This is a genomic window from Pseudomonas sp. VMV1 (assembly GCF_056790235.1).
The window spans coordinates 1-57671 of sequence record NZ_JBXGSE010000012.1 but is presented as its reverse complement, the minus strand read 5'-3'; the positions used below and the strand labels follow the sequence as shown (position 1 = coordinate 57671).

Here is a 57671-nt window from a genome sequence, read left to right as displayed (position 1 = left end):
GATGGTGGTGCCAGGCAGTGGCAACACCAAGGGATAGCGCGCCAGGGTCGCGAGGTCCGCCGGCAGGGCCTGGCTCAGCGGATGCCCCGGACGGACCACCAGGGTCAGGGCCTCGGTATAGAGGTGCTCGAAATCCAGGCCGTGGATGTCGGGGCTGTCGGTCATGCGGCCGACCACCAGATCCAGATCGCCGACCCGCAGCTGGCCCAACAGGTAGGCGCTGGGTCCGGTGCCGACATTGACGATGAGTTGCCGATGGCGAGCGTGCAAGCGTGCCAGGACCTCGGGCAGGACCTGGCTTTCCACCGTCGACAGGACCCCGACCCGCACCAGGCCGCCGGCCTCGCCGCCCCGCACCAGCTGCATCCCCTCGCGCAGCGCCTGGACGCAGGGACCGGCATGGCGCAGGAACAGCAGGCCCGCCTCGGTCGGCACCACCTCGCCCTTGCCACGCTCGAACAGACGCACCTCGAGGATCTCCTCGAGTTCGCGCATGGTCTTGGAAATGGCGGGCTGGGACACGGCGATGGCATCGGCCGCCTTGGCGAAGCTGCGCTGCTGGGCGATCTCCAGAAAGCACAGCAGATGCCGGAACTTGATACGGTTGTCGAGATTCATGGTGCGCTCATGGCAAGACTCGGGCCAGAGACTACCACCCGGCGGTCGGCCAAAAGCCTTGCAGTCAGCAAGGGCATCCTTTGCTACAGTGCCGCCTCGCCTTCTGGATAGCTCCCATGTCGATTCGTGCCCAGCAGAAGCTGCAAACGCGCCAGGCGCTGCTGGAGTCGGCGCGCCTGCTGATGAACAGCGGCCGTGGCTTCGGCAGCCTCAGCCTGCGCGAGGTGAGTCGCCAGGCCGGTATCGTTCCGGCGGGGTTCTATCGCCATTTCGCCGACATGGAAGCCTTTGGCCTGGCACTGGTGGCCGAAGTGGGCGACACCTTTCGCGCGGCCCTGCGCCAGGTGCGGCATCACGAACTGCAACAGCGCGGCATGATCGAGGCCTCGGTGGAGATCTTTCTCCGTGCGGTGGGCGACAACCGCGACCAGTTCCTCTTTCTCGCCCGCGAACAATACGGCGGCTCCCTGGCGGTGCGCCAGGCGATCGCCGATCTGCGTCAGCGCATCACCCAGGACCTGGCCCGCGACCTGCTCGCCCTGGGCCGTCTACCGCACCTGACGCCGTCGCAGATCGACGTCCTGGCCGATCTGGTGGTGAAGACGGTGTTCGCCACCCTGCCGGAGCTGATCGATCCGCCACCCGCTGCCACGCCGCGTCATCTGTGGCCGGCGGCAAAGATGGTGCAGCAGCTCAAGCTGATCCTGATCGGCAGCAAGCACTGGCGGCGTACCGAGCGCACTGACGCCCCAAAGGAGGGCATCGGCCTGCTGGCCAGCGCCATGGCGCACCAAATCGGCGCAACTTGAGTACGCTGGCCACGTCGAGTGCCCCAGAACCAGGCGAATCAACGGGTTTGGCAGGCCACTTGCTGTAGAGCTGGGCAAAACTGCCAAGAGCCCTGCCATGCTGGTCGTTCACCACCGTTGCGCCCCCCGGGACACCTGGGACGCCGAACTGCACCTCACCTACGACGCTCGCAGCAAGAGTCGCCTGAGAGCCATGACCAGCGCCGGCGAAGACGTCGGCCTGTTTCTTGAGCGCGGGCAACCGCCGCTGGCCGATGGCGACTGTCTGGAAGCCCGCGACGGCCGCATCGTACGAATCGTCGCACGCCCGGAAAAGCTGCTGCACGTGACCTGCGCCAGCGCCTTCGAGCTGACTCGCGCCGCCTATCATCTGGGCAATCGTCATGTGGCCTTGCAGATCGGCGATGGCTGGCTGCGGCTGCTGGACGATTATGTGCTCAAGGCCATGCTGGAACAGCTGGGTGCCCAGGTCAGCGAGATCGAGACCGGCTTCCAGCCCGAGCATGGCGCCTACGGTGGCGGTCATCACCACTCGCACCATGGCGAAGAGGGCTTCAACTACGCACCCAAGCTGCACCATTTCGGCGTGCGTACGTGAATCCGCCCTTCGCCCTGTTGCGCCTGGCCAGCCCTCAGCTACCCATCGGCGGCTACAGCTACTCCCAGGGCCTGGAGTTGGCCATCGACAGCGGCCTGATCCGCACCGCGGCGGAGGCCGAGGTCTGGCTACGCGACAGCCTCGAACTCAACCTGGCGCGCTTCGAAGCACCCCTGCTGCTGGCCCACTGCGAAGCCGCGGCTGCGGCGGACTGGACGAGGCTGAGCGAGCTGGCCGACCGGCACCGCGCCAGTCGCGAGACCGCGGAATTCCAGCTGGAAAGCCGCCAGACCGGCTATTCCATGGCGCAGCTGCTGCTCGGCCTGCCGGAACTGGATGATGCCAGTCGGCGCCTGCTGAGCGAGTTGCCACCGACCTTCGCCTTGGGCTGGGCGCTGGCCGCCCGCGCCTGGGCGATCACGCCCCAGGCCGCCCTGGAAGCCTGGCTGTGGACCTGGCTGGAAAACCAGCTGGCGGTGCTGATGAAGACCCTGCCGCTGGGCCAGCAAGCCGCCCAACGCCTCACCTCCCTGCTGCTGCCGACCCTGGCCACCGCGACCGAGCAGGCTACCGCCCTGCCCGAAGCGGCCTGGGGCGGCGCCCCCTTCGGCCTTGCCCTCAGCAGCATGGCCCACGAGCGGCAGTACAGCCGCCTGTTCCGTTCCTAGGAGATCCTCTGATGACTACCCAACCCCTGCGCGTCGGTATCGGCGGACCGGTCGGCTCCGGCAAGACCGCCCTCACCCTGGCCCTCTGCCGCGCCCTGCGCGAGCGCTACAACCTGGCGGTGGTGACCAACGACATCTACACCCGCGAGGATGCCGACTTCCTGGTGCGCAACGAGGCCCTGGCGCCCGAGCGCATCCTGGGCGTGGAAACCGGCGGCTGTCCGCACACCGCCATCCGCGAAGACGCCTCCATCAACCTGGAAGCGGTCGACCAGCTCAACCGGCGCTTTCCCGGGCTGGATCTGATCCTGGTGGAGTCCGGGGGCGACAACCTCTCCGCCACCTTCAGCCCGGAGCTGTCGGACCTCACGCTCTATGTCATCGACGTCTCGGCCGGCGACAAGCTGCCGCGCAAGGGCGGCCCCGGCATCTGCAAGTCGGATCTGCTGGTGATCAACAAGATCGACCTGGCCGAACAGGTCGGTGCCTCCCTGGAAGTGATGGATCGCGATACCCGCAAGATGCGCGGCGACAAGCCCTTCGTCTTCAGCAACCAGAAGACCGGCCTGGGCCTTGAGGACATCATTGCCTTCATCGAGAAACAGGGTCTGCTGACCGCTGCCTGAACCCAGGATTTCACCCCTCCAAGGAGCTCCCATGAGACACGCCAAGATCCTCGCCACCGCCGCCCTGCTGCTCGCACCGGCCTTGACCTTCGCTCACCCCGGGCACGCTGAGAACGGCCTGGCCGCCGGGGTGCTGCATCCCCTGACCGGTCTCGACCACCTGCTGGCCATGCTCGCCGTGGGTCTCTGGGCCGCCCAGCAGCAGGGCAAGGCGCGCCTGGCGCTGCCCTGCACCTTTGTCGGCACCATGCTGATCGGTGGCCTGCTGGGCTTCACTGGCCTGGAGATTCCCTTCATGGAGACCGGCATCGCCGCCTCGGTGCTGGCCCTGGGACTGCTGGTGGCGCTGGCCGCCCGGCCGCCGGTCGCCGCCGCCGTTGGCCTGACCGCCGCCTTCGCCCTCTTCCACGGCGTGGCCCACGGCCTGGAATTGCCGGAGATGGGCAATCCCTGGGCCTACGCCCTGGGCTTCGTCACCGCGACCGCCGCCCTGCATGGCCTGGGCTATGCCGTGGTGCGCTACCTGCCCCAGGCCGCCGCGCCGCTGGTACGACTCGCCGGCATCGCCACCGCCGTGGCCGGTGGCTGGCTGCTCGCCGCCTGATCCGTCAGGCGATCCCCAACTGCTGGCGCAGCCGCGCCAGCACGCCCTCTTCCGCCACCGCCGGCATCTGCGCGGTATAACCGCCAAAGCCGGCGAAGCGCGTGGCGAAGTCCACCTCCAGCACGAATCTGTTATCGAACTGCGGCGAGGCCAGGGGCGCCAGGACCTCGGCAGAGTAGGTATCGCGTGGATCGCTGCCCAGACGCACGGGCAGGTCGCCGCTCTGCTGGCGATAGGCGACCCAGGGCGAATAGGTGAAGGCCTCCAGCCGCCCGCGCGCCAGATCCAGCTCCAGCAGCCGCAGCAGGCCGTTGCCGCCCGCGTATTCGGTCTGATAGTTGATCAGCAGCAGATCCACCGGATGGCCCAGGTCGTTGGCCAGCCGCAGATGACCGCTGCCGTGGTTGTGGCCGTTGAGGGTGAGGAAGATCTGGTCGTTACGACGGATCAAGCGGTTCCACAGCCGCACCCCGGTGTCGTTGCGGCGGGTGGAGAGCACCGCCTGACCGTTCACCAGGTCGATGATGTTGTGCGACGCGAGGATGGTCGGCAGGTGCGGATAACGATCCAGCACCCCCTGGGCCCAGTCCAGGCTCTGCTCCGAGGGGCACCAGTCCAGCGTCAGCAACAGAAAGCCCTGGCAGAGCGCCGAGAAGCGATGGGCCTCGTTGAGGCCAGTGACATCGCGTTCGAGAAAGGTGGCCTGGCGTGCCGCCCGCTCGCGACCGAAATACTGGGTGAAGAGCTCGCGACCGTCGCGCAGGCGATCCTCGGTGTAGAGCTCGACGACATCGTGATCCCCGGTCATGACGCTGTAGGGCACCCCGGCCCGTTCCAGACGTGCCATGGCGTGGCTGGCCAGCAGCCATTCGCCACGCTGCTCGGCGTTTTCCACCAGATCGCCCAGGTGCACCACGAACGGCAGGTTCAGCGCCGCGGCATTGTGCGCCAGCCAATGGGTCTGGGCATGAAAGGCCAGTGCCGGCGAATAGCCCAGGTGACCATAACGCTCTACGCGCCGACCGTTGGGCTGCATCTCGTGGTTGTTCTCGCTGTAGTACTGGGTATCGGGCAGCACGCCCATGACAAAACTGGTACGCGACGGCAATGGCCTGAGCGGCGTGAAGCTGTGGCGCTCGAACCAGTGGGCGCGGTGCTCTGGCAGGCCATAGCGCTGGGTCGGCTTGCACGCGGCCAATAGCGGCAGACCGGCCAGCGCCAGGCACAGCCGGCGACGATGGAAATCGGGCGAATCGGTCATCACAGCGGCCTCAGGGCAGGTAGTAGGCCTGCCAGCGATTGTCGTTGAAGCGGCCTTCCAGCACCGGTCGGCGGCTGGCCAGCGGAGTACCCGCCAGGGCCGCCAGGCTGTCGGCGTCGAGCAGCACATAGGCGGGGCGCGCAACCTGGGCCAACTGCCCGGGTTGGCCGATGTCGATGAAGGTCGGCAGGGGCGCGTCGTAGTCGAGGTTCATCAGGTAACGGAAGGCCTTGGTGTCCTGGCCCAGGCCAAAGAACACCAGCTGGCCCGGCTCCCCCTGACGCAGACTCTCCAGACGCGTGACGAAGGCGCGGGTGTCGTAGCGCAGCGCCTGCATCGGATCCAGCGCCAGAACGATCAGCAGCCATTGCGCCAGCGCCGCCGCGGCGAGCGGCATGCCCAGGCGGAAGGCACCCCGTTCACGCCAGGCGGCGACCAGGGCGAACAGCGCCAGAATGCCGAAGGCGCCGAGCAGCAGCCGCATGTCCAGCGGCGGCCACCAACCCGCGGCCTGGAGCCGGGGTTGCTGCAGCTTGACCAGCACTCCGAGCAGCACTGGGAAAACCACCAGCAGCGGCAGGAACAGGCTCCGTACCCAGGCCAGGGCACCCTGTCCCTGCAGCAGCACCCAGGCGCCGAGGGCGGCGCAGGCCGGAATGGCCGGCAGGATGTAATAGGGTTTCTTGAAGGTGGGTATCGACAGGGCCACCACGATCAGCACGGCGAAGCCGGCCAGCTGGATCAGCAGGCGGCTGTCCGCCTGCGCATGGCGCAGCCTCCAGTGACGCCTCAGCGTCGGCAGGGCGAACAGCGCCAGGGGAAAGGCCGGCGCATAGCGATAGAGGCCCAGCTGCAGGAAGTACCACCAGGGATAGCCGGCGCCGTCGGTATCGTCCAGCCGCCCGGAGACCTGCATGCGGATCACGTCTTCGACGAACACCGTGCCGCCGGTACGCCAGGCCAGCCCCAGCAAAACCGCGCTGCACAGCGCCAGCACCAGGGCCCCGACCAGACCATAGCCAAGGCTGCGCCGCCAGTCGCCCTGCAACAGCCAGTAGAGACAGACTACCCCGCAGGGCTCGATCAACCCCAACGGACCGCGTACCGCGAAGCCTGCCGCCATGCAGCAGAAAACCAAGACGCGCCGTCGCGGCAGGCCGCGCTGATCAGCGCTCCACAGCAGATAGAAACACCCCAGTGCGGCCAGGGTGACGAACTGGTCCAGGCAGATGGAGCGGGCCTTGGCCAGAAAGCCATTGGTGAGCAGCAGCACCAGTACCGCCAGCAGGCCCCAGGCGCGGGACCGCTCGGCCAGCAGGCGATAGAGCAGGCCGACGATGGCCGCCGAGGCCAGCGCGGTGGGAATCACCGTGGCCAGACGATTGACCTCGCCGAACAGCTGGGCGAAGACGTCGATCAGCAGCGTCGAGGTCGCGGGATAGTCCGGATAGGGCTGTCCGTAACTGGTCGGGAAGGCACTGGCCCCGTGACGAAACATCTCCTGCGCGAACAGCGCGAAGCGGCCGTCGAAGCCGATGAAGGGCTGCTCCCACAGCCCCAGGGTGAACGGCAGCACCGCCAGCAGGCACAGCGCCAGGCTTTCGAGGCGCAGACGCGCCGGGCTCGGGATGGACGACACGCGGCAGGACTCCGGCAGGCAGGGAAGGACGGGCTCGCGACCCGGCGCCACTATCGCCGAACAACCTTAGGGATCGCTGAAACCAGGCTGACGGCAGGCTGACAGGAACCCCAGAACAGAGCGGTTCGGTTAGGAGGCGGTCGCGACTATGCCGATGAATTGAAGATTTTTCATGACAGCTGCATCCAAAGCGCCGGCTGCCGGGTATAGCACCTACAGTCCAACCGACTGTGCCCCCTCTCAATCCGGAGCAAGCGCATGAACAACACCTCCAGCCGTTGCAGCATCCTGGTCCTGACCGCCCTGCTGAGCACCCCGCTGCTGGCCCAGGGCGAGTTGCCCGAGGCCGTCCGCGTGCCCGCCGGCAACAGCCTGATGCTGGAAACCGTGGGCAAGGGCACCATCGTCTACGAATGCCGCGACAAGAAGGACATGCCCGGCCAGACCGAGTGGTTCTTTGTCGGCCCCAAGGCCGACCTGCATGATCGCCAGGGCAAGCAGGTGGGGCGCTACTACGGTCCGCCGGCCACCTGGGAAGCTGCCGACGGCTCCAAGGTGGTCGGCAAGCAACTGGCCATCGCTCCCGCCGGCGCCGGCAACCTGCCCTATCAGCTGGTGGAGGCCGCGCCCGCCGAGGGCAAGGGCGCCTTCCAGGGCACCACTTACATCCAGCGCACCGCGCTTAAGGGTGGCGTCGCGCCGGCCAAGGCCTGCACCTCGGCCAACAAGGGCGAACAGCAGACCGTGAACTACCAGGCCGACTATCTGTTCTGGAAGAAGGGCTGAGGTCCAGGGGACAGCCAGGAGCGGATCGGCTAGGCTCGGCTGATCCGGTCGCCACCCTGGCGTCCCCAGCCTGGCGCGCACCCTCGTGACCGAACGTTCCCCCGATCCAGCCGTCCTGCTCGCCGCCTGTGCCCGGGGAGAGCGTGCCGCCCTGCAGCGGCTCTACCAGAACGAGGCGCCGCTGTTGCTGGGTATCGTCCTGCGCCTGGTGCGCGATCGCGGGCTGGCCGAAGACATCCTCCACGACGCCTTTCTGCGCATCTGGCGCGGCGCCGCCAGTTTCGCCCCGGAGCGCGGTTCGGCCCGCGGCTGGATGTGCAGCGTGGCCCGCAATCTGGCGCTCAACGCCTTGCGTGATCGGCAGCGCCTGGTGCCCTTGGGGGATGACTGGGAACCCCTGGCCGAGTCTGCCGATCCGGCGCGAGAAGCCGACGGCAGCCGCCTGGAGGGCTGCCTGCAGAACCTGGAAGCGCCGCGGCGGGAGGCCATCCTGGCCGCCTACCTGGACGGCTGCTCCCATGGCGAGATCGCCCAGCGCCTGCAGGCACCCCTAGGCACGGTGAAGAGCTGGATCACGCGTGGTCTCAAGGCGCTCAGGGAGTGCATGACATGAACAGCGACACCACCCTGCCCCCGGACGAAGAACGCGAACGCCTGGCCGGCGAATACGTGCTCGGTACCCTGGACGCCGAAGAGCGTCGTCGCGTGGAGCTTGCGCTGGCGACGGACGCCCTGCTGGCCGCCGCCGTGGCGCGCTGGGAGGCGCGCCTGCAGCCGCTGGCCGAGCGGGTGCCACCCGTCGAGCCCGGCGCGAATCTGTGGCCGCGCATCGAGCGCAGTCTGCGTGAGGCCGACACCCGGGTCGTCATCCGGCGCGAGTCGCTGTGGCAACGGCTGGCGCTCTGGCAGGGTCTGAGTGCGGCAGGGCTGGCCGCCAGTCTGGTGCTCGCGGTGCTGCTACTGCTGCGCCCGGTACCCACGCCAAGCTACCTGGTGGTGCTGGCGGCGCCCAGCGATCGCACGCCCGGCTGGGTGATCCAGACTGCCAGCGCCCATGACCTGCAGCTGATTCCGCTGGGGCGCGATGCCGTGCCGAGCGGCAAGACCCTGCAATTCTGGACCAAGGCCGATACCTGGCAGAGCCCGGTATCTCTGGGGCTGGTCCAGCCTGGGCGTACTCTGCAGGTACCGCTGGACCGGCTGCCGCCGCTGGAAGCCAACCAGTTGTTCGAACTCACCCTGGAAGACCAGGGCGGCTCGCCCACCGGCCGACCCACCGGGCCGATCCAGTTCATCGGCCGGGCAGTGAAGGTGCTCTAGCGAGCGCCCTTAACTCTGGCGGTGGATGTTGAAGTTGTTGAACGCCTGGCAGGTCGCCATCAACTGGATGCGGTTGATGTTGACGTGCCTGGGCTGGTTCAGCGTCCAGTGGATGGATTCGGCGATGTCGTCCGGCGTCAGGGGCTCGGTGCCCGCATAGACGGCATCGGCCTTGGCCTTGTCACCCCCAAAACGCACCACCGAGAATTCGCTTTCCGATAGGCCCGGCTCGATGTTGGTCACCCGTACCCCAGTGCCCAGCAGGTCCGATCTCAGGCTCAGGCTGAACTGCTTGAGGAAGGCCTTGGTGGCGCCATAGACGTGGCTGCCCGGATAGGGATAGTCCCCCGCGACCGAGCCCAGGTTGACGATGCCGGCGCCGGCGCCATGGGCGATCAGCCGCGGCAGCAACAGGCGGGTGCAATAGAGCATGCCCTTGATGTTGGTATCGACCATGGTGTCCCAGTCGTCCAGGTCGCAGCTCTGCGCCGGAGTGTTGCCCAGCGCCAGACCGGCATTGTTGACCAGGGCGCGCAGCTGGTTGAATTCCTCGGGCAGGCCGGCGACCGCCGCTTCCACGGCGGCGCGATCCTGGACGTCCAGCACCAGCGGCAGCACCTTGGCTTGACCGGACAATTCCTCGGCCAGGGCGTGCAGGCGATCCTCGCGGCGGCCGGTGATGACGATCGACCAGCCGTCCTTGGCGAAGCGGCGAGCGGTGGCGGCGCCGAAACCGGAGGTGGCACCGGTAATGAAGATCGAAGACATGAAAGATTCCTTCTGCGAGGGGATTTTGGCCGAGGCTCACGATAGCTCAGGGACATTGGTCAGGCGAATACCCAGATCGGACGGAATCCGACCGATCAGCCATAACGCCTTGGTAGCCAACAGCTTTTTGTGCACTGGCGATTTTTTGAGCAGTTCCTGCCGGGCCAGGCACCCTGGGCCTCGCGACCGGCTATGCCAAGCTTATCCACAGGACGATCCACGGATTTCCTGCACAGAACTCGGCCCCGTGGCTAGGTGGATAAGTCCACCGGCGCGAGCCAGTCGGGTGGTCCTGGCGGTGCCAGGCCCGTGCAGGCCGCCTCCACACAGGCAGCCAGGCCGGCGAAGCGCAGCTCGCGGCCGGTGAGGCCCGGACCGTAGTGGGCGAACTTGCCGGAGTTGGTCAGCAGGGTGCGGGCATGAGGCGGTACCAGGGGTTCGCCGAGCATGCACCAGCAGGTATCGCCCACCAGTTGGGCACCAAAGACCTCCAGCTGGGCCAGGGCACCACTGCGCTCGGCGGCGGCGCGCACCTCGCGACCCAGGGTGATGACCAGGGCCACCTGGGGATGCCGGTGCCGGCCGCGGCAGAGATCGGCCAGCTGCTGGCATTCCTCGGCGGAAAAATGGGGGTTGCCCAAGGCCACCAACTGCACCTCGCGCGTGGAGGCGCTATCCAGCTCGGCCCAGGCCTGGCGCAAGTCAGCCAGGCCTATGTCTTCGATTTCCAGTTCAGGCGCGGCCACTGCAGCCAGGGTCGGCGCCTCGGGCGTCACCCCGACCAGGTGGAACAGCGGTGCTGCCGAGGTGGTGGCGAAGGCGGCGCCAAAGGCCTTGAGATCGTCGCGACTGGGCCGGGCGTCTTCCAGACCCAGCACCGCGGGGATCCCGGTGGGTGAGCGCAGGCCGATCCAGTAACCGAGCAGCGGATAGAAGGCGTCGTCATGGCCCGCAGGTACGCTGACCCGGAACACCCTGGCCGCGCGGCGACCGCTGTCCAGGTGGCAGCCGGCCAGGGGCGCCCGCCCGGTCAGGGCGGTGCAGATATCGAGGAAGTCGGCGTACTTCTGGGTGCGCGCGCCCAGCACGCTGTTGGCGAAGACCACGGCGTTGGATTCGGCCCAGACCACCTGCTCGCCCAGCGCGGGAGCACTGTCCAGCAGATAGGGCGCGCAGGTAAAGGTGGGACGGCAGCCCTGGGCTACATAGGCCTCGGCCAGGGCACTGGCCGGCTCGCCCAGCGCCGGGTCGACGCCCTGCTCACGCCAACGACGCTGGTCCACGGACACCGCATTGAGACTGGTGGGCACCCGCACCCGACCGCCCCACTCCACCAGCCGCTGGGCAAAGGCCAGACTGGCCGGGCCGGTGTAGATACAGCCGTCGATGTGCGCCTGGGTGATGTCGAGCAGTTCGCGGGCGCCCTGCAGCTGTGCCATGCGTACCAGGATCTTCATGGCCGCCTGGACGGCCTTGCCCTGGGCGCCATCCAGCATCGCCTGGTCGGTCACGCTCAGCTGGAGCTCGGCGATGTCAGGCGGTTCCATTTCGGGAAAGTAGCTATCCGGCGTTCCGACCCAGTCATCGGCTACCGCGATCTCGTCCTGCTCGGCCAGGGCCGCAAAGGCCTTGGCGCCCAGGCTGACCACCGGCAGGGAACAGCCGAACAATTCCTCCGCGACGATGGCGCCGAGGCTGAGGATCTCGTCCGGCTCGGCCAGCAGCAAGGCCGCCGGCCCGCGTCCCGCCAGCAACAGCTCTAGGAGCACGGCGCTGCCGGTACAGGAGCCACGTCCGCTGGGGATGGCCAGGATGCGCCCGGCCAGCTCCAGACCGTGCAGGGGATGGTGGCGATCGATCACCCGGCCGCTGGCCGGATCGACGCCACCCCAGAAACTCAGGCCCAGGGACGCCCAGGCCAGACGTCCCCGGGCATGGCCCGCGACCAGAGCGCGACCGCGGACCGCGTCCACCGCTAGTGGCCGCCTAGATAGGCTTCCCGCACCTGGGGATTGGCCAGCAACTCCTGGCCGCTACCGGTCATGCGGATTTCGCCCGTGACCATCACATAGGCGCGGTCGGACAGGCGCAGGGCATGGTTGGCGTTCTGCTCCACCAGGAAGATGGTCATGCCGCTCTTCGCCAGCTCGCGCAGGATCTGGAAGATCTGCTTCACCACGATGGGCGCCAGGCCCAGGCTGGGCTCGTCGAGCAAGAGCAGCTTGGGTCGCGCCATCAGCGCCCGGGCGATGGCCAGCATCTGCTGCTCGCCTCCGGACATGGTCATGGCGCGCTGGTTACGGCGCTCCTTGAGGCGCGGGAAGAGCTCGAACATGCGCTGCATGTCCTCGTCCACCCAGCGGGTGCCGATGGGAATGGTGCCCATCAGCAGATTCTCCTCGACCGTCATGTCGGGGAACACGTGGCGCCCCTCCGGCGACTGGGCGATGCCGTTGGAGGCCACGTAGTGGGCGTTCTTGCGGGTGATGTCCTCGCCACGGTAGAGGATCTGCCCGTTGCGCGCCTGAGGCTGGCTGAAGATGGACATCAGCAGGGTGGACTTGCCGGCACCGTTGGAGCCGATCAGGCTCACCGTCTCGCCTTCGTTGATGGACAGGGAGACGCTCTTCAGGGCCTGGATCGGCCCGTAGAAGACGTCGACGTTGCGAAATTCCAGGATCGGCGTGGTCATGCCACCTCCTCTTCTTCGGCGCCGAGGTAGGCGGCGATGACCTTGGGATCGTTGCGGATATCAGCTGGTAGGCCGCGGGCGATGACCTGGCCATGGTCCAGCACCACGATGTGGTCGGAGATGTTCATCACCATGCCCATGTCATGCTCGATCAGCACCACGGTGATGCGGTGCTGGTCGCGCAGGAGACGGATCATGCCCGCCAGGGCCTCGGTCTCGGCCGGGTTGAGGCCGGCGGCCGGCTCGTCCAGGCAGACGATCTCCGGGCGGGTGCACATGGCCCGAGCGATTTCCAGGCGACGCTGCTGGCCGTAGGAGAGTTCGCCGGCCAGGCGGTTGGCGTGGTCCACCAGGTCCACCACCTCCAGCCAGTAGAAGGCCGTGTCCAGCGCCTTTTCCTCGGCGCGGCGATAGCCGGGGGTATTGAGGATACCGGTGATGAGATTGCGGTTGCACTGCATGTGCTGCGCCACCAGCAGGTTCTCCACCACCGACATTTCCTTGAACAGGCGGATGTTCTGGAAGGTGCGGGCGAGACCGGCGCGATTCACCAGGTGGGTGCCGCCGAACATCTTGTACCAGAGCCGGCTGCCGAACTGCACCGGATTGACGAAGTCGGCCGCCTGGAAGCGTTCGCCCATGATCTTGCCGACGCGGGTCGAGCGACCATCGGCGGTGTCCAGGCGGATTTCGCCATCGGTGGCCTTGTAGAAGCCGGTCAGGCAGTTGAATACCGTGGTCTTGCCGGCCCCGTTGGGGCCGATCAGCGCGGTGATGGACTGGCGTTTGATCTCGAAGGACACGTCCGAAAGCGCCTTGATGCCCCCGAATCTCATGCCCAGACCGTTGACGGTCAGAATGTTATCGCTCACGGCGCCACTCCCTTGCGAATCGCGAAGCCACTGCGGGCGATACGGATCAGGCCGCGCGGCCGCCACATCATCATCACCACCATGAGCACGCCGAATACCAGCATGCGGATGTCGCCGAATTCGCGCAGCAGCTCGAACAGCAGGGTCATGACGAAAGCCGAGACCACCACGCCGACGGTGGAGCCCAGGCCGCCCAGCACCACGATGGCCAGTACCAGCACCGACTCGAAGAAGTTGAACGAAGCCGGGTTGATGAAGCCCTGGTAGGTGGCGAAGAACACGCCAGCGAGGCCCGCGGTGGACGCACCGATCATGAACGCCGAGAGCTTGACCAGCACATGGTTCAGACCCATGGCGCGGCAGGCGATCTCGTCCTCGCGCAGGGCTTCCCAGGCGCGACCGACCGGCATGCGGGTCAGGCGGTGCTTGATGTAGAGCACCAGCAGCACCACCAGGAACAGCACGGTATAGATGAAGATCATCGTCGCGTTGGGGTTGTAGCTGATGCCCAGCAGCTCATGGATGGGCACCCCGCCCTCCTTCGCCCGGCGCCCGAACTCGATGCCGAAGAAGGTCGGCGAGGGCGCGGCGATGCCGTTGGGGCCCTTGGTCACTTCCAGCCAGTTGTTGAGCACCAGCCGGATGATCTCGCCGAAGCCAAGGGTGACGATGGCCAGGTAGTCCCCGTGCATGCGCAAGACCGGGAATCCCAGTATCGCCCCCGCTACCGCGGCCAGCACCGCGGCGAGCGGCAGCATGGTCCAGAAGCCCAGACCCAGGTACTGGTAACCCAGCGCCAGGCCATAGGCGCCGATGGCATAGAAGCCGACGTAACCCAGGTCGAGCAGCCCCGCCAGCCCCACCACGATGTTCAGGCCCAGGCCCAGCAGCACGTAGATGAGGCAGAGGATGATCACCGTCAGCCAGTACTTGGTAGCCAGGAAGGGAAAGGCGATGGCCAACAGGATGATGATGGGCAGGATGAACCTGAGGTTGGACTTGTGCCCCGGCGGCAGCACATGGACGCCGCCGTCGTTGCGTTTGAAGGACTCGATCCAGTCGCGGCCCTTGGCGGTCTGGCTGAACAGGCTGAGCAGGAAGCGACCGGCCATGACCACCGCGACCATGATGCCGACACGCCCGGGCTGGACGTTGTAGCCATAGCCGTCGAGCACGATGCCGACGATGGGGCCGAACAGGATCAGCGAGACCAGGCCGACCATGAGGGTGTCGCGCAGTACGACCTTGAGATCGAAGGAGGAAGACGTCTGACTCATGGATTCACACCTTCGTGACCTGGGGTTTGCCGAGCAGCCCCTGGGGCCTAAAGATCAGGATCGCCACCAGCAGCGAGAAGCTGAAGACGTCCTTGTAGTCCGAGTTCACCAGGCTGGCGAACTGGGCTTCGGAGATGCCGAGGATGATACCGCCGAGCATGGCACCGGGCAGTGAGCCGATGCCGCCGAGCACCGCCGCGGTAAAGGCCTTGATGCCGATGATGAAGCCGGCATAGAAGTCGAAGGTGCCGTAGTTGAGGGTGATGAGTACCCCGGCCAGTGCCGCCATGGCCGCGCCGATGATGAAGACGTAGGAGATCACCCGGTCGGTGTTGATGCCGAGGATCTGCGCCATCTTGCGATCCTGCTGGGTGGCCCGGCACATGCGGCCCAGGGTGGTCTTCTGGATCACGTAGGTGAGCAGGCCCATGCCGATGATGGAGGCCACGATGATGAAGATTTTGGTGTAGGTGATGATCACGAAGCCATCACCGATATGCAGGCGCAGGGCGCCGTCGAGCAGCGTCGGTACGCCCTGCTGGCGTGCGCCCTGGGCGAGCTGCACGTAGTTCTGCAGGATCAGCGACATGCCGATGGCCGAGATCAGCGGCGCCAGCCGTGTGGAGTTGCGCAGCGGCTTGTAGGCGATGCGCTCGATGGCCCAGCCGTACACGGAGGTGACCACCACGGTGAAGATCAGGGTGCCAAGGATCAGCACGGGGAAGGAATGCAGGCCGAACACGCTCAGCAGGGCGATGCCGATGGCGGCGAGATAGGCCGACACCATGTACACGTCGCCGTGGGCGAAGTTGATCATGCCGATGATGCCATAGACCATGGTGTAGCCGATGGCGATGAGTCCGTAGACCGAGCCCAGGGTCAGGCCGTTGACCAGTTGTTGCAGGAAGATACCGTCCACGTTTGCAGTCTCGCGCTGGATGGATGACGAGGGCCGCCAGCCACCGCCTCGTCCTGGGGCGGAGACGAGAGGGCGGCCGGCGGGTTCACGCGAGGATCAGGGCAGTTGGTTGTACTTGCCCTTGTCGTCCCATTCGTACATCACGTAGTCGGAGACCTTGAGGTCACCCTTGCTGTCCCAGCTCTTCTCACCCAGCACGGTGTTGACGCTGTGGGCCTTCAGCCACTCGGCGGCCTTGGTGCCATCGGTGCCCTTGATACCGTTGAAGGCAGCGGCCACCGCCTGCAGCGAGGCGTAGGAGTAGAGGGTGTAGCCCTCGGGCTCGTAACCGGACTTGCGCAGCGTTTCCACTACGGTCTTGCCAGCCGGATTCTTCAGCGGATCGGCACCGAAGGTCATCAGCACGCCCTTGGTGTACTGGGGACCACCGGCGGTGGTGACCAGATCCAGGGAAACGATGCCGTCGCCGGAAACGAACTTGGCGGTCACACCCTGCTCGCGCATCTGGCGGACCAGCGGACCGGCCTCGGGGTGCAGACCGCCGAAGTAGACCACGTCGGCGCCCGAGGCGCGGATCTTGGTGACCAGGGAGTTGAAGTCCTTCTCGCCGCGAGTCAGACCCTCGTAGAGCACCTCTTTCACGCCGCGCTTGTTGAGCTGCGCCTTGGTCGCGTCGGCCAGGCCCTGACCGTAGGTGTCCTTGTCGTGGATGATGGCGACCTTCTTGGCTTTGAGGGTATCGACGATGTAGTCGCCGGCCACGATGCCCTGCTGGTCGTCACGCCCGCACATGCGGAACACGCCCGTCAGGCCGCGCTCGGTGATCTTGGGGTTGGTGGACGCGGGGGTGATGGAAATGATGCCGGCTTCGTCGTAGATCTCCGAGGCAGGCATGGTGTTGGAGGAGCAGAAGTGGCCGATCACGGCCTTGACCTTCTCGGAGTCCACCAGGCGGTTGGCCACGGCCACGGCCTGCTTGGGCTCGCAGGCGTCGTCGCCCTGCACCAGCTTGATTTTCTCGCCATTGATGCCACCGGCGGCATTGATGTCCTCCGCCGCCTGGGTAGCGCCCTTCCAGAACTGCTCGCCGTAGGCGGCACTGGCCCCGGTATAGGGACCCGCGACACCGATCACGATGTCGGCATGCGCCAGGGAGGAGAGAGTGAACGCAGAACCGATAGCGAGAGCCAGAATGCCTTTTCTGTAAATCTTCGACATGGGAGGTTTGCTCCAGAGGGTGGTTGGCTCTCTCGCCAGAGCAAAGCCTATGCCATCACTCAGCTGTGTCCCTGGCGCAAAGGCCATTTGCCGGTACGACAGGGAGCGAAATGTCCTGGCCTGCCATGGCGAGGGCCGCAACCAGTGGACCCGTCGCCGTTTTAGACTTTCGTCTTAGTCAGGATATTAGCCGGGATAAAGACCTGCAGCGGTAGCAGTAGAACGGGTAAAAGGCAGAGGTTTGTTACCAGATAGCAACCCGGTTGCACCTGTTTCGCACCAAAACGTAACATCGCCCCCATCCTGCGCCACCAAAGTAACCATGGTCTGTATCGGACGTAACGAGGCGGATCAATCGGTTCCGGCTATTGGCCAGATCAACGAAACAGCAAAAGAAAACGGCCGACTTGCACAGGTTGGGATGCGCAAATCGGCCGCTTGAGTGGCCCGACCAGAGCGGTTGCCGGGCGGGCTGCAAGGTCTTTAGAGCACCACGCGCAGACACTGCCCCGCGTGATAGAGGGTAAAGCCAGCCTCGTACATCAGGCTGCGCCACTGTCCTACCGGGTTGGAATCCAGCGAAGCCAGCGGCATGGGCAGGTCCTGCCGATCGCCACTGCACAGATAGCGGGCAAAGGCCTGCCCCACCACCGTGCCCGTGGTGACTCCGCGACCGTTGTAGCCGGTCACCGCGAGCAACCCCGGTGCCGGCTCGAACAGCCGCATCAGGTGATCGGGGGTGAAGCCGATCTGGCCCGTCCAGGTGCACTCCCATTCCACCCGGCCAAGCGAGGGGAAATAGTGCCGCTGGATGCGGTCGGCCCAGGCGCGGATGAAACCGGCCGGGCGTCCCGCCATGTTGCCGAGGCTACCCAGGAGCAGGCGGCCATCGGCATCGCGCCGGATGCTGCTGAGCACCGTCCGGGTATCCCAGGAGCCACGCCCCTGAGGCAGGATGAAGTCCGCTTCCGCCCCGAGAGGCTGGGACGCCACCTGATAGTAGTAGCCAGGAAAGAACTGCTTGCGCAGACGGGTCCATTCGCCTTCGGTGTAGGCGTTGGAAGCGATCACCACCTGGTCGGCGGTAACCCGCCCCTGGGAGGTTTCCACCTGCCAGCGATCACCCACGCGCTGCAGGCGCTGCACCGCGCTCTGCTCGAACAGTTCGCCGCCCTCCTGGCGCAGCGCCCTGGCCAGTCCCAGGGCGTAGCCCATGGGCACCAGGGTACCGGCGCGGTGATCGAGCAGGGCCCCGCTGATATCGCGCGTGCCGCAAGCGCTGTAGAAGGCCTCGCCTTCCAGTAACTCGACCCGCGCACCGCGCCGTTGCCATTGCTCGGCACGTTGACCCAGATCGGCCAGGCCCTTGGCGCTGTGCGCCATGTGCAGGGTGCCGGCGCGGCGTGGCTGGCAGTCGATGCCATAGCGCTCGATGAGACCGAACACCTGACTCGGCGCATCGCCCATCACCCCCAGCAAGCGCTCCCCAACCTCCTGTCCCAGGGTCGCCACCGCCTCGTCCGGCGGGATCCACATGCCGGCATTGACCAGCCCGACATTGCGCCCGGAGCCGCCATGGCCGACGCCATGGGCCTCCAGTACCACCACCCGTCGCCCGGCCTGCGCCAGGTGCAGCCCGGTGGACAGGCCGGTGTAGCCACCGCCGATGACGCAGACCTCGGTGTCACGCTCGCCTTGCAGCGGCGCTCCGGGCATCGCCGGATACAGCCGCTCCCACAGGCACTCCTCACGCAACTGCATTCTCGGCGCTCCTGGCGGATCCACTCAGTCGAACACGATGCCCTGGGCCAGCGGCAGTTCGCGGGAGTAGTTGACGGTGTTGGTCTGGCGGCGCATGTAGGCCTTCCAGGCGTCGGAGCCCGATTCGCGACCGCCACCGGTTTCCTTCTCGCCACCGAAGGCGCCACCGATCTCGGCACCGCTAGGCCCGATATTGACGTTGGCGATGCCGCAGTCGCTGCCAGTCGCCGACATGAAGGCCTCGGCCTCACGCACGTCGGTGGTGAAGATGCAGGACGACAGGCCCTGGGGCACGGCGTTGTTCAGCGCTACCGCCTCGTCGAAATCGTCGTAGGTCAGCACATAGAGAATGGGGGCGAAGGTCTCGTGGCGTACCGCCTCGCTCTGCTCGGGCATCTCGACGATGGCCGGGGCCACGTAGTAGGCCTCGGGATACTGCTCAGCCAGCTGACGCTCACCGCCGTAGACCACCCCGCCCTCGCCACGCGCCTGTTCCAGCGCACCCTGCATGGCCTGGAAGCTGGCCGCATCGATCAGCGGACCGATGAGGTTGCCTTCCAGCGGATGGCCGATGCGGACTTTGGCATAGGCGGTCTTCAACCGGGCGACGATCTCGTCCTTGACCGAACGATGGGCAATCAGGCGGCGCAGGGTGGTGCAGCGCTGGCCGGCAGTGCCCACGGCGCTGAACAGGATGGCACGTACGGCCATGTCCAGATCGGCACTCGGCGCGAGGATCATGGCATTGTTGCCGCCCAGTTCGAGGATGCTGCGGCCGAAGCGCGCCGCAACCCGCGGTCCTACCTCGCGACCCATGCGGGTGCTACCCGTGGCGCTCACCAGCGCCACCCGCGGATCGTCCACCAGGGCCTCACCGGCGGCGCGGTCACCGACGATGACCTGGCTGAGATCGGCGGGGGCATCGCCGAAGCGCGCCAGGGCCTTCTCGAACAGCGCCTGGCAGGCCAGCGCGGTCAACGGGGTCTTTTCCGAAGGCTTCCAGATCACCGGATTGCCGCAGACCAGGGCTAGGGCGGCGTTCCAGGACCAGACCGCCACCGGGAAGTTGAAGGCACTGATGATGCCGACTACACCTAGCGGCTGCCAGCTTTCGCGCATGTGGTGACCCGGACGCTCGGAGGCGATGGTCAGACCATAGAGCTGGCGCGACAGGCCAACGGCGAAGTCGCAGATGTCGATCATCTCCTGGACTTCGCCCAGGCCTTCCTGGGTGATCTTGCCGGCTTCCCAGGACACCAGTTCGCCGAGATCGGCCTTGTGCGCGCGCAGCTCTTCGCCGAGCAGCCGCACCAGTTCGCCACGGCGCGGCGCCGGCACCGCGCGCCAAGCCTGGAAGGCACGGTCGGCGCGGGAGATCTTCTGCTCCACCTCGGCGGCGCTTTCCAGGGCGACGCTGCCCAGTTGGCTACCGTCGATGGGGGAATGCACCCGATGCTCGCCTTGGGTGTAGTGCTGGGCAGAAACGCCGAGGCGTTCCAACAGGGCCTTGCTCATGCTGAGGTCTCCGCAGAAAGGAAATCGTCCCTGAGTATGGTCAGGCCAGCGGCGCCGGACAACCGACCTTTGCTCGGCATATCATTCCCTTTTTTCATGCCGCGAGTCCGCTCATGCAACGTCGCCACCTGCCGTCCATCACCGCCATGCAGTGCTTCGAGGCGGTGGCCCGTCATCTGAGCTTTACCCGCGCGGCCGACGAACTGGCGCTGACCCAGAGTGCCGTCAGCAAACAGGTCGCCCAGCTGGAAGATCTCCTGCAGCACAGCCTGTTTCGCCGGGTCCGGCGCCGCCTGCAACTCACCCCGGCCGGTGCCCTCTACCTGGCCGAGGTGGACAAGATCCTCAACCAGTTGGAGATGTCGGCGCGCTACCTGAGATCCTATGGCGGCGAGACCGAGGTGCTGCGCGTGGCCACCCCACCGACCTTTGGCGAGCGCTGGTTGGTCCCGCGGCTGAAGGGCTGGCGGCTGCGCTTTCCCAATATTCACCTGGATGTCTCCAGCGCCCTGGAACCGGTGGACTTCCGCGACCCCCGCCACGACGTGGCGCTGTTCTATGGTCACGGCAGTTGGCCGGGTGCCGAATGCGAACTGCTGCTGCACGAGCACATGGTCGCGGTCTGCGCGCCGGATCTGCTGCCCGCCGAAGGCATCGCCGGACCCGAGCAACTGGTGGACTTCGTCCTGCTGCAGAACACCACCCGCCCGGAATCCTGGCACGACTGGTACGCCAGCCAGGGTCGGGAGGAAGTGCACAGCCATCACGGTCCGCGCTTCGACACCTTTACCCTCTGCGCCCGCGCCGCCCAGGAAGGTTGCGGGGTGGCCCTGCTGCCGGAATTCCTGGTCGCCGAAGAACTGGCTTCCGGCCGCCTGGTGCTCGCCTGGCCCCACCGCCTCGCCAGCCCCCACGCCTACTGGCTGGCCTATCCGGAACAGATGGCCGAGGTGCCCAAGGTGCGCAGCTTCATCGAATGGATTCGCGAGAAGGCGTAGTGCCCGTAGGTTGCGGCTGAGCACAGCGAAGCCCAACAGTCCCTGGCTCCACGCCGCTTTCAAGCAGTGGAGGCTGGCCTGCGTTGTCATGTTGGGCTTCACTGCGCTCAACCCAATCTACCACCTGTGTTCACCAACCATAAAAAAACCCGGCCGAGGCCGGGTTTTTTACTCAGGGTCGTCTTAGACGCCGGAGGCTTCCGCCGCCGCCACGTCCTTGATCGACAGCTTGATGCGACCGCGGTTGTCCACGTCCAGCACCAGCACCTTCACTTCCTGACCTTCTTTCAGCACGTCGGTGACCTTCTCGATACGCTGATCGCTCAGCTGCGAGATGTGCACCAGACCGTCCTTGCCCGGCAGGATGCTGACGAAGGCGCCGAAGTCGACGATGCGCTCCACCTTGCCGACGTAGATCTTGCCGATCTCGGCCTCGGCGGTGATGCCCAGGACACGCTGCTTGGCAGCTTCAGCGGCTTCGCGGGTCTCGCCGTAGATCTTGATGGTGCCGTCGTCTTCGATGTCGATCGACGCCTTGGTCTCTTCGCAGATACCACGGATGGTGGCGCCACCCTTGCCGATCACGTCGCGGATCTTGTCCTGGTCGATCTTCATCGCCAGCATGGTCGGAGCATTTTCGGACAGCTCGGCACGCGACTCGGAGATCACCTGGTTCATCTGACCCAGGATATTCAGACGCGCTTCCAGCGCCTGCTCCAGAGCGATTTCCATGATCTCTTCGGTGATGCCGTTGATCTTGATGTCCATCTGCAGGGCGGTGACGCCCTTGGCGGTACCGGCCACCTTGAAGTCCATGTCGCCCAGGTGATCTTCGTCACCCAGGATGTCGGTCAGAACGGCGAACTTCTCGCCTTCCTTGACCAGACCCATGGCGATACCGGCAACCGGCGCCTTGACCGGCACACCGGCGTCCATCAGCGCCAGGGAGGCACCGCACACCGACGCCATGGAGCTGGAGCCGTTGGACTCGGTGATCTCGGAGACCACGCGGATGCTGTAGGGGAAGGCTTCCTGGGTCGGCAGCATGGCCTGGATGCCACGACGGGCCAGACGGCCGTGACCGATCTCGCGACGGCCTGGGCTACCCATGCGACCGCACTCGCCGACCGAGAAGGGCGGGAAGTTGTAGTGCAGCATGAAGCTGTCGCGGCGCTCGCCTTCCAGGGTGTCCAGCAGCTGCGAGTCACGGGCGGTGCCCAGGGTCGCGGTGACCAGCGCCTGGGTTTCGCCACGGGTGAACAGGGCCGAACCATGGGTCTTCTTCAGCGGACCGACTTCGATCTGCAGCGGGCGTACGGTGCGGGTGTCGCGACCGTCGATACGCGGCTTGCCGTCGACGATGTTCTGGCGCACGGTGCGGTATTCCAGCAGACCGAAGGTCTCCTTGACCTCGGCTTCGCTGTACTGACCGTTCTCACCGGCCAGCTTGGCGATGGCCTGGTCGCGCAGGGCACCCAGGGCCGCATAGCGATCCTGCTTGATGGTGATGGTGTAGGCACGGGACACGGCCTCGCCGACCTCGGCCTTGACGGCTTCGATCAGGGCGGTGTTCTCGGCAGGCGCCTGCCAGTTCCAGGTCGGCTTGCCGGCTTCGGCAGCGAACTGGCTGATGGCCTCGATGGCCACCTGGAATTCTTCGTGGGCGAACAGCACGCCGCCCAGCATCTGGTCTTCGGTCAGCTCGTCGGCTTCGGATTCGACCATCAGCACGGCGTCACGGGTACCGGCCACGACCATGTCCAGGCTGGAGCTCTGCAGCTGCTCGTAGCTGGGGTTCAGCAGGTAGCCCAGCTCGGTGTGGTAGCCCACGCGGGCAGCGGCGATGGGGCCGGCGAAGGGAATACCGGAAATGGCCAGGGCGGCGGAGGTGCCGATCATGGCGGCGATGTCCGGATCGGACTTCTTGTTGGTGCTGACCACGGTGCAGACAACCTGGACTTCGTTCAGGAAGCCTTCGGGGAACAGCGGACGGATCGGGCGATCGATCAGGCGCGAGGTCAGGGTTTCCTTCTCGGAAGGACGGCCTTCACGCTTGAAGTAACCACCGGGGATGCGGCCAGCGGCGTAGGTCTTTTCCTGGTAGTGCACGGACAGCGGGAAGAAGTCCTTGCCAACGGCGGGCTGCTTGGCACCGACCACGGTGACCAGTACGCTGACGTCATCGGTGGAGACCAGCACCGCACCGGTCGCCTGGCGCGCGATGCGGCCGGTTTCCAGGGTGAAGGTCTGCTCACCGAACTTGAATTGCTTGATTACTGGATTCACAGTCTTTCCTTCTCTTTATTGCCTTGGGGGAAATCGAGGCGACCAGAGGGATTCGGACCCTCGCTGATCTCCGGGTGACGCAAGCCGATTCTGTCGGCCTCTCAAGCAAAAAAGCCGGAGGCCGGCGCGAGCCGACCTCCAGCTTCAGACTGCTTGCAGCAGGTCCGCATCGTATTAACGACGCAGGCCCAGGCGAGCGATCAGTGCGCTGTAACGAGAGGTATCCTTGGACTTCAGGTAGTCCAGCAGCTTACGACGCTGGTTGACCATGCGGATCAGACCACGACGGCTGTGGTGGTCTTTGCCGTTGGCCTTGAAGTGACCTTGCAGCTTGTCGATATTGGCGGACAGCAGGGCAACCTGCACTTCCGGCGAACCGGTATCGCCTTCGCTTTGCTTGAACTCGTTTACGATCTGGGCTTTATCTTCAACGCTCAGTGCCATGATAGGGCTCCTCTGAGGAACAGGCCGGGATGGATCCCGTGCTTAAGGAAAGAGGTGTGACCGTGCCTGCTGACAGCCACCCTCGGTATCGGTCTAGGACCGAATCAGTCTACGAGGAGCAACCTGCCCCTCGTCATCTATCTCGCCGATGCCGATGAAACGACCCTGGTCGTCCTGCACCCGCATCAAACCGAATTTCGGTGCATTGGCTGCCCGAACGGGCTGACCGTGCAACCAATAATAGGCGCTGTGCTGAGTCAACTGCACCAGCGGCCAATGTTCGAGGCCGCTGTCGACCGGCAGCAGGAAGCGATCCAGCGCTTCGGCACCGCCTTCGGCATGGGCCGCCTCCAGCTCGTCCAGGCTGATGGCCTGCACGAGGCCAAAGGGACCAGCCTGGGTACGTCGCAACTCAGCCACATGGGCCCCGCAACCGAGACGGGCGCCGAGGTCTTCGACCAGGGTGCGCACATAGGTCCCCTTGCTGCAGGCCACTTCCAGCGTCGCGCGATCTTCCTGCAACGCCAGGAGTTCCAGACGGGCAATAGTAACAGAACGCGCCTCGCGCTCCACTACTTCCCCGGCACGCGCCAACTTGTAGAGCGGCTGACCGTCGCGCTTGAGCGCCGAGTACATCGGCGGAATCTGCTCTATCTGGCCGCGAAAGGCCGGCAGCGCCGCCTGGATGGCTGCTTCGTCGACATCGACCGTCCGTCGCTCCAACACCTCACCCTCGGCGTCGCCGGTGGTGGTGGTGACGCCCAGCTGCGCCACGGTGCTGTAACCCTTGTCGGCGTCCAGCAGGTACTGGGAAAACTTGGTCGCTTCGCCGAAGCACAGCGGCAGCACACCGGTAGCCAGGGGATCCAGACTGCCGGTATGGCCCGCCTTCTCGGCGTTGAGCAGCCAGCGGACCTTTTGCAGGGCGGCATTGGAGGAAAAGCCGCGCGGCTTGTCCAGCACCAGCACGCCATGCACCTGCCGGCGAATACGCTTGACCTGGGCCACCCTACTCCTCCCCGTCCTGCCGACGATCTTCGGCGACCGCCCGCTCGATCAGCGCCGACAGCTGGGCGCCGCGACGGATGCTCTCGTCATACTGGAAACCCAGTTGCGGAACGGTCCGCAACTTCATCGCCCGACCCAACTGCTGCCGCAGGAAGCCGGAGGCATCCTTGAGGATGGCGATATTCTGCTTGATCGCCTCGGGGTCATCGTCCTTGCCCAGCACGGTGATGTGCACCTTGGCATGGGACAGGTCGCGTGCCACGTCCACGCCGGTGATGGTCACCATACCCAGCCGTGGATCTTTGATTTCGCGATGGATCAACAGCGCCAGTTCGCGCTGTATCTGATCACCGATACGCTGGGTACGGCTGAATTCTTTGGCCATGTCGAAACTCTCGTACAAAAGGCCGCAGACGTCAGGCCTGCCAGCCATGAACCTTGGAAACGCGAACGGCAAGTCCGGACCTGGCAGGGTTCTGCCAGGTCCGCGACCTGCCGTCCTGGTGCAGTCTCGCCGTTACAGCGAACGGGCGACCTGAACCTTCTCGAACACTTCGATCTTGTCGCCGACGCGGACGTCGTTGTAGCTCTTCACGCCGATACCGCATTCCATGCCGGCACGCACTTCGGCCACGTCATCCTTGAAGCGACGCAGGGATTCCAGCTCGCCTTCGAAGATGACCACGTCTTCGCGCAGGACGCGGATCGGACGGTTGCGGTGCACCATGCCTTCGGTGACCATGCAGCCGGCGACGGCGCCGAACTTGGGCGAACGGAAGACGTCACGCACCTCGGCGATACCCAGGATGTTCTCCCGGACGTCACTGCCCAGCATGCCGGTCAGCGCCTTCTTCACATCTTCGATGATGTCGTAGATGACGTTGTAGTAACGCATGTCGAGGCCTTCCTGCTCGACGATCTTCCGCGCCCCGGCATCGGCCCGGACGTTGAAGCCGAACAGCACGGCATTGGAGGCCAGCGCCAGGTTGGCATCGCTTTCGGTGATACCACCGACGCCACCGCCGACCACACGTACCTGGACTTCGTCGTTGCCCAGACCGGACAGCGAACCCTGCAGCGCCTCGAGGGAGCCACGCACATCGGACTTGAGCACGATGTTGAGGGTCTTCTTCTCGTCCTGGCCCATGTTCTCGAAGATGTTCTCGAGCTTGCCGGCATGCGCGCGAGCCAGCTTGACCTCGCGGAACTTGCCCTGACGGAACAGCGCCACTTCCCGGGCCTTCTTCTCGTCGGTCAGCACGGTGAGTTCGTCACCGGCATCCGGGGTACCGTCCAGACCAAGGATCTCGACCGGAATGGACGGGCCGGCTTCCTTGATCGGCTTGCCGTTCTCGTCGAGCATGGCACGGATGCGACCGAAGTTGACGCCGACCAGGGCCATGTCGCCCTGCCGCAGGGTACCGTTCTGTACCAGCACGGTAGCGACCGGACCACGGCCCTTGTCCAGGCGCGACTCGATGACCACACCGCGACCGGGTGCTTCCGGCGTAGCGGTCAGCTCCAGGACTTCGGCCTGCAGCAGGATGGCTTCGAGCAGCTCGTCCACACCGGTACCGGCCTTGGCCGAGACGTGCACGAACTGGGTATCGCCGCCCCACTCTTCCGGGATGACCTGACGACCGGCCAGATCGTGCTTGACGCGATCCGGATCGGCATCGGGCTTGTCGATCTTGTTGACCGCCACGACGATGGGGACACCTGCCGCCTTGGCGTGCTGGATGGCTTCCTCGGTCTGCGGCATGACGCCGTCATCGGCCGCGACGACCAGGATGACGATGTCGGTGGCCTTGGCACCACGGGCACGCATCGCGGTGAACGCGGCGTGACCAGGGGTATCCAGGAAGGTCACCATGCCACGCTCGGTTTCCACGTGGTAGGCACCGATGTGCTGGGTGATGCCACCGGCTTCGCCCGACGCGACCTTGGCGCGACGGATGTAGTCCAGCAGCGAGGTCTTACCGTGGTCGACGTGACCCATGACGGTCACTACCGGCGCACGGTGCAGGGCCTTGCCACCCTCGAACTTGAGGGATTCGGCCAGCTGGTCTTCCAGGGCGTTCTCGTTGACCAGCTTGACCTTGTGGCCCAGCTCTTCGGCCACCAGCTGCGCCGTCTCGCGGTCGAGCACCTGGTTGATGGTGGCGGGAGACCCCATCTTGAACATGAACTTGATGACTTCGGCGGCCTTCACCGACATCTGCTGAGCTAGCTCAGAGACGGTGATGGTCTCACCTAGATTGACTTCGCGCACTACAGGTCCTGTCGGGCTCTGGAACCCGTGTTGGTTTCGCTTCTTGAGTCGCGACTTGCCACCGCGACCGCCACGCCGGCCAAAGCCCTCTTCCTCGTCGTCGCCACTGCGCACGGTACGAGGAGCTGCGACCTTGTCCTTGATCGACGGGCGATGCTGGGCATTCTTGCGCTCACGACGCTCGTCTTCTTCGCGCTTGCTGCTCGGGGCAGGATGCACGGGACGACGCGGTTCTTCGCGCTTGCGCTCGCCAGCCGGATCGGCCTTCTTGGCCTCGGTGGCAGCTTCGGCAGCGGGCTGCTGCTCGGCCACCACGGCAGGTGCTTCCGGCGCAGCCGGGGCTGCGGCTTCGGTAGCGACGGCCTGCGTCTGCTCCACCTGGGCAGCGGCTTCGGCCTGCTGACGTGCAGCTTCTTCAGCAGCACGCTGGGCTTCTTCCTCGGCGCGCGCCTGGGCGGCAGCCTCTTCAGCGGCACGCTGGGCTTCCTGCTCGCGGCGCTGCTCGGCTTCAAGCTCGGCAGGGCTGCGCTTGACGAAGGTTTTCTTCTTGCGGACTTCGACACTGACGGTCTTGCTGCCGGCCACTTTCAGTGTGGTCTGGGTCTTGCGCTGCAGGGTGATCTTGCTTGGCTCGTCGAGCTGCGCAGTCCCCTTCAGGTGCGTCAGCAGCGCCTGCTTCTCCGCATCGCTCACCAATTGCTCGGCGCTGCTATGCGTCAGACCTGCCTCGCGCATCTGCTGTAGCAGACGTTCCACCGGCGTATTGACCGTTTGGGCCAGTTCTTTCACCGTGACTTGCGTCATGCACTTCTCTCCTCAGACTGCGCCGCTTACTCGAACCAATGGGCACGGGCAGCCATGATCAGCTTGCCGGCACGCTCTTCGGTCATGCCGTTGATGTCGAGCAGGTCGTCGATCGACTGCTCGGCGAGCTCTTCGCGATTGACCACGCCACGCTGGGCCAGCGCGCTGGCGAGCTGGGGATCCATGCCGTCGAGGGTCAGCAGATCTTCGCTGGGGCTCTTCTGTTCTTCCGTTGCGATGGCCCGGGTAAGCAGGCGATCCTTGGCCCGGGTACGCAGCTCGTTGACGATGTCTTCGTCGAAGCCATCGATGTTGAGCATCTCTTCCATGGGCACGTAGGCCACTTCCTCGAGGGAAGTGAAGCCTTCTTCCACCAGCACCTGCGCCAGTTCCTCGTCGACATCCAGCTCGTCGATGAAGCGCTGGATGATGTCGCCGGTCTCGGCCTGTTGCTTGGCGTTGATGTCCGCTTCGGTCATCACGTTGAGCGTCCAACCGGTCAGCTGACTGGCCAGGCGCACGTTCTGGCCGCCACGGCCGATCGCCTGGGCCAGGTTATCCTCGGCGACGGCGATGTCCATGGTACGGCTGTCTTCGTCGACGATGATCGAGGCGACTTCGGCCGGAGCCATGGCGTTGATGACGAACTGCGCCGGATTGTCATCCCAGAGGACGATGTCGACACGCTCGCCACCCAGTTCACCGGATACCGCCTGGACACGCGAACCACGCATGCCGATACAGGCGCCCTGCGGATCGATGCGCTTGTCCTTGGAGCGAACGGCGATCTTGGCCCGCGAGCCCGGATCCCGAGCGGCTGCCATGACATCGATCAGCTGCTCGGAGATTTCCGGTACTTCGATGCGGAACAGCTCGATCAGCATCTGCGGATCGGTACGCGACAGCATCAGTTGCGGACCGCGGTTTTCCGTACGGATCTCCTTGAGCAGGGCGCGCAGACGCACGCCCATGCGGAAGGTCTCACGGGGAATGATGTGCTCACGCGGCAGCAGCGCCTCGGCATTGTTGCCCAGGTCGACGATCACGCTGTCACGAGTGACCTTCTTGACGGTTCCCGAGATGATCTCGCCGACCTTCTCGCGATAGGCGTCCACCACCTGAGCCCGCTCGGCCTCGCGCACCTTCTGCACGATCACCTGCTTGGCGGTCTGGGCAGCGATCCGACCGAATTCGATGGACTCGATCTTCTCTTCGATCACTTCACCGGCCTTGACCCCAGGATGCTCTTCCTGGGCGTCTTCCACCGTCAGATGCGAATCGGGCAGCTGATAGTCTTCGTCTTCCACCACGGTCCAGCGGCGGAAGGTCTCGTAGCTGCCGTTGTGTCTGTTGATCGACACCCGCAGATCCACATCTTCTTCGTAGCGTTTCTTGGTAGCCGTGGCGAGAGCCAACTCCAGTGCCTCGAAGATGACGCCGGGTGGAACACCCTTCTCGTTCGAAACAGATTCCACTACCAGCAGAACTTCTTTGCTCATCTTACGCCTCGTATTCGCAATCCTTGGGATCCGCGGTCTCGCGCTCAAATCACTCGAAACGGGGAACGACGTTGGCCTTGTCGATCATCTCGATGGGTAGCAGATACTCATGCTCGTCCACCTGCACCACGACATCCTGGTCTTCCACACCGCGCAGCAAACCCTGGAAATTACGTCGCCCGTCGAAGGGCGACCGAAGTTTGACCTTTATCTGCTCACCGGCATGGGCAGCGAATTGCTCCAGCGTGAACAGGGGCCTATCCATACCGGGGGAAGACACCTCGAGGGTGTATTCATTGGTGATGGGATCTTCCACATCGAGTACGCCACTGACTTGGCGGCTGACCTTCTCGCAGTCTTCTACGAGAATGCCATTGGGATGATCGATGTAGACACGCAGTAGCGAATGCCGCCCTTGGGAGATGTACTCGACACCCCAGCAGACATAGCCAAGCGCCTCGATGACGGGGGCCAGCAAGGCCTGCAACTGTTCTAGCTTGCTCGACACCTGGTTGCCTCGCGTTTTTTGAGAATAAAAAATGGGCATTACGCCCATCCCTAAGAGGTCTGCGCAAGAAAGCGCGACCCGAACTGTCCAGCCAACAAAAAGCCCCTATAAAGGGGCTTTAAAAAACTGGTTGCGGGGGCTGGATTTGAACCAACGACCTTCGGGTTATGAGCCCGACGAGCTACCAGACTGCTCCACCCCGCGTCAAAGCTGGAGCGAGATTATATTCAACTCTACTATAAGAGTCAACCTACTCTCTCGCCGCGTCCTGCTGGACGTCTTTGCTATTTGGTGCCGAAGATGGGACTCGAACCCATACAGCCTGTGGCCACTACCCCCTCAAGATAGCGTGTCTACCAATTCCACCACTTCGGCATGAAACCTTTGAAACCTACTTGGACTCCTGGGGCACGTCCCCGGAAGTACCGCCTTGAGCAGCACGCGGCTGGCTCAGGGGAACATCGCTACCATCCTGCTTCGGCTGAGGAGCCTGCTGGACTGGCTGAGTGGGAAGACCCACTTCACGCAGACCCAGCGCACGGTCTTTGGCGTAATACCCCAGACCCAGACTAGTCGCGAAAAAAACCGCAGCTAGTATAGCAGTAAAACGACTCAGAAAGGTAGCAGAACCTTGACTACCAAAAACGGTACCCGAGGCACCCGCACCAAAGGATGCACCTGCTTCAGCACCCTTGCCCTGCTGCATCAACACCAGCACGATCAGGCCAAGCGCCATCAGCAAGTGGATCACTACAACTGCAGTTTCCAACATTATCCACGTCCTGCAGCGCGGCAAATCGCACTGAACTCTTCAGCATTCAGGGAGGCACCACCCACCAGCCCCCCATCGATATCCGGCATGCCGAACAACTCGGCAGCATTGGCGGCCTTGACACTACCGCCATACAGCAGCTGAAGCCCTTCAGCGACTTCAGCATCGGCCTCACGCACCAGGGCGCGAATCGCCGCATGAACCTCTTGCGCCTGCTCCGGCGTCGCCGTGAGCCCGGTACCTATCGCCCAAACAGGCTCATAGGCCACCACGGCACGGGTGAAAGCCGCGACTCCAACTGCGTCGATGACCGCCTTCAGCTGGCCACCGACCACGTCCAGAGTACGCTCGGCCTCCCGCTCTTCACGGGTTTCACCGACGCAGAGCACGGGAATCATCCCGCCCTCCTGGATGGCCGCGAATTTCTTCGCCACCACCTCGTCATCCTCGCCCAGCAGGGCACGCCGCTCGGAATGCCCCACCAGCACGTAACGGCAACCGAATTCCACCAACTGCGTCGAGGATACCTCGCCAGTCAGGGCCTTCTCGCCAGCGACGGGAGCACAGGTCTGAGCCCCCACCATCAGCGACGTCGCCGCCAAACCTTCAGCCACCCCCGGCAGATGCACTAATGTCGGAATCACCACGACATCGACACCAGACACGCCGTCCAACCCTTTCAAGCCTGCGACCAATGCGGACACGCTCTGCAGCGAGCCATGCATTTTCCAGTTACCGGCAACCAGGGAACGACGCATGCGTTTTACCTCAGGGAGCGAAGTGGGCGCAGATGTTACTCAATCGAAAACAGGCATGCAAGCAAATCAAGCACATACCTCAGTTATCAATTGAGCGAGCGCTTCGGCATGGGCACGAACCTCACGCTCGTTTTCGCCTTCGACCATGACCCTGACCAACGGCTCGGTACCGGATTTACGCAGCAGCACCCGTCCCTTGCCGGCCATTTTCTCGGTCACCTCTGCGCTGGCCTGCTTGACCCGGGGATTCTCCAGAGGATCCTGGCCGCCGCCGAATCTCACGTTGATCAACACCTGCGGACACTTGCGCAGCGCCATGCGTGCCTGGGCCAGGGTCTGACCGGCATTGCGCAGGGCGATCAGCACCTGCAGGGCGGCGATGGTGGCGTCACCTGTGGTGGTGTACTGGCAGCAGACCACGTGCCCGGAGTTCTCACCGCCCAACACCCAATTGCGCTCCAGCAGCTCGGCCATCACATAGCGATCGCCGACCTTGGCCCGCACGAAGGGGATATCCAGCTCGGCCAGCCCCAGCTCGAGACCGAGATTGCTCATCAGGGTACCCACCACCCCACCCTCGAGGCGACCACGGCGCTTGAGATCGCGCGCGATCAGATAGAGCAGCTCGTCGCCATCCACTGCCGCCCCGGTGTGATCCACCATCAGGACCCGATCACCGTCGCCGTCGAAGGCGATGCCGATGTCGGCGTGCTGGTCGAGCACCGCTTGCTGTAGGCCCTCCAGGTGAGTGGAGCCGCAGTCCTTGTTGATGTTGAGCCCATCTGGCTGCACGCCCAGCACGCTGACGTCCGCACCGAGCTCACGGAAGACGCTGGGCGCGATCTTGTAGGTCGCACCGTTGGCGCAATCCAGCACGATCTTCATCCCAGCGAAGCTGGTACCGGTCGGTACGCTGCTCTTGCAGAACTCGATGTAGCGACCGGCCGCATCGTTGATGCGCGAGACCTTGCCAATCCGCGCCGAGTCGACCACGGTCATCGGAGTATCGAGCAGCTCCTCGATCATGGTCTCGAGCTCATCGGGCAGCTTGGTGCCGGCGCCGGAAAAGAACTTGATGCCGTTGTCGTAGTAAGGATTGTGCGAAGCACTGATGACAATGCCGGCGCTGGCCTGGAAGGTTCGCGTCAGATAGGCGATACCCGGTGTCGGCATGGGACCGAGCAGCATGACGTCCGCACCGGCGGCGGACAGACCGGCCTCCAGCGCCGACTCGAACATGTAGCCCGAGTTGCGCGTGTCCTTGCCGACCAGCACCCGACAGCCGCCGCGGCTGCGAAAGGCGATGCCCGCCGCCCAGCCCAGCTTGAGCATGAAATCCGGCGTAATGGGATAGGTCCCGACCTTGCCGCGAATGCCATCGGTTCCGAAATACTTTCTTGCCATCAGTTCTGTTCCTGCCTGAAGCCTTCGACCGCAGTGATCATCTTCACCACGTCCACTGTTTCCGCCACATCATGAACCCTCAGGATCTGAGCCCCCTTGGTCAGCGCCAGGGCCGCCAGCGCCAGCCCACCCGCCAGGCGGCCCTCCACGGGCCGCCCAGTGACCGCGCCGATCATGCTCTTGCGCGAGACACCCACCAGCAAGGGTAGCCCAAAGGCGAGCAATTCGGTTTGCCGCTTAAACAGTTCGAGGTTGTGCTCCAGAGTCTTGGCGAAGCCGTACCCCGGATCCAGCACCAGACGCTCGCGAGCGATGCCAGCCATCTCGCAACGTGCGATCTGCTCGCCGAGAAAGGCGCCAACCTCCCCCGCAACGTCGGTATAAACGGGCGCCTGCTGCATGGTGCTTGGCTCGCCACGCATGTGCATCAGGCAAACCGCCAGGCCGGTAGCGGCAGCCGCCTCAAGGGCGCCAGGACGCCTCAGCGAGCGCACATCATTGATCAAGCCGGCACCAGCCAGAGCGCCTTCGCGCATGACCGCTGGCGCGGAGGTATCCAGGGAAATAACGACATCCAGCTCCCGAGCGATCGCCTGAACCACCGGAATTACCCGATCGAGCTCTTGAGCCTCGGATACCGCTGGGGCCCCTGGCCGGGTGGACTCACCCCCTACATCGATGATGGCCGCACCGGCCGCCACCATTGCTCCCGCATGACGCAGGGCACTTTCCACTGCCGTGTAACGGCCGCCATCGGAAAAGGAGTCAGGGGTGACGTTGAGGATGCCCATGACTTTGGGCGTGTCAAAAACAAGAACCCGATTGCCGCAAGGCAATCGGGTCGAAGGAAACGGATTGAACATGGGTGTTTCAGTGTTCTCCAGCCGGACCACCGATGGGCGTCTCAGGACGGTCACTGCCACTCTGCGGCGATGCGGGCGCATCCCCGGTCGGACCGCCGCGATCGTGCCAGTCGCGCGGTTCACGCGGGACCTTACCAGCCATGATGTCGTCGATCTGATCGGAATCGATGGTCTCGTACTTCATCAAAGCATCAGCCATGAGTTCGAGCTTGTCACGATTCTCGTCGAGCAGACGCTTGGCGGTGTTGTAGCAGTCGTCGATGATGCGACGGATCTCCACGTCGATCTGCTTGGCAGTCTCGCCCGACATGTTGCCACCACCACCGCCGCCGGAACGACCCAGGTAGCCTTCGTTCTCTTCCTCGCCGTACAGCAGCGGACCGAGCTTCTCGGACAGGCCCCACTTGGTCACCATGTTACGCGCCAGGGAAGTCGCTCTCATGATGTCGTTGGAGGCACCCGTGGTGACACCTTCGAAGCCTAGGGTCATTTCCTCGGCGATACGGCCACCGAACAGCGAGCAGATCTGGCTTTCCAGCGCCCGCTTGGACAGGCTGTAACGATCTTCCTCGGGGAGGAACATGGTTACGCCCAGAGCACGGCCGCGAGGAATGATGGAGACCTTGTAGACCGGGTCGTGCTCGGGCACCAGGCGACCGACGATGGCATGACCGGCTTCGTGGTAAGCGGTATTACGCTTCTCCTTCTCGGACATGACCATGGTCTTGCGCTCGGCGCCCATCATGATCTTGTCCTTGGCCAGCTCGAACTCACGCATGTCGACGATGCGCTTGTTGGCACGGGCGGCGAACAGGGAAGCTTCGTTGACCAGGTTGGCCAAGTCGGCACCGGAGAAACCCGGAGTACCCCGAGCAATCACGCTAGCATCGACGCGATCACCGACCGGCACCTTGCGCATGTGCACCTTGAGGATCTGCTCGCGACCACGGATGTCGGGCAGCCCGACCACGACCTGACGGTCGAAACGACCGGGGCGCAGCAAGGCAGGGTCGAGGACATCGGGACGGTTGGTAGCGGCAATGACGATGATGCCATCGTTCATTTCAAAGCCATCCATTTCCACCAGCAGCTGGTTCAGGGTCTGCTCGCGTTCGTCATGACCACCGCCCATGCCGTTGCCACGATGGCGACCAACCGCATCGATCTCGTCGATGAAGATGATGCAGGGAGCGTGCTTCTTGGCCTGGTCGAACATGTCGCGTACGCGACTGGCGCCGACACCGACGAACATCTCGACGAAGTCCGAACCGGAAATGGTGAAGAAGGGCACCTTGGCCTCACCGGCAACAGCCTTGGCCAGCAAGGTCTTGCCGGTACCGGGCGAACCGACCATCAGCACGCCACGGGGAATACGCCCACCCAGGCGCTGGAACTTGCCCGGATCGCGCAGAAATTCAACCAGCTCGGTGACCTCTTCCTTGGCTTCGTCGCAACCGGCGACGTCAGCGAAGGTGGTCTTGACCTGGTCTTCCGACAACAGGCGCGCCTTGCTCTTGCCAAAGCTCATGGGACCACCGCGACCGCCGGCACCTCCCTGCATCTGGCGCATGAAGAACATGAAGACGGCGATGATCACCAGGATCGGGAAGCTGGCCACCAGCAGTTGAGTCCAGATGCTCTGCTGCTCGGGCTGCTTGCCGGTGATGGTAACGCTGTTATTGACCAGATCGCCGATCAGGCCATTGTCCTGTATCGCTGGACGTATGGTCTTGAAGGGGTCGCCATCGCGATGCTTGCCGGTGATGACATAGCCATCCACGGTCACGCTCTCGATCTGCCCGTCCTTCACCTGCTGGATGAAGTCGGAGTAGTTGAGCGTCTGGGGTTCGTTGGGGCTGGAGAAGTTGTTCATCACGGTGACGAGCACCGCGGCGATGATCAGCCACAGGATCAGATTCTTTGCCATGTCGTTCAATTGACTACCCTCTGCGCCGGTTTCGTGGGTAAACCGTTCGAAGCGAAACCGGCAGTGACCGGTAAGTTACTACACAAAGCCTGGCCCACGGCAGACATCGTCTGTAACGCTATATGAGTCTTCTGCCTTTGACTCTAGGGCAAGGCAGATGTTGCGGCCATCAATTCTCTCAATCGCCCTTGAAACCGCGACCCAATAGATACTGCTGGCGCGACACGTCCCGCGAAGCGAAAAGAGCGCACCTAACCTCCACAGCGAAGCTTCCACGCCCCTCTTTGAGGAAATTCGTGCAGCCTTCTCGCTGGAAGACCCTGATCAGACAGCCTACCCGGATACCAACCCGGCGCACGAGGCTCATGGCCAGCGCACCAGGATAGACAGCCCTGGACTGGCCTACCACATCAAGGCCATTCATATGGGGGCTCTGCTGAAAATAACAAGGCCTCGCGGATAGCCATCAATCGCCCCTGTAAATCAGACGGATCCGGCACTGCCAGCGACGGCGGCAATGTCACATCCGGCAGTCTCTCGCAAGCGATGGCACAAATTTTCCGGCGATTGACCAGCCGCCCTTCCGAGCCTGCTTGACGCAGGCGTTGCCCGTGTGTTCCCTGAGCCCATGCACGCTGGACTGAGCGCAGGCCACGGTAAGTTTTCTTGTATCGCTGGGCGGCACCGGACAGCTGGGATAAACTGCTCGGCTTTTATCTGGGGTGAATTATGGCGCTCAACAACGAGCATAAAAAGCGGTTCAAGGCGATCGGTCATCAACTCAAGCCGGTGGTCACCATCAGCGAGAACGGCCTGAGCGAAGGCGTATTGGGTGAACTCGAACGCGCCCTGAACGACCATGAACTGATCAAGATCAAGCTGGCCGTCACCGAACGCGAAGACCGCCGGGCCCTGATCGACGAACTGTGCGCGTCGAGCAAGGCCGAGCTGGTGCAGGTGATTGGCAAGATGGCCCTGATCTATCGCAAGGCCCGCGAACAGAATCGCAACCTGTCCAACGTGGTGCGCTATACCGCCTGAGCCTCGGGCGCACGCCCGGGAACGGGTTGCAGCACCAGGATCAGACCGCAAAGCAACAGGACCAGGTAGCCGGCCAGGGCGGTCGGTCCGGTCCAGAAGCGCGCCAGTTCGTTCTGCAGCACCACGGCTAGCGCACTGGCCAGCAGCAGCTGACCGCGCAGATCGCGCCACAGCGCGCTGAAGCCGGCCCACCACACCAGCACCACGACCTGGGTAAAGACCCCCCCGGCTGCAGCGCTGAGCATCATGCGCAGCAATTCCTCGCGCCCGGACTGGATCAGCAGCGGCGCCCAGCCCGCTTGGGCGAGCGCCACAGGGATGCACAGGTGCAGGGCTACCAGCGGGCCGACCCAGAACACCTGGGCCAGCTGCCAGGCTGCCGCGAGCAGCCTGGCGAGCCAGCCTCCGGCGCGGTGATCAGACGTGACGGACGGCGACAATTTCGTATTCGACATCGCCGCCCGGGGTCTTCACCAGCACCACGTCCCCTTCTTCCTTGCCGATCAGCGCGCGGGCGATGGGCGAACCCACCGACAGCTTGCTCTGCTTGATATCAGCCTCATCGTCGCCGACGATCTGGTAGGTCACCGTCTCGTCGGTCTCGGTGTTGGCGATCTCCACGGTGGTACCGAAGATGACCTTGCCGGTATGCGGCAGGGCAGCTACGTCGATCACCTGGGCGTTCTGCAACCGGCCTTCGATATCGCGGATCCGCGCCTCTACCATGCCCTGCTGTTCGCGGGCAGCGTGGTATTCGGCGTTCTCCTTGAGATCACCCAGCTCACGCGCTTCGGCGATGGCCTGGGTGATCTGCGGACGCAGCTCGGTCTTGAGGTGTTTGAGTTCGTCTTCCAGGGCGCGAGCACCCTGGACGGTCATGGGGTACTTGGTCATGCCTTAACTCCTGCATGCAGATCTTGCAGCCGGCGCACGGTCTTTTCGGCGCCGAATTTCAAAGCTTCGCAAATGGCCTGGCCGCCGGCAATGGTAGTGGTGCAGCAGAGCTTGTGCTGCAGCGCGTTGCGGCGGATTGAATAGGAATCGGCAATGGACTGCCGGCCTTCGGTGGTGTTGATGATCAGGGTGACTTCGTCGTTCTTGATCATGTCGACCACGTGAGGGCGACCCTCGGTCACCTTGTTCACGCGACGTACCGGCAGACCAGCCGCCTCGATCACCCGCGCGGTACCTGCAGTGGCGACGACTTCGAAGCCGAGGCCGACCAGATCACGAGCAACCTGCACGGCTTCGGGCTTGTCGTCGTCCCGTACGCTGATGAAGGCGCAACCGGAGTTCGGCAGGATCTCGTTAGCGCCCAGCTGGGCCTTGGCGAAGGCTTCGCCGAAGCTGTCGCCCACGCCCATCACCTCGCCAGTGGATTTCATTTCTGGGCCGAGGATGGGGTCCACGCCGGGGAACTTGTTGAAGGGGAACACCGCTTCCTTGACGCTGAAGAACGGCGGGATGATTTCCTGGGTGAAGCCGACCTCGGCCAGGGTCTTGCCGGCCATGACGCGGGCGGCCACCTTGGCCAGGGACTCGCCGATGCACTTGGAGACGAAGGGCACGGTACGGGAGGCGCGCGGGTTGACCTCGATGACGTAGATGTCCTCGCCCTGCACGGCCATCTGCACGTTCATCAGACCGACCACGCCGAGCTCCAGAGCCATCTTCTTGACCTGCTCGCGGATCTCGTCCTGGATGTGCTTGGGCAGCGAATACGGCGGTAGCGAGCAGGCGGAGTCACCGGAGTGCACGCCGGCCTGTTCGATGTGCTGCATGATGGCGCCGATCACCACGGTCTGGCCGTCGCACACCGCATCCACATCCACCTCGATGGCGCAGTTGAGGAAGTGGTCGAGCAGCACCGGACTGTCGTTGGACACCTTCACCGCTTCGCGCATGTAGCGTTTGAGTTCTTCTTCCTGGTAGACGATTTCCATCGCCCGGCCGCCCAGTACGTAGGAGGGACGAACCACCATCGGATAACCGATGTTCTTGGAGAGGGCCAGGGCCTCGTCTTCACTGCGTGCGGTAGCGTTGGCCGGCTGGCGCAGATTCAGGCGCTGCACCATCTGCTGGAAGCGCTCGCGGTCTTCGGCGCGGTCGATGGCGTCGGGGCTGGTGCCGATGATGGGCACGCCAGCCTCTTCCAGGGCCCGGCAGAGCTTGAGCGGGGTCTGGCCGCCGTATTGGACGATGACGCCCTTGGGCTGCTCGACGCGGACGATCTCCAGCACGTCCTCCAGGGTCACCGGCTCGAAGAACAGGCGGTCGGAGGTGTCGTAATCGGTGGAGACGGTTTCCGGGTTGCAGTTGACCATGATGGTTTCATAGCCGTCTTCACGCATGGCCAGGGCCGCGTGCACACAGCAGTAGTCGAACTCGATGCCCTGGCCGATGCGGTTGGGACCGCCGCCCAGGATCATGATCTTGTCGCGACCGCTGGGCTTGGCCTCGCACTCTTCCTCGTAGGTGGAGTAGAGGTAGGCGGTGTCGGTGGCGAATTCGGCAGCACAGGTGTCCACCCGCTTGTATACCGGCAGCACCTTGAGCTTGTGGCGATGGGCACGCAGGTTCTTCTCAGTGACGCCGAGCAGCTTGGCCAGGCGCGCGTCGGAGAAGCCCTTGCGCTTGAGCTTGCGCATCAAGTCGTAGTCGAGATCGGCCAGACCCAGGGTCTTGATGCGTTCCTCGTCCTTGATCAGGTCTTCGATCTGTACCAGGAACCAGGGATCGATACGAGTCAGTTCGAAGACCTTGTCCAGGCTGTAGCCCTGACGGAAGGCATCGCCGATGTACCAGATGCGATCGGCGCCCGGCACGGTCAGCTCACGTTTGAGGGTGCTGTCGGCCTCGGGATCGGCCGGATCCAGCTTGGGATCGAAGCCGACCACGCCCACTTCCAGGCCGCGCAGGGCTTTCTGCAGGGACTCCTGGAAGGTACGACCGATGGACATGACCTCGCCCACGGATTTCATCTGGGTGGTCAAGCGGGCATCGGCCTTGGGGAATTTCTCGAAGGCGAAGCGCGGGATCTTGGTGACCACGTAGTCGATGGCCGGCTCGAAGGACGCCGGGGTACGCCCGCCGGTGATGTCGTTCTGCAGCTCGTCCAGGGTGTAGCCCACCGCCAGCTTGGCGGCGATCTTGGCGATGGGGAAGCCGGTGGCCTTGGAGGCCAGCGCCGAGGAGCGGGACACCCGCGGGTTCATCTCGATCACTACCATGCGCCCGGTGTTCGGGCAGATGCCGAACTGGACGTTGGAGCCGCCGGTCTCGACGCCGATCTCGCGCAGCACCGCCAGGGAGGCGTTGCGCATGATCTGGTATTCCTTGTCGGTCAGGGTCTGAGCCGGAGCCACGGTGATGGAGTCACCGGTGTGCACGCCCATGGGATCGAAGTTCTCGATGGAGCAGACGATGATGCAGTTGTCCTTCTTGTCGCGGACCACCTCCATCTCGTATTCCTTCCAGCCGATCAGGGATTCGTCGATCAGCAGCTCGTTGGTCGGCGACAGGTCCAGACCACGGTTGCAGATCTCCTCGAACTCTTCGCGGTTGTAGGCGATGCCACCACCGGTGCCGCCCATGGTGAAGGACGGACGGATGATGCAGGGGAAGCCGACCTTCTCCAGCACGCCGTAGGCTTCTTCCATGCTGTGGGCGATACCCGAGACCGGGCAGGCCAGGCCGATGTCCTTCATGGCCTTGTCGAAGCGCGAGCGATCCTCGGCCTTGTCGATGGTGTCGGCGTTGGCACCGATCATCTCGACGCCGAATTTCTCCAGCACGCCGTGACGCTCCAGGTCCAGGGCGCAGTTCAGCGCGGTCTGGCCACCCATGGTCGGCAGCAGGGCGTCGGGACGCTCCTTCTCGATGATCTTGGCCACCGTCGCCCACTTGATCGGCTCGATGTAGGTGGCATCGGCCATGGAGGGGTCGGTCATGATGGTGGCCGGGTTGGAGTTCACCAGGATGACGCGGAAGCCTTCCTCGCGCAGGGCCTTGCAGGCCTGGGCGCCGGAATAGTCGAACTCGCAGGCCTGGCCGATGACGATGGGGCCGGCTCCGAGGATCAGGATGCTCTTGATGTCTGTACGCTTAGGCATGGGCTTCTCGAATGCAGGTAATCAGGTCAGGGTCGCGGTGGCCAACTTCACACCGAAACCAACGAACAGGGCGCCGACGCCGCCGGTGGCGCCTGCGCTGAGGCGACGCCGCTGACGGAACCAGGCCGCCAGGCGAACGCCGCAGAAAATCAGGAACGACAGGTAGCAGAAGCTGATCGCTTCCAGTACCGCGCCCAGCACCAGGAAGGACAGCGCCGGATGGGCGTAACCGGGGTCCACGAACTGGATGAAGAAGGAGACGAAGAACAGGATCGCCTTCGGATTCGACAGGCTCAGCAGCAGCGCCTTGCGGAACGGCTGATGGACGTCTTCGCGCAGGGTCGCCTCGGCCTGGCTCTGGGCCGGGCTGCGCCAGGACTTGAGTCCGCCGCGCAACATGCCCCAGCCGAGGTAGAACAGGTAGGCCGCGCCCAGATACTTGAGGACCTGGAAGAATAGCGGCTCGGCCTTGAGCAGCGAGGCGACGCCCAGAGCCGAGAGCAGCATCAGCACGGCGTCACCAAGGAACACGGCGGAAGCCGCTTGGTAACCGCTGCGGATGCCGCGCTGGGCGCTGGTGGCGAGCACGAAGAAGGAGTTGGGGCCGGGCAACAGGATGACGAACAGGGTCCCGACCACATAGGTCCAGAAGTCGATGACACCCAGATTCGCCAGCATGGGCTCTACCCTCCTCTAACCTTAGCGGCGCGCGGCCATGGCCTGGATGAACTTGTCGAACAGCGGCGCCACGTCGTGCGGGCCAGGGCTCGCCTCGGGGTGACCCTGGAAGCTGAAAGCGACCTTGTCGGTACGCTCGATACCCTGCAGGGTGCCGTCAAACAGCGACTTGTGGGTAGCACGCACACTGGCTGGCAGGCTGGCCTCATCCACGGCAAAACCGTGGTTCTGGCTGGTGATCATTACCACGCCGCTATCCAGATCCTGCACCGGATGGTTGGCACCGTGATGACCGTTGGGCATCTTCACCGTCTTGGCGCCGGAGGCCAGGGCCAGCAGCTGATGGCCCAGGCAGATGCCGAATACCGGAATCTCGGTCTCCAGGACATCCTGGATCGCCTTGATGGCGTAGTCGCAGGGCTCGGGATCGCCCGGGCCGTTGGCCAGGAAGATGCCGTCAGGCTGCAGCGCCAGGGCTTCGCTGGCCGGGGTCTGGGCCGGCAGCACGGTGATGCGGCAGCCGCGGGCCACCAGCATGCGCAGGATGTTCAGCTTGACGCCATAGTCGAAGGCCACCACGTGGTAGGGCAACTGCTCGGCGGGGATCTCGGCGTGACTGTCGGTTTCCAGCGACCAGACGCTGGAGCGCCACTCGTAGCGCTCCTTGACGCTGACTTCCTTGGCCAGGTCCATGCCCTTGAGGCCAGGGAAGGCACGAGCCAATTCCAGGGCACGCTCTTCGGTGGCGTCTTCGCCGGTCAGGATGCAGCCATCCTGAGCGCCCTTCTCGCGGAGAATGCGGGTCAGTCGACGGGTGTCGATCCCGGCAATGGCGATGGTGCCGTTCTCCCTGAGATAGTCGGGCAGCGACTGCTTGTTACGCCAGTTGCTGGCCAGCAGCGGCAGGTCGCGGATGATCAGCCCGGCAGCCCAGACCTGAGCGGCCTCGCCATCCTGCGGCGTGGTGCCGGTATTGCCGATGTGCGGATAGGTCAGGGTGACGATCTGCTTCGCATAGGAAGGATCGGTCAGGATTTCCTGGTAGCCGGTCATGGCGGTGTTGAACACCACTTCGCCGACCGTGTGGCCGTCGGCACCGATGGATTCACCGCGAAAGATGCTGCCATCGGCAAGTGCGAGTATGGCTGGCTTAGTCAAGAAGACCTCCGAAAATCAAGCCTTGGCGGGCAAACGCAGGGTGCAAAAAAACGGGATGACATCTCGAAGAGTCATCCCGTTTTAATGTTGTGATTTCATTCTGCGCTAGCTTTTAGTGGATACACTAAAGCTGCATTGTACACGAATTGATCACGCCTTGCACCCCTGCGAGCTGATCAGCGCAACTCCAGCACGTCCTGCATGTCATATAGCGCTGGCTGTTTGTCCTTCAGCCACAGGGCCGCACGCACCGCGCCCTTGGCGAAGGTCATGCGACTAGAGGCCTTGTGGGTGATCTCGACCCGCTCGCCTTCGCTGGCGAACAATACCGTGTGATCGCCCACCACGTCCCCGGCACGCACGGTGGCGAAGCCGATGGTCTGGCGATCCCGCGCACCGGTCTGGCCTTCCCGGCCATAGACGGCGACCTCCTCCAGATCACGCCCCAGCGCCTGGGCCACGACCTCGCCCATGCGCAGGGCGGTACCCGAGGGCGCATCCACCTTGTGCCGATGGTGCGCCTCGATGATCTCGATATCGACCTCGTCACCCAGTACCCGGGCAGCGGTATCCAGCAGTTTGAGGCAGAGATTGACGCCGACGCTGAAGTTGGCGGCGAAGACGATGGGAATTTCCTTGCCCGCTTCCAGCAGGGTCAGCTTCTGCTCGGCAGTGAAGCCGGTGGTGCCGATCACCATGGCCTTTCTGGCCTTGCGGCACAGCGCCAGATTCTGCAGGGTCACATTGGGATGGGTGAAGTCGATGACGACATCGAAGTCATCCAGCACCCGCGCCAGGTCACCCGACAGCATCACCCCATTACGGCCGATGCCGGCGAGTTCGCCGGCATCGGCACCCACCAGGCTGCTCTCGGGACGATCCACCGCAGCAGTCAGGCCGGCAGCGCCCTGGGTCTGCTGGACCGCTTCGATCAGGGTCTTGCCCATGCGCCCCGCGGCGCCCATTACAGCTATACGTCGCATCATCAGCTCCAGGCTGCTGGCCGGGCGCCGCCTCGCGACGGCGCCCCTGCCGGTTTAGAGGTCGTCGAAGAAGCGCTTCATGCCGTCGAACCAGCCACTGGCCCGGGGCGAATGGGAGCTGTCGCTCTGCAGGGTGTTGCGAAACTCCTCGAGCAGCTCGCGCTGACGCCGGCTCAGGTTGACCGGGGTCTCCACCACCACCTTGCACATCAGATCGCCAGCGCCACCGCCACGCACGGGCGTCACGCCCTTGCCGCGTAGGCGGAACATCTTGCCGGTCTGAGTGCCTTCGGGGATCTTCAGCTTGACGCGGCCATCCAGGGTCGGCACTTCCAGTTCCCCCCCCAGGGCGGCGTCGGTGAAGTTGATCGGCACCTCGCAATAGAGATGCTTGCCGTCACGCTGGAAGATCGAGTGCTCGCGCACATTGACCACCACGTAGAGGTCGCCACTGGGGCCACCCAGGGTCCCGGCCTCGCCTTCGCCGGTCAGACGGATGCGGTCGCCCGTGTCGACGCCCGCCGGCACCTTGACCGACAGGGTCTTCTGCTCTTCCACGCGACCCTGGCCATGACAGGCCGTGCAGGGCTCGGGAATGATCTTGCCGCTGCCGTGGCAGCGCGGGCAGGTTTGCTGCACCGAGAAGAAACCTTGCTGCATCCGCACCTGGCCAATGCCGCCACAGGTGGGGCAGGTGGACGCCGAGGTACCTGGCTTGGCGCCATTGCCGTCGCACACCTTGCACTCGACCAGGGTGGGCACGCGAATGGTGACCGTGGTCCCGCGCACTGCCTCTTCGAGGTCCAGATCCAGGGTATAGCGCAGATCGGCACCGCGCTGCGGACCGCCGCGGCCACCGGCACCACCGCGCCCGCCGAAGAAGTCGCTGAAGACGTCGCCGAAGATGTCGGAGAAGTTCGCACCCCCTGCGGCGCCGCCGAAACCGCCGCCGCCCATGCTCGGATCGACGCCAGCATGGCCGTACTGGTCGTAGGCCGAGCGCTTGCCCGCATCGGACAGCACTTCGTAGGCCTCCGCAGCCTCCTTGAATTGCTCTTCGGCAGCTGCGTCCCCCGGATTGCGATCCGGGTGGTATTTCATCGCCAGGCGTCGGTAGGCTTTCTTGAGCTCGGCTTCGCTGGCGCCGCGCTCAACCCCGAGCACCTCATAGTAATCACGTTTGGCCATAGACTTTCTGCACCTTAAATTTTCTCACCCTCCAGACACGCCAACGCGGGAGCAGGCTCCCGCGTGGCGGATCCGACGGGCCGAAGCCCGTCAGGTGCGGTAAGCACGGGGCTTACTTGTTGTCCTTCACTTCCTCGAACTCGGCGTCGACCACGTCGTCACCGGGCTTCTTGGCATCACCGTCCGCCTTGGCCGAGGCGCCTTCGGCACCTGCCGCAGCGCCCTGCTCGGAGTAGAGCTTCTGGGCCAGCGGCGCGGAGGCCTGGGACAGAGCATTCATCTTGGCTTCGATGGCGTCCTTGTCGTCACCGCGCACGGCGACTTCCAGCTCGCCAATGGCCTTCTCGATGGTGCTCTTCTCTTCGGCCGTGGCCTTGTCGCCCGCCTCGGTCAGCATCTTGCGAGTGCCGTGCACCAGAGCATCGCCCTGGTTGCGAGCCGCGGCCAGCTCTTCGAACTTGCGATCCTCGTCGGCATTGGCCTCGGCGTCACGCACCATCTGCTGAATCTCGTCCTCGGACAGCCCGGAGGATGCCTTGATGACGATGGACTGCTGCTTACCAGTGGCCTTGTCCTTGGCGGACACGTTGAGGATACCGTTGGCGTCGATGTCGAAGGTCACCTCGATCTGCGGCACGCCACGCGGCGCCGGCGGGATCTCGGCCAGGTCGAACTTGCCCAGCGACTTGTTCTGCGCGGCCTGCTTGCGCTCGCCCTGCAGCACGTGGATGGTCACGGCGCCCTGGTTGTCGTCGGCAGTGGAGAACACCTGCGACTTCTTGGTCGGGATGGTGGTGTTCTTCTCGATCAGCGCGGTCATCACGCCACCCATGGTCTCGATGCCCAGAGTCAGCGGGGTAACGTCCAGCAGCAGCACGTCCTTGACATCACCGGCCAGCACGGCGCCCTGGATGGCGGCACCGATGGCGACGGCTTCGTCCGGGTTGACGTCCTTGCGCGCTTCCTTGCCAAAGAAGTCGGCAACGCGCTTCTGCACCAGCGGCATACGGGTCTGACCGCCCACCAGGATGACCTCGTGGATGTCGGAGACGTCCAGGCCGGAATCCTTCAGGGCAGTACGGCACGGCTCGATGGTGCGCTCGACCAGCTCTTCCACCAGGGACTCCAGCTTGGCGCGGGAGACCTTGACGTTCAGGTGCTTGGGACCACTGGCATCGGCCGTGATGTACGGCAGGTTGACGTCGGTCTGGGTAGCCGAAGACAGTTCGATCTTGGCCTTCTCGGCAGCTTCCTTCAGGCGCTGCATGGCCAGCGGATCGCCCTTGAGGTTCATGCCGCTTTCTTTCTTGAATTCTTCGACTAGATAGTCGATCAGGCGGATGTCGAAGTCTTCACCACCCAGGAAGGTGTCGCCATTGGTGGCCAGCACCTCGAACTGATGCTCACCGTCGACCTCGGCGATCTCGATGACCGAGATATCGAAGGTACCGCCGCCCAGGTCATAGACGATCACGGTGTGGTCGCCCTTGGCCTTGTCCAGGCCATAGGCCAGGGCTGCCGCGGTAGGCTCGTTGATGATGCGCTTGACGTCCAGACCGGCGATCCGACCGGCATCCTTGGTGGCCTGGCGCTGGCTGTCGTTGAAGTAGGCCGGCACGGTGATGACCGCTTCGGTGACAGTCTCACCCAGGTAGTCCTCGGCGGTCTTCTTCATCTTTTTCAGGACTTCGGCAGAGATCTGCGGCGGCGCCATCTTCTGGCCCTTGGCTTCGACCCAGGCATCACCGTTGTCTGCCTTGACGATCTTGTAAGGGACCATCTGGATGTCTTTCTGCACGACGTTTTCTTCGTAACGCCGGCCGATCAGTCGCTTGACCGCATAGAGGGTGTTCTGCGGATTGGTCACCGCCTGGCGCTTGGCCGGCTGGCCAACCAGGGTCTCGCCATCGTTGGTGTAGGCGATGATGGACGGCGTGGTACGGGTGCCTTCGGCGTTTTCCAGTACCTTGACGTTGCCGTTTTCGAGGATCGCGACGCAGGAGTTGGTAGTCCCCAGGTCGATACCGATAATCTTGCCCATGTAGTCTTCTCCAGAAATCTCAGATTCCGCGCGGCCCGCTCAGGGGGCCTTTGATGTTCGCTTGCCTACCAGATGGGGCCGAGCGAAAGAATTTCAAGCCTTTTCGTCGATGCTCGGCTGCTGTGCGGCAGGGGCCTTGCTCACGACCACCATCGCCGGCCGCAGCAGGCGACCATTGAGCAGATAGCCCTTTTGAAACACCTTGAGCACGCTGCCCGGCTCGGCGGTGGCGCTCTCTTCCATGGCCATGGCCTGGTGGTGTTCCGGATTGAAAGGCGCGCCGTGGGGATCGACGGCCTCGACCTGATAGCGCTTGAGCGTGTCCTGCAGCATCTTCAGGGTCAGCTCCATGCCTTCGCGCATGGGCCTCAAGGCTTCGTCCGCGGCATTGGACAGCTCCAGGCCACGCTCCAGGCTGTCGAGTACCGGCAACAGATCGCCAGCAAATTTTTCCAGCGCGAACTTGTGCGCCTTCTCCACATCCTGCTCAGCGCGACGACGCACGTTCTGCAGGTCGGCGACGCTGCGCAGCGACTGATCCTGGGCAGCAGCGAGCTGCTCTTCGAGCGTGGCAACGCGGGCAGCGAGATCCTCGTGCTGGACGTCGCCCTGAGCGGCTGCTTCGTGCTCGGGAGTCTGGGAGTTCTGTTCGTCGGCCATGGAGTCCTCCTGTGATAATGCCGGTGGGCGCGCCCTCTAATGGACGACGCCTTGATCGATGGCGCCTATATGGGGCCGCCGGCCGGCGCTTCAAGAGCTGTATGGATTGCCAGTGCTCGAGAGGCACTGTATAAACAACCAGAAAACCGTCTCCGGAGATCGTCGCATGCTGGTGCATCTGTCCGTCCGCAACTACGCCATCGTCGAACACCTCGACCTCGACCTCGAGCGCGGCATGACCGTGATCACCGGCGAAACCGGCGCTGGCAAGTCCATCATGCTCGACGCCCTCGGCCTCACCCTTGGCGACCGCGCCGACAGCGATGCGGTCAGGCCTGGTGCCGACAAGGCCGATGTCCTGGCCAGCTTCGACACCACCGACATCCCCGAGGCGCGCCAGTGGCTCGCCGAGCGAGACCTGGAGCAGGACGGCCCCTGCCTGCTGCGCCGCGTCATCACCCGCGAAGGACGCTCGCGCGGCTATATCAATGGCTCGCCCTGCCCACTGGCCGACCTCAAGACCCTGGGCGGCCTGCTGATCGACATCCACAACCAGCACGAACACCAGTCGCTGCTCGGTCTCGACACCCATCGCCGCCTGCTGGACGAATACGCGGGCGCGGGCGAACTGGTTCGCCAGGTCCAGCTTGCCGCCCAGCGCTGGCGCCAGGTGCGCCAGACCCTGGAGCGTCTTACCCGCAACGGTGACGAACAGCGTGCTCGCCACCAGTTGCTCAGTTATCAGCTGGAAGAACTCGACAATCTCGCCCTGGCCGAGGGAGAGCTGCAGGCACTGGAACAGGAGCAAAGCGACCTGGCGAGCGCCGAGCACATCCTGCTGGCCTGCCGCCAGGCCATGGACCTCTGTACCGAGAACGAGCAGGGCAACGCCCAGTCAGCGCTCAATGCCAGCGTGGCACGCCTGACTGCCTTCGACCGCCCGCCTGCGCAGATCCAGGAAGCCAGCAACCTGCTAGCCTCCGCCCAGATCCAGATCGAGGAGGCGATGAATGAATTGAATCGCTTCGTCGATCATTTCGAAGCCGATCCGGAGCGCCAACAGGCCGTGCAGGAGCGTCTCGACAGCGTCTACAGCCTTGCCCGCAAGCATCGGGTGCAGCCCGAAGCCCTGCTGGAATTGCACGACCAGCTGCGCAATGAGCTGCAATCCCTGGACGCCGACGATGTCGCGCTGGAGCGCTTGCAAGAAGAATTGGCCGCCTTCGAGCGCCACTACCAGGAGAAGGCTGGCGAACTGAGTCGCCTGCGCGAGCAGCGCGCGCCAGAGCTCGCAGCAGCGGTCGAGACGGAAATGCAGCGCCTGGGCATGCCGGGCGGCCGCTTCAGTATCACGCTCACGCCGGGCAGTACCGGTGAACCCCAGCCACTGGGCAACGAGGGCGTCGAATTTCGCGTCAGCGCCAACCCGGGCCAACCCCTGCGCCCACTGGCCAAGGTCGCCTCGGGTGGTGAGCTGTCACGTATCAGCCTGGCCATCCAGGTCATTACCGCCCAGACCTCGCGCACCCCGACCCTGGTATTCGACGAGGTGGACGTCGGTATCGGCGGCCCGACGGCCGAGGTGGTCGGCCAACTGCTGCGGCAACTGGGTGAGCGTGGCCAGGTGCTGACGGTTACCCACCTACCCCAGGTCGCAGCCCAAGGTCACCAGCATCTGTTCGTGCACAAGGAGCGCGGCACCGACGAGACGCGCACTGCGGTCGCCAAGCTGGACCGGGCGCGGCGCGTGGAAGAGGTGGCGCGCATGCTCGGCGGCGTCGACCTCACCCGCGAATCCCTCGCCCACGCCCGCAAACTGGTGGTCAGCCGCTAGCCGTCCACAGCACCAGACATGAAAAAGGCGACTCCGGGTCGCCTTTTTCATGTCTGGATCTTCACTTGCGCTGACGGATGTACAGCACCAGGTTGTGATCGACCAGCTCAAAACCGTGCTCTTCAACGATCTCGCGCTGACGCTTTTCGATCGACGCATCGGTGAACTCGATGACTTCGCCGGTATCCACATCCACCATGTGATCATGATGACCGGTATCAGCCAGCTCGAACACGGCATGGCCGCCATCGAAATTATGACGCACCACCAGACCAGCCGCCTCGAACTGGGTGAGGACCCGGTAGACCGTTGCCAGCCCTACGTCCTCGCCTGCTTCCATCAGCGCCTTGTAAACGTCTTCAGCGCTCATGTGGCGCTGCTCGGTGGTGTCCAGCATCTGCAATATCTTGACGCGCGGCAGGGTCACTTTCAGACCCGCTTTGCGGAGTTCGTTGTTCTCTACCATGCTCTTTCTCGGTGCCGAGTGCTTTCGCAGCCCTCGGGAATACGGGTATGATCGGTGCTTCGTTGCCCAGCAAGATAGTGGAAGTCTCCCACCGATGCAAAACCTCAAGCAAACGCTGACCGGGCTCTCTCTGATGGGCCTAGCCATGCTCGCCGGCTGCTCTCTGCCGGGGGTTTACAAGATCGACATCCAACAGGGCAACGTCGTCACCCAGGACATGATAGACCAGTTGCGCCCCGGAATGACCCGACAACAAGTCCGGTTTATCATGGGTTCGCCACTGATCCAGGACACCTTCCATCCCAATCGCTGGGACTATCTGTACAGCCTGCAGGCCGCCGGTGGCCAGCGTAAGCAGGAGCGTGTCAGCCTGGTGTTCAATGGCGACAATCAGTTGAGCGGCCTGGCCGGTGACTTCATGCCGGGCACCAGTCGCGAACAACGGATCATGGGCACTGACAGCGGCACCACAGTGGACTCCACTGCGCCGGTGCAACCTACTGCCCCTGCGGCAGCGCCGGAAACGCCCGCGATCCCCGGCTCGACCGAAGACAGCATCCAGAAAGAGATCGACAGTGCTCGTCCGGCCGATGTCCCGACGCCCGAGCGCATCCGTACCGAAGGACAGTGATCCTCGACTAGAGGCCGGTCTTCGACCTGGCCTTTTCTGCGCGCCGCTTGCGACTCTCCTTGGGGTCGGCAAGCAGCGGGCGGTAGATCTCCACCCGATCTCCCTTTTCCAGCCTTCGCTCAGACGTGTTGATGACCCGCTTGCCAAAGATGCCGACTTGGCACTGCGCGCGCTGGCCGGGCTGCAATTTCTCAAGCAGCCCCGAAGACAGCACCGCCTGCTCGACCGTGGCACCCTCCTCCAGCTGCACACTCACTAGCCACTGCCGTTCCGGTAGCGCCAGCGCCACTTCGATGGGCAGGTACTCAGCCATAGAGGGCTCGCGCACGCTGGCAGAAGGCATCCACCATGGTATTGGCCGCCTGATTGAACAGCGGCCCCAAGGTCGCGCGCACGATGGCGCTGTCGTATTCGAAGGAAAGATCCAGCGAGATCTTGCAGGCCTTGTCGCCCAGTGCCTTGAATGACCAGACGCCATGCAGCTGCTTAAAGGGCCCCTTCTCCAGATCCATGGTGATGGACTCGTCCGGCACCAGGGTATTGCGGGTCGTGAACTGCTGGCTGAGGCCACCCTTGGCCACAGTGAGACCGGCGCGCATCAGGCCTTCGTCCTGCTCAAGGATCTGGGCGGACGAGCACCACGGCAGGAACTCCGGATAACGGTCCACGTCATTAACGAGCGCATAGAGCGCTGAAGCTGGATAGGGCAGCAACGCTGAACGTTGGATGTGCGTGCTCATCGGAACCTCGTAGAATAGCGAATTCGGTGTCGGACCTTGAATTTGAGGGCGGCGCACGCAATTTACTCCCGCACCAGCCTGCCGCGGCCCAGAACCGCGGTATTGTCCGTGTTTGCTCATACCCGCTCAAGCGCGTGGCGACATTTCCCCCGACTCGCTGTACCCTGGAATCATGGCCAAGCAAAAGAAAGTCTCCCCCGGCAGCATCGCGCAAAACAAAAAAGCGCTACACGAATACTTCGTCGACACCCGTTTCGAAGCGGGTGTTTCTCTCGCAGGTTGGGAGGTCAAGAGCCTGAGAGCCGGCAAGGCGCAGCTGACTGATAGCTATGTCCTGCTCAAGGACGGCGAAGCCTGGCTGCTCGGCAGCCACATTACCCCGCTGCAGACGGCCAGCACCCATGTCATCGCCGATCCGACCCGGACCCGCAAACTGCTGCTGAACAAGCGTGAGCTGGGCAAGCTGTTCGGCGCCGTGCAACAGAAGGGTTACGCCTGCGTCGCCCTGTCGCTCTACTGGAAAAAGCACTTGGTCAAATGCGAAATCGCCTTGGCCAAGGGCAAGAAGGAATTCGACAAGCGCGCCACCGAACGCGAGCGCGATTCCGATCGCGAGATCCAGCGCGCCATCCGCAAGGACGCCAAGTGATAGAGCGGTCGAAAAACGTTTCGTCGACAATGACTTGCGTAGGACGGCTGGAATTCCTATAGTGAACGACCAGCAAGTTTTGGGGGCGATTAGGATTCGACGCCGGTAACGAAACTTGAGGGGCATGCCGAGCTGGTAGCAGAACTCGTAAATTCGCTGCTGCAAACTTATAGTTGCCAACGACGACAACTACGCTCTAGCTGCTTAACGCGGCTAGCAGTCGCTAGGGGATGCCTGTAAACCCGAAACGACTGTCAGATAGAACAGGATCGCCGCCAAGTTCGCTGTAGACGTAACGGCTAAAACTTATACAGCTCGCCCAAAGCACCCTGCCCGTCGGGCCGCAATGGGTTAACTCAGTAGACAGGGCTAAGCATGTAGAACCGATAGCGGAGAGCTGGCGGACGGGGGTTCAAATCCCCCCGCCTCCACCAAAAAGAAAGGGCAGCCACTGGCTGCCCTTTTTCTTTGCCCGATCGACGAGTTCCTTAGAAGGGAATGTCGTCATCGAAGCTGTCGTAGTCCTGCTGAGCCGGCTGCTGTTGCGGCTTGGGCTGCTGCTGGGGACGGCTGTTGCCGTTGCCGCCATTACCACCATTGTCGTACTGCGGTGCCGACTGCTGCGGACGGGGAGCACGCTGCTGCTGGGGCGCAGGTGCGCTCTGGTTGTATTCGTCGTTACCACCGGCATTGCCACCGCGGCCGCCCAGCAACTGCATGTTGCCGTTGATATCGACCACGATTTCGGTGGTGTAGCGATCCTGACCGTCCTGACCCTGCCACTTGCGGGTACGCAGGCTGCCTTCGACATAGACCTGGGAGCCCTTGCGGATGTACTCGCCGGCGATCTCTGCCAGACGACCAAAGAACACCACGCGGTGCCATTCGGTACGATCCTGCTGCTGGCCGGTCTGCTTGTCCTTCCAGCTTTCGCTGGTGGCCAGGGTGACATTGGTCACCGCATTGCCATTGGGCATGTAACGGGTTTCGGGATCGGCGCCGGCGTTGCCGACGAGGATGACTTTGTTGACGCCACGGGCCATATGAATCTCCTGGTGAGGCTGTCGATCAAGCGGCGACTGGCGTTTGGCTTACCAGTCGCTCCAATTGCGCTCGATCGACGATTTTAGTATCGATCTTGATGTAGACGGCTTGTTCTTCCGCCACCACTACCGCGTCGGTCACTCCAGCCAGGGCCAACAGGCGTCCGACCAATCCTTGGTCGTTGACTAGCTCAGGCGCAACCGGCAAACGCAGACTGGTGACATAGGGCGGTTCCCGCATCGTACCAGCTATCACCGCCCATCCCAGGCAAAGCGCTGCACAACCCAGGAAGACGGTGGACAGACCACCATGCTGGAACAGCCAGCCACCGAGGATACCGCCCAATGCGGAACCAAGGAACTGACTGGTGGAATAGATCCCCATGGCGGTGCCCTTGCCACCGGCTGGCGCCACCTTGCTCACCAGCGACGGCAGCGAGGCCTCCAGCAAATTGAAGGCGGTGAAGAACACCACGATGCCAATGACCAGGGCCACCAGGCTGCCGCTGAAGAAAAAGAAGTACAGCTCGCACAGCACCAGCACGCTGATGGCACCCACCAGCACGCGCTTCATGCGCCGCTTCTTTTCACCATAGATGATGAAAGGGACCATAGCGAAGAAGCCGACTACCAGCGCCGTGAGGTAGACCCACCAGTGCTCTTCCTTGGGTAGACCGGCATGGTCGGCCAGCGCCAGCGGCAGGACGACGAAACTGGCCATCAGTACGGCGTGCAGTGACAGGATCCCAAAGTCCAACCGCAGCAGATCCCGATTGCGCAGAGTGGCGCCCAACGCCTGCCGGGCCAGGTTCGACTCCCGATGGGAGAAGGGCGAGGCATGGCGTGGCACCAGAAACAGCACAAGGAGCAGACCAATCAGCGCCAGCCCACAGGTGGCCCAGAACAGGCCAGCAAGCCCATAGGCTCGCGTCAGCAGCGGCCCAGTGACCATCGCCACGGCAAAGGACACACCGATGCTCATACCGATGGTGGCCATGGCCTTGGTCCGGTGCTGTTCGCGGGTCAGGTCCGACAGCAGCGCCATGATGGCCGCGGAAATGGCGCCGCCACCCTGCACGATGCGACCGGCGATGACACCCCAAATGGAATGGGCATTGGCGGCAATGGCGGCACCAACTGCGAACACCAGCAGTCCACCTATGATGATGGGTCGCCGACCGATTCGATCAGACAGGGTGCCTAGGGGAATTTGCAGTACTGCCTGGGTCAAACCATAGGCACCTATGGCAAGACCGATAAGTGCGGGAGTCGCATCCGCCAACTCCTGACCATAGGTCGCCAGGACCGGAAGCACCATGAACATACCGAGCATACGAAAGGCGAAGACCAGGGCCAGCCCCAGGGCGGCACGGCGTTCGACGCCGTTCATGGCTTCACTGCGCTTGTCGAGCATTGATAATCCTCTCGTCGGCGACAGGCTTTTACGTCGCCAAACAGCTTTAAAACAGTCGTGACAATGACCATTTAGGGAGGAAGCGGTGAAGATAGCCGAGCGCTCGTCCGAACGTTCCCGACCGCCAGGATCACGAACGCCCGATCACCGCTATCGGGCCAGCAATTTTACCAGCCTTGACCCCTCTCTCACAGGCGCGGCAGATAGCCGCAGCCCAGGACGAGGCTCCAGTCCTATTGAAGCGCCGCCAAAACGAGGCAGAAGTTTACGTGGATAAAATCCTCATCCGTGGGGCCCGCACCCATAACCTGAAGAACATCGACCTTACCCTTCCCCGGGACAAGCTCATCGTCATCACTGGGTTGTCCGGCTCCGGCAAATCCTCACTGGCCTTTGACACCCTCTATGCCGAAGGCCAGCGCCGCTATGTGGAATCCCTGTCGGCTTACGCCCGGCAATTCCTGTCGATGATGGAAAAGCCCGATGTGGATACCATCGAAGGCCTGTCTCCGGCGATTTCCATCGAGCAGAAGTCCACCTCGCACAACCCACGCTCCACCGTGGGTACCATCACCGAGATCTATGACTACCTGCGCCTGCTCTATGCTCGAGTCGGCACACCGCGCTGTCCGGAGCATGACGTGCCCCTGGAAGCCCAGACCGTCAGCCAGATGGTCGACCAGGTATTGGCCATGCCGGAAGGCCAGCGACTGATGCTGCTCGCCCCCATCGTGCGCGAGCGTAAGGGCGAGCATCTATCCGTATTCGAGGAGCTGCGCGCCCAGGGCTTCGTGCGCGTGCGCGTCAACGGGCGTCTGCACGAAATGGACGAGCTGCCCAAGCTCGACAAGCAGAAGAAACACACCATCGAGGTGGTGGTGGATCGCTTCAAGGTACGTGAAGACCTGCAGCAGCGCCTGGCGGAATCCTTCGAGACCGCCTTGAAGCTGGCTGACGACATCGCCATCATCGCGCCCATGGAGGGGGAGACCGGCGAAGAGATCGTCTTCTCCGCACGCTTCGCCTGCCCGATCTGCGGCTTCTCCATCGGCGAGCTGGAGCCCAAGCTGTTTTCCTTCAACAACCCCGCCGGTGCCTGCCCTACCTGCGACGGCCTGGGCGTGAAGCAATTCTTCGATGCCCGCCGCGTGGTCAACGAGGAGATGAGCCTCAGCGAGGGCGCCATTCGTGGCTGGGACAGACGCAATGTCTACTACTTCCAGATGCTCGGCTCGCTGGCGAGCCACTATGGCTTCAGCCTGGACGAACCTTTCAAGAGCCTCGACGACAGGCATCGCAAGGCGGTACTCAGCGGCTCCGGGCGCGAAAGCGTCAACTTCCGTTACCTCAATGACCGTGGTGATATCGTCAAGCGTGCCCATCCGTTCGAAGGCATCCTGCCGAACTTGGAACGGCGTTACCGCGAAACCGAATCCCAGAGCGTGCGTGAAGAGCTGGCCAAGTATCTGAGCACCCAGCACTGCCCCGACTGCAACGGGACTCGTCTGCGGCGCGAAGCCCGGCATGTCTGGGTTGGCGACAAGACCCTGCCAGCGGTCACCCGCCTGCCGGTAGGCGATGCCACCCAATACTTTCAGGACCTCAGCCTCAAAGGTCAGCGGCAGCAGATCGCCGACAAGATTCTCAAGGAGATCCGCGAGCGCCTGCAGTTTCTGGTCAACGTTGGCCTGGACTACCTGACGCTGGATCGCAGTGCGGACACCCTGTCCGGTGGCGAGGCCCAGCGTATCCGCCTGGCCAGTCAGATCGGGGCAGGCCTGGTGGGCGTCATGTACATCCTCGACGAGCCCTCCATCGGGCTGCACCAGCGCGACAACGAGCGCTTGCTGGGCACCCTGACCCACCTGCGTGATCTGGGCAATACCGTCATCGTTGTCGAGCACGACGAGGATGCCATTCGCCTGGCGGACTATGTCATCGACATCGGCCCCGGCGCTGGCATACACGGCGGCCAGATCATCGCGGAAGGCACGCCTGACCAGGTCATGAAGCATCCTGACTCGGTGACGGGTCAGTACCTATCAGGTCGCAAGAAGATCGTCGTGCCTGCCAAGCGTACGGCGCGAGACAAGAAAAAGCTGCTGAAGCTCAAAGGCGCTCGAGGCAATAACCTGCAGAACGTGAATCTGGAGATTCCGGTAGGCCTGCTGACCTGTGTGACCGGGGTATCCGGCTCAGGGAAATCGACCCTGATCAATAACACCCTGTTCCCGCTGACCGCCACGGCGCTCAATGGCGCAACGACCTTGGAAGTTGCAGCCCACGACAGCTTCGATGGCATGCAGCATCTGGACAAGGTAGTGGACATCGACCAAAGCCCCATCGGCCGGACACCGCGCTCCAACCCGGCGACCTACACCGGCCTCTTCACTCCGATCCGCGAGCTGTTCTCCGGCGTCCCGGAATCCCGTTCCCGTGGCTACACTCCAGGGCGCTTCTCCTTCAACGTCAAGGGCGGTCGCTGCGAGGCCTGCCAGGGTGACGGAGTCATCAAGGTGGAGATGCACTTCCTGCCTGACGTCTACGTCGCCTGTGATGTCTGCAAGGGCAAGAGATACAACCGCGAGACCTTGGAAGTGAAGTACAAGGGCAAGACCATCACCGAGGTCCTGGACATGACCATCGAAGAAGCCCATACCTTCTTCGAGTCCATACCGGCCTTGGCGCGCAAGCTGCAAACGCTGATGGATGTGGGCCTGTCCTATATCCGCCTGGGCCAGAGCGCTACGACCTTGTCAGGCGGTGAGGCCCAACGTGTGAAGCTGGCGCGGGAGCTGTCCAAGCGGGATACCGGCAAAACGCTCTATATCCTGGACGAACCCACTACCGGCCTGCACTTCGCCGATATCCAGCAACTGCTGGACGTGCTGCATCGACTGCGGGATCACGGTAATACCGTGGTGGTGATCGAGCACAATCTGGACGTCATCAAGACCGCCGACTGGTTGGTGGACCTGGGACCGGAAGGTGGCTCCAAGGGTGGCCAGATCATTGCGACGGGTACCCCGGAAGACGTCGCGGCCAACAAGAAGTCCTATACCGGCCACTTCCTCAAGCCCTTGTTGGAGCGTGATCGGGAGTAGTCCCGAGTATCGACCAGAACGCAAAAAGCTCGGCACAAGCCGGGCTTTTTGTTGCTCTCGTAGGTTGGGTTGAGCGAAGCGAAGCCCAACATCCAGGCCTCACCCCGCTGCTCGGCCCAGGCTTCCTTTCCAAAGCTCACTGCGCACACCCAGCGTTCGCCTGTTGGGCTTCGCTGCGCTCAGCGCCAACCTACGCCAGTCCTGCGCGCTTCAAACCCGACAGCCCGGCGTAGCCGGGCTGTCGGTGCTCTTGCAGGCCCCAAGCAGCACCTTGGCTGTCAGGTAGCCCTCAAGCGCCCAGCCGCACCGCTCCTGGTTCCCTCTCCCCCGGGAGAGGGATAGGGGGAGGGTGAGGGCAACCTCAGCCGCGCGACTGCCCGGCTTACGCTGGCAGGGCTATCGGCCCACACGCCTTAGCGTCTCGCCAAACTTTTC

The 57671-nt window shown here is 63.8% G+C and carries 52 protein-coding genes, 2 tRNA genes and 1 other RNA gene (1 of these 55 running past the window's edge); 15 read left to right on the top strand and 40 right to left on the bottom strand.

From position 1 onward, the window contains the following. Positions 1–618, bottom strand: the 5' portion of a protein-coding gene (pcaQ, locus tag ACUCV0_RS22890) for a pca operon transcription factor PcaQ (protein WP_434775679.1). Its footprint begins 306 nt before the window's first position; only the first 618 of its 924 coding nucleotides appear in the window; the start codon lies at positions 616–618; the stop codon falls past the left edge of the window. A 116-nt stretch (positions 619–734) separates the two neighbouring features. On the opposite strand from pcaQ, the gene ACUCV0_RS22885 reads away from it, so the two are divergent. From ACUCV0_RS22885 to ACUCV0_RS22865, 5 genes are all read left to right on the top strand, one after another. Then, a complete protein-coding gene (locus ACUCV0_RS22885; RefSeq protein ID WP_059313394.1) occupies positions 735–1427 on the top strand; it encodes a TetR family transcriptional regulator in 693 nt (230 codons plus the stop codon). A 97-nt stretch (positions 1428–1524) separates the two neighbouring features. Continuing rightward, complete coding sequence (ureE, locus tag ACUCV0_RS22880; protein ID WP_482213811.1) at positions 1525–2025, top strand: urease accessory protein UreE; 501 nt, start codon at positions 1525–1527, stop codon at positions 2023–2025. After that, positions 2022–2693 (top strand): urease accessory protein UreF, encoded by a 672-nt coding sequence (locus ACUCV0_RS22875; protein ID WP_482213810.1) that lies wholly within the window; start codon positions 2022–2024, stop codon positions 2691–2693. Before ureE ends, ACUCV0_RS22875 begins: the two co-directional genes overlap by 4 nt. 11 nt (positions 2694–2704) lie before the next feature. After that, a complete protein-coding gene (gene ureG / locus ACUCV0_RS22870; RefSeq protein WP_059313391.1) occupies positions 2705–3319 on the top strand; it encodes an urease accessory protein UreG in 615 nt (204 codons plus the stop codon). A 31-nt stretch (positions 3320–3350) separates the two neighbouring features. Continuing rightward, positions 3351–3923, top strand: coding sequence for a HupE/UreJ family protein (locus tag ACUCV0_RS22865; protein WP_482213809.1), 573 nt, complete (start codon positions 3351–3353; stop codon positions 3921–3923). A gap of 4 nt (positions 3924–3927) precedes the next feature. Here the strand turns inward: ACUCV0_RS22865 and ACUCV0_RS22860 are convergent, their stop codons facing one another. Next, complete coding sequence (locus tag ACUCV0_RS22860; protein WP_482213808.1) at positions 3928–5184, bottom strand: metallophosphoesterase family protein; 1257 nt, start codon at positions 5182–5184, stop codon at positions 3928–3930. A gap of 10 nt (positions 5185–5194) precedes the next feature. After that, entirely contained in the window at positions 5195–6823 is a 1629-nt protein-coding gene (locus ACUCV0_RS22855) for an ArnT family glycosyltransferase (protein WP_482213807.1), read from the bottom strand. Between the two features lie 258 nt (positions 6824–7081). On the opposite strand from ACUCV0_RS22855, the gene ACUCV0_RS22850 reads away from it, so the two are divergent. From ACUCV0_RS22850 to ACUCV0_RS22840, 3 genes are all read left to right on the top strand, one after another. Next, entirely contained in the window at positions 7082–7609 is a 528-nt protein-coding gene (locus tag ACUCV0_RS22850; RefSeq protein WP_059313387.1) for a DUF3455 domain-containing protein, read from the top strand. Positions 7610–7694: 85 nt separating this feature from the next. Further along, positions 7695–8222 (top strand): sigma-70 family RNA polymerase sigma factor, encoded by a 528-nt coding sequence (locus ACUCV0_RS22845; protein WP_313648117.1) that lies wholly within the window; start codon positions 7695–7697, stop codon positions 8220–8222. Continuing rightward, on the top strand, positions 8219–8929 hold the full coding sequence (locus ACUCV0_RS22840) for an anti-sigma factor (RefSeq protein ID WP_482213806.1): 711 nt from the start codon (positions 8219–8221) through the stop codon (positions 8927–8929). The genes ACUCV0_RS22845 and ACUCV0_RS22840 overlap by 4 nt, the downstream gene beginning before the upstream one ends. A 9-nt stretch (positions 8930–8938) precedes the next feature. Here ACUCV0_RS22840 and ACUCV0_RS22835 read toward each other — a convergent pair whose 3' ends face one another. The 9 genes from ACUCV0_RS22835 to amaB form a co-directional block, all read right to left on the bottom strand. Then, on the bottom strand, positions 8939–9697 hold the full coding sequence (locus ACUCV0_RS22835; RefSeq protein ID WP_158893757.1) for an SDR family oxidoreductase: 759 nt from the start codon (positions 9695–9697) through the stop codon (positions 8939–8941). Positions 9698–9948: 251 nt separating this feature from the next. After that, positions 9949–11670: a cis-3-hydroxy-L-proline dehydratase gene (gene lhpI / locus ACUCV0_RS22830; RefSeq protein ID WP_482213805.1), complete on the bottom strand. Its 1722-nt coding sequence runs from the start codon at positions 11668–11670 to the stop codon at positions 9949–9951. Positions 11671–11672: 2 nt separating this feature from the next. Beyond that, the gene (locus tag ACUCV0_RS22825) at positions 11673–12389 is read right to left on the bottom strand and encodes an ABC transporter ATP-binding protein (protein ID WP_059313382.1); all 717 of its coding nucleotides are present in this window, start codon (positions 12387–12389) and stop codon (positions 11673–11675) included. After that, a complete protein-coding gene (locus ACUCV0_RS22820; protein WP_059313381.1) occupies positions 12386–13261 on the bottom strand; it encodes an ABC transporter ATP-binding protein in 876 nt (291 codons plus the stop codon). Before ACUCV0_RS22820 ends, ACUCV0_RS22825 begins: the two co-directional genes overlap by 4 nt. After that, positions 13258–14538: a high-affinity branched-chain amino acid ABC transporter permease LivM gene (gene livM / locus ACUCV0_RS22815; RefSeq protein WP_059313380.1), complete on the bottom strand. Its 1281-nt coding sequence runs from the start codon at positions 14536–14538 to the stop codon at positions 13258–13260. Before livM ends, ACUCV0_RS22820 begins: the two co-directional genes overlap by 4 nt. 4 nt (positions 14539–14542) lie before the next feature. Further along, positions 14543–15457 carry an ABC transporter permease subunit gene (locus tag ACUCV0_RS22810; protein WP_059313379.1) on the bottom strand — a complete coding sequence of 305 codons (915 nt, stop codon included), beginning with the start codon at positions 15455–15457 and terminating at the stop codon, positions 14543–14545. A gap of 96 nt (positions 15458–15553) precedes the next feature. Beyond that, positions 15554–16675 carry a branched-chain amino acid ABC transporter substrate-binding protein gene (locus ACUCV0_RS22805; protein WP_059313378.1) on the bottom strand — a complete coding sequence of 374 codons (1122 nt, stop codon included), beginning with the start codon at positions 16673–16675 and terminating at the stop codon, positions 15554–15556. Positions 16676–17158: 483 nt separating this feature from the next. After that, positions 17159–18436: an L-pipecolate oxidase gene (gene amaA / locus ACUCV0_RS22800; RefSeq protein ID WP_482213804.1), complete on the bottom strand. Its 1278-nt coding sequence runs from the start codon at positions 18434–18436 to the stop codon at positions 17159–17161. Between the two features lie 24 nt (positions 18437–18460). After that, positions 18461–19951 carry an L-piperidine-6-carboxylate dehydrogenase gene (gene amaB / locus ACUCV0_RS22795; RefSeq protein WP_059313376.1) on the bottom strand — a complete coding sequence of 497 codons (1491 nt, stop codon included), beginning with the start codon at positions 19949–19951 and terminating at the stop codon, positions 18461–18463. A 113-nt stretch (positions 19952–20064) separates the two neighbouring features. Here amaB and ACUCV0_RS22790 point away from each other — a divergent pair, with 113 nt between their 5' ends. Beyond that, positions 20065–20949 carry a LysR substrate-binding domain-containing protein gene (locus ACUCV0_RS22790; protein WP_059313375.1) on the top strand — a complete coding sequence of 295 codons (885 nt, stop codon included), beginning with the start codon at positions 20065–20067 and terminating at the stop codon, positions 20947–20949. 183 nt (positions 20950–21132) lie between these two features. Here ACUCV0_RS22790 and pnp read toward each other — a convergent pair whose 3' ends face one another. The 14 genes from pnp to ftsH form a co-directional block, all read right to left on the bottom strand. Further along, entirely contained in the window at positions 21133–23235 is a 2103-nt protein-coding gene (gene pnp / locus ACUCV0_RS22785) for a polyribonucleotide nucleotidyltransferase (protein WP_059313374.1), read from the bottom strand. 174 nt (positions 23236–23409) lie between these two features. After that, the gene (gene rpsO, locus ACUCV0_RS22780; protein WP_007162645.1) at positions 23410–23679 is read right to left on the bottom strand and encodes a 30S ribosomal protein S15; all 270 of its coding nucleotides are present in this window, start codon (positions 23677–23679) and stop codon (positions 23410–23412) included. 93 nt (positions 23680–23772) lie between these two features. Beyond that, positions 23773–24687 carry a tRNA pseudouridine(55) synthase TruB gene (gene truB, locus ACUCV0_RS22775; protein WP_059313373.1) on the bottom strand — a complete coding sequence of 305 codons (915 nt, stop codon included), beginning with the start codon at positions 24685–24687 and terminating at the stop codon, positions 23773–23775. 1 nt (position 24688) lies between these two features. Further along, on the bottom strand, positions 24689–25072 hold the full coding sequence (gene rbfA / locus ACUCV0_RS22770) for a 30S ribosome-binding factor RbfA (protein WP_133863047.1): 384 nt from the start codon (positions 25070–25072) through the stop codon (positions 24689–24691). A gap of 132 nt (positions 25073–25204) precedes the next feature. Further along, positions 25205–27763: a translation initiation factor IF-2 gene (infB, locus tag ACUCV0_RS22765; RefSeq protein ID WP_482213803.1), complete on the bottom strand. Its 2559-nt coding sequence runs from the start codon at positions 27761–27763 to the stop codon at positions 25205–25207. Positions 27764–27789: 26 nt separating this feature from the next. Beyond that, on the bottom strand, positions 27790–29262 hold the full coding sequence (gene nusA, locus ACUCV0_RS22760; RefSeq protein WP_007162649.1) for a transcription termination factor NusA: 1473 nt from the start codon (positions 29260–29262) through the stop codon (positions 27790–27792). Between the two features lie 49 nt (positions 29263–29311). After that, a complete protein-coding gene (gene rimP, locus ACUCV0_RS22755; protein ID WP_059316809.1) occupies positions 29312–29770 on the bottom strand; it encodes a ribosome maturation factor RimP in 459 nt (152 codons plus the stop codon). A 127-nt stretch (positions 29771–29897) separates the two neighbouring features. Further along, positions 29898–29974: transfer RNA gene (locus ACUCV0_RS22750), tRNA-Met, on the bottom strand. Between the two features lie 85 nt (positions 29975–30059). After that, positions 30060–30145: transfer RNA gene (locus ACUCV0_RS22745), tRNA-Leu, on the bottom strand. A 16-nt stretch (positions 30146–30161) separates the two neighbouring features. Then, positions 30162–30542: a preprotein translocase subunit SecG gene (gene secG / locus ACUCV0_RS22740; protein ID WP_482213802.1), complete on the bottom strand. Its 381-nt coding sequence runs from the start codon at positions 30540–30542 to the stop codon at positions 30162–30164. Further along, the gene (gene tpiA / locus ACUCV0_RS22735) at positions 30542–31300 is read right to left on the bottom strand and encodes a triose-phosphate isomerase (RefSeq protein WP_271653749.1); all 759 of its coding nucleotides are present in this window, start codon (positions 31298–31300) and stop codon (positions 30542–30544) included. The genes secG and tpiA overlap by 1 nt, the downstream gene beginning before the upstream one ends. A 66-nt stretch (positions 31301–31366) precedes the next feature. Continuing rightward, entirely contained in the window at positions 31367–32704 is a 1338-nt protein-coding gene (glmM, locus tag ACUCV0_RS22730; protein ID WP_059313370.1) for a phosphoglucosamine mutase, read from the bottom strand. Then, positions 32704–33567: a dihydropteroate synthase gene (gene folP, locus ACUCV0_RS22725; protein ID WP_482213815.1), complete on the bottom strand. Its 864-nt coding sequence runs from the start codon at positions 33565–33567 to the stop codon at positions 32704–32706. Before folP ends, glmM begins: the two co-directional genes overlap by 1 nt. 7 nt (positions 33568–33574) lie before the next feature. Then, positions 33575–35494 (bottom strand): ATP-dependent zinc metalloprotease FtsH, encoded by a 1920-nt coding sequence (gene ftsH, locus ACUCV0_RS22720; RefSeq protein ID WP_059313368.1) that lies wholly within the window; start codon positions 35492–35494, stop codon positions 33575–33577. Positions 35495–36223: 729 nt separating this feature from the next. Here ftsH and yhbY point away from each other — a divergent pair. Further along, positions 36224–36535 carry a ribosome assembly RNA-binding protein YhbY gene (gene yhbY, locus ACUCV0_RS22715; protein ID WP_059313366.1) on the top strand — a complete coding sequence of 104 codons (312 nt, stop codon included), beginning with the start codon at positions 36224–36226 and terminating at the stop codon, positions 36533–36535. Here yhbY and ACUCV0_RS22710 read toward each other — a convergent pair. From ACUCV0_RS22710 to grpE, 9 genes are all read right to left on the bottom strand, one after another. Next, positions 36523–36975, bottom strand: coding sequence for a hypothetical protein (locus tag ACUCV0_RS22710; RefSeq protein WP_482213801.1), 453 nt, complete (start codon positions 36973–36975; stop codon positions 36523–36525). The genes yhbY and ACUCV0_RS22710 overlap by 13 nt on opposite strands. Further along, the gene (greA, locus tag ACUCV0_RS22705) at positions 36953–37429 is read right to left on the bottom strand and encodes a transcription elongation factor GreA (RefSeq protein WP_059313365.1); all 477 of its coding nucleotides are present in this window, start codon (positions 37427–37429) and stop codon (positions 36953–36955) included. The genes ACUCV0_RS22710 and greA overlap by 23 nt, the downstream gene beginning before the upstream one ends. After that, the gene (carB, locus tag ACUCV0_RS22700; protein WP_059313364.1) at positions 37426–40647 is read right to left on the bottom strand and encodes a carbamoyl-phosphate synthase large subunit; all 3222 of its coding nucleotides are present in this window, start codon (positions 40645–40647) and stop codon (positions 37426–37428) included. The genes greA and carB overlap by 4 nt, the downstream gene beginning before the upstream one ends. A 21-nt stretch (positions 40648–40668) precedes the next feature. Continuing rightward, positions 40669–41325 (bottom strand): leucine efflux protein LeuE, encoded by a 657-nt coding sequence (gene leuE / locus ACUCV0_RS22695; RefSeq protein WP_442964859.1) that lies wholly within the window; start codon positions 41323–41325, stop codon positions 40669–40671. 21 nt (positions 41326–41346) lie between these two features. Further along, the gene (gene carA / locus ACUCV0_RS22690) at positions 41347–42483 is read right to left on the bottom strand and encodes a glutamine-hydrolyzing carbamoyl-phosphate synthase small subunit (protein ID WP_271653743.1); all 1137 of its coding nucleotides are present in this window, start codon (positions 42481–42483) and stop codon (positions 41347–41349) included. 176 nt (positions 42484–42659) lie between these two features. Continuing rightward, positions 42660–43466, bottom strand: coding sequence for a 4-hydroxy-tetrahydrodipicolinate reductase (gene dapB, locus ACUCV0_RS22685; RefSeq protein WP_271655893.1), 807 nt, complete (start codon positions 43464–43466; stop codon positions 42660–42662). A 54-nt stretch (positions 43467–43520) separates the two neighbouring features. Next, positions 43521–44654: a molecular chaperone DnaJ gene (gene dnaJ, locus ACUCV0_RS22680; RefSeq protein WP_059313360.1), complete on the bottom strand. Its 1134-nt coding sequence runs from the start codon at positions 44652–44654 to the stop codon at positions 43521–43523. Positions 44655–44766: 112 nt separating this feature from the next. Further along, entirely contained in the window at positions 44767–46695 is a 1929-nt protein-coding gene (gene dnaK, locus ACUCV0_RS22675; RefSeq protein ID WP_059313359.1) for a molecular chaperone DnaK, read from the bottom strand. A 93-nt stretch (positions 46696–46788) separates the two neighbouring features. Then, positions 46789–47355: a nucleotide exchange factor GrpE gene (grpE, locus tag ACUCV0_RS22670; protein WP_059313358.1), complete on the bottom strand. Its 567-nt coding sequence runs from the start codon at positions 47353–47355 to the stop codon at positions 46789–46791. A gap of 166 nt (positions 47356–47521) precedes the next feature. On the opposite strand from grpE, the gene recN reads away from it, so the two are divergent. Beyond that, positions 47522–49189, top strand: coding sequence for a DNA repair protein RecN (gene recN / locus ACUCV0_RS22665; protein WP_059313357.1), 1668 nt, complete (start codon positions 47522–47524; stop codon positions 49187–49189). Between the two features lie 61 nt (positions 49190–49250). Here recN and fur read toward each other — a convergent pair whose 3' ends face one another. Next, positions 49251–49655, bottom strand: a complete 405-nt coding sequence (gene fur / locus ACUCV0_RS22660; RefSeq protein ID WP_007162667.1) for a ferric iron uptake transcriptional regulator — start codon at positions 49653–49655, stop codon at positions 49251–49253. Positions 49656–49749: 94 nt separating this feature from the next. Here fur and ACUCV0_RS22655 point away from each other — a divergent pair, with 94 nt between their 5' ends. Further along, the gene (locus ACUCV0_RS22655) at positions 49750–50286 is read left to right on the top strand and encodes an outer membrane protein assembly factor BamE (protein WP_059313356.1); all 537 of its coding nucleotides are present in this window, start codon (positions 49750–49752) and stop codon (positions 50284–50286) included. Positions 50287–50293: 7 nt separating this feature from the next. On the opposite strand, the gene ACUCV0_RS22650 is transcribed toward ACUCV0_RS22655, so the two are convergent. Both ACUCV0_RS22650 and ACUCV0_RS22645 read right to left on the bottom strand, forming a co-directional pair. Further along, positions 50294–50599, bottom strand: a complete 306-nt coding sequence (locus ACUCV0_RS22650; protein WP_482213800.1) for an RnfH family protein — start codon at positions 50597–50599, stop codon at positions 50294–50296. Then, on the bottom strand, positions 50592–51026 hold the full coding sequence (locus tag ACUCV0_RS22645) for a type II toxin-antitoxin system RatA family toxin (RefSeq protein WP_017640639.1): 435 nt from the start codon (positions 51024–51026) through the stop codon (positions 50592–50594). Before ACUCV0_RS22645 ends, ACUCV0_RS22650 begins: the two co-directional genes overlap by 8 nt. A 172-nt stretch (positions 51027–51198) precedes the next feature. Between ACUCV0_RS22645 and smpB the strand changes: the two genes are divergently transcribed. Next, a complete protein-coding gene (gene smpB / locus ACUCV0_RS22640; RefSeq protein WP_007162671.1) occupies positions 51199–51675 on the top strand; it encodes an SsrA-binding protein SmpB in 477 nt (158 codons plus the stop codon). An 81-nt stretch (positions 51676–51756) separates the two neighbouring features. Beyond that, positions 51757–52109, top strand: a transfer-messenger RNA (tmRNA) gene (gene ssrA / locus ACUCV0_RS22635). A gap of 54 nt (positions 52110–52163) precedes the next feature. Here the strand turns inward: ssrA and ssb are convergent. After that, positions 52164–52718: a single-stranded DNA-binding protein gene (gene ssb, locus ACUCV0_RS22630; RefSeq protein WP_059313354.1), complete on the bottom strand. Its 555-nt coding sequence runs from the start codon at positions 52716–52718 to the stop codon at positions 52164–52166. Between the two features lie 25 nt (positions 52719–52743). After that, positions 52744–54132, bottom strand: a complete 1389-nt coding sequence (locus tag ACUCV0_RS22625; RefSeq protein WP_059313353.1) for an MFS transporter — start codon at positions 54130–54132, stop codon at positions 52744–52746. A 269-nt stretch (positions 54133–54401) separates the two neighbouring features. Here ACUCV0_RS22625 and uvrA point away from each other — a divergent pair, with 269 nt between their 5' ends. After that, the gene (gene uvrA / locus ACUCV0_RS22620; protein ID WP_482213799.1) at positions 54402–57236 is read left to right on the top strand and encodes an excinuclease ABC subunit UvrA; all 2835 of its coding nucleotides are present in this window, start codon (positions 54402–54404) and stop codon (positions 57234–57236) included. The last annotated feature ends 435 nt before the right edge of the window (positions 57237–57671 follow it).

What these genes read in the sequence shown, in the direction of transcription:
- ACUCV0_RS22885 (WP_059313394.1), top strand. Translation starts at nt 735, where the DNA reads ATGTCGATTCGTGCCCAGCAGAAGCTGCAAACGCGCCAGGCGCTGCTG.
- ureE (WP_482213811.1), top strand. Translation starts at nt 1,525, where the DNA reads ATGCTGGTCGTTCACCACCGTTGCGCCCCCCGGGACACCTGGGACGCC.
- ureG (WP_059313391.1), top strand. Translation starts at nt 2,705, where the DNA reads ATGACTACCCAACCCCTGCGCGTCGGTATCGGCGGACCGGTCGGCTCC.
- ACUCV0_RS22865 (WP_482213809.1), top strand. Translation starts at nt 3,351, where the DNA reads ATGAGACACGCCAAGATCCTCGCCACCGCCGCCCTGCTGCTCGCACCG.
- ACUCV0_RS22860 (WP_482213808.1), bottom strand. Translation starts at nt 5,184, where the DNA reads ATGACCGATTCGCCCGATTTCCATCGTCGCCGGCTGTGCCTGGCGCTG.
- ACUCV0_RS22850 (WP_059313387.1), top strand. Translation starts at nt 7,082, where the DNA reads ATGAACAACACCTCCAGCCGTTGCAGCATCCTGGTCCTGACCGCCCTG.
- ACUCV0_RS22840 (WP_482213806.1), top strand. Translation starts at nt 8,219, where the DNA reads ATGAACAGCGACACCACCCTGCCCCCGGACGAAGAACGCGAACGCCTG.
- ACUCV0_RS22835 (WP_158893757.1), bottom strand. Translation starts at nt 9,697, where the DNA reads ATGTCTTCGATCTTCATTACCGGTGCCACCTCCGGTTTCGGCGCCGCC.
- ACUCV0_RS22825 (WP_059313382.1), bottom strand. Translation starts at nt 12,389, where the DNA reads ATGACCACGCCGATCCTGGAATTTCGCAACGTCGACGTCTTCTACGGG.
- livM (WP_059313380.1), bottom strand. Translation starts at nt 14,538, where the DNA reads ATGAGTCAGACGTCTTCCTCCTTCGATCTCAAGGTCGTACTGCGCGAC.
- ACUCV0_RS22805 (WP_059313378.1), bottom strand. Translation starts at nt 16,675, where the DNA reads ATGTCGAAGATTTACAGAAAAGGCATTCTGGCTCTCGCTATCGGTTCT.
- amaA (WP_482213804.1), bottom strand. Translation starts at nt 18,436, where the DNA reads ATGCAGTTGCGTGAGGAGTGCCTGTGGGAGCGGCTGTATCCGGCGATG.
- amaB (WP_059313376.1), bottom strand. Translation starts at nt 19,951, where the DNA reads ATGAGCAAGGCCCTGTTGGAACGCCTCGGCGTTTCTGCCCAGCACTAC.
- ACUCV0_RS22790 (WP_059313375.1), top strand. Translation starts at nt 20,065, where the DNA reads ATGCAACGTCGCCACCTGCCGTCCATCACCGCCATGCAGTGCTTCGAG.
- rpsO (WP_007162645.1), bottom strand. Translation starts at nt 23,679, where the DNA reads ATGGCACTGAGCGTTGAAGATAAAGCCCAGATCGTAAACGAGTTCAAG.
- rbfA (WP_133863047.1), bottom strand. Translation starts at nt 25,072, where the DNA reads ATGGCCAAAGAATTCAGCCGTACCCAGCGTATCGGTGATCAGATACAG.
- infB (WP_482213803.1), bottom strand. Translation starts at nt 27,763, where the DNA reads ATGACGCAAGTCACGGTGAAAGAACTGGCCCAAACGGTCAATACGCCG.
- nusA (WP_007162649.1), bottom strand. Translation starts at nt 29,262, where the DNA reads ATGAGCAAAGAAGTTCTGCTGGTAGTGGAATCTGTTTCGAACGAGAAG.
- secG (WP_482213802.1), bottom strand. Translation starts at nt 30,542, where the DNA reads ATGTTGGAAACTGCAGTTGTAGTGATCCACTTGCTGATGGCGCTTGGC.
- tpiA (WP_271653749.1), bottom strand. Translation starts at nt 31,300, where the DNA reads ATGCGTCGTTCCCTGGTTGCCGGTAACTGGAAAATGCATGGCTCGCTG.
- glmM (WP_059313370.1), bottom strand. Translation starts at nt 32,704, where the DNA reads ATGGCAAGAAAGTATTTCGGAACCGATGGCATTCGCGGCAAGGTCGGG.
- folP (WP_482213815.1), bottom strand. Translation starts at nt 33,567, where the DNA reads ATGTTCAATCCGTTTCCTTCGACCCGATTGCCTTGCGGCAATCGGGTT.
- ftsH (WP_059313368.1), bottom strand. Translation starts at nt 35,494, where the DNA reads ATGGCAAAGAATCTGATCCTGTGGCTGATCATCGCCGCGGTGCTCGTC.
- yhbY (WP_059313366.1), top strand. Translation starts at nt 36,224, where the DNA reads ATGGCGCTCAACAACGAGCATAAAAAGCGGTTCAAGGCGATCGGTCAT.
- greA (WP_059313365.1), bottom strand. Translation starts at nt 37,429, where the DNA reads ATGACCAAGTACCCCATGACCGTCCAGGGTGCTCGCGCCCTGGAAGAC.
- carB (WP_059313364.1), bottom strand. Translation starts at nt 40,647, where the DNA reads ATGCCTAAGCGTACAGACATCAAGAGCATCCTGATCCTCGGAGCCGGC.
- leuE (WP_442964859.1), bottom strand. Translation starts at nt 41,325, where the DNA reads ATGCTGGCGAATCTGGGTGTCATCGACTTCTGGACCTATGTGGTCGGG.
- dapB (WP_271655893.1), bottom strand. Translation starts at nt 43,466, where the DNA reads ATGCGACGTATAGCTGTAATGGGCGCCGCGGGGCGCATGGGCAAGACC.
- dnaJ (WP_059313360.1), bottom strand. Translation starts at nt 44,654, where the DNA reads ATGGCCAAACGTGATTACTATGAGGTGCTCGGGGTTGAGCGCGGCGCC.
- dnaK (WP_059313359.1), bottom strand. Translation starts at nt 46,695, where the DNA reads ATGGGCAAGATTATCGGTATCGACCTGGGGACTACCAACTCCTGCGTC.
- grpE (WP_059313358.1), bottom strand. Translation starts at nt 47,355, where the DNA reads ATGGCCGACGAACAGAACTCCCAGACTCCCGAGCACGAAGCAGCCGCT.
- recN (WP_059313357.1), top strand. Translation starts at nt 47,522, where the DNA reads ATGCTGGTGCATCTGTCCGTCCGCAACTACGCCATCGTCGAACACCTC.
- fur (WP_007162667.1), bottom strand. Translation starts at nt 49,655, where the DNA reads ATGGTAGAGAACAACGAACTCCGCAAAGCGGGTCTGAAAGTGACCCTG.
- ACUCV0_RS22655 (WP_059313356.1), top strand. Translation starts at nt 49,750, where the DNA reads ATGCAAAACCTCAAGCAAACGCTGACCGGGCTCTCTCTGATGGGCCTA.
- ACUCV0_RS22650 (WP_482213800.1), bottom strand. Translation starts at nt 50,599, where the DNA reads ATGGCTGAGTACCTGCCCATCGAAGTGGCGCTGGCGCTACCGGAACGG.
- ACUCV0_RS22645 (WP_017640639.1), bottom strand. Translation starts at nt 51,026, where the DNA reads ATGAGCACGCACATCCAACGTTCAGCGTTGCTGCCCTATCCAGCTTCA.
- smpB (WP_007162671.1), top strand. Translation starts at nt 51,199, where the DNA reads ATGGCCAAGCAAAAGAAAGTCTCCCCCGGCAGCATCGCGCAAAACAAA.
- ssb (WP_059313354.1), bottom strand. Translation starts at nt 52,718, where the DNA reads ATGGCCCGTGGCGTCAACAAAGTCATCCTCGTCGGCAACGCCGGCGCC.
- ACUCV0_RS22625 (WP_059313353.1), bottom strand. Translation starts at nt 54,132, where the DNA reads ATGCTCGACAAGCGCAGTGAAGCCATGAACGGCGTCGAACGCCGTGCC.